The organism is Arthrobacter sp. TJ-254 (genome assembly GCF_058269175.1).
This window is the reverse complement of sequence record NZ_JBZCNF010000006.1, coordinates 1-56,596: the sequence shown is the minus strand read 5'-3', so window position 1 is coordinate 56,596 and position 56,596 is coordinate 1. Positions and strand designations below refer to the sequence as shown.

Below are 56,596 nucleotides of genomic sequence, written 5' to 3'. Positions count from 1 at the left end.
TTGGCGTCGACACCGATGCCCTCCTTGTGTCGCAGCCCGACACCGGTGAACAGGCCCTCGAGATCATGGACATGCTGATCGGTTCGGGCTCCATCGACATCGTTGTCATCGACTCCGTTGCAGCGCTGGTTCCCCGTGCCGAAATCGAAGGCGAAATGGGCGACAGCCACGTTGGCCTGCAGGCCCGGCTGATGAGCCAGGCGCTCCGTAAGATCACCGGCCGGCTCAGCCAGACCAAGACCACCGCCATCTTCATCAACCAGCTTCGCGAAAAGATCGGTGTTTTCTTCGGCAGTCCCGAGACAACGACCGGTGGCAAGGCGCTGAAGTTCTATGCCTCAGTCCGTATCGACGTCCGCCGGATCGAAACCCTCAAGGAGGGCGTCAACCCGGTCGGCAACCGCACCCGGGCCAAGATCGTCAAGAACAAGATGGCTCCGCCCTTCAAGCAGGCCGAGTTCGACATCCTCTACGGCCACGGCATTTCCCGCGAGGGCGGGCTGATCGACGTCGGCGTGGAAAACGGGCTCGTCAAGAAGTCGGGAGCCTGGTTCACCTACGACGGCGACCAGCTGGGTCAGGGCAAGGAAAACGCGAGGAAGTTCCTAATCGACAACCCCGACCTGGCCGACGAGCTCGAGCAGAAGATCCGCACCAAGCTCGGCATCGGAGTCCAGCCCGAGGAAGTCCAGGACGGGCCCAAGCTGAAGGCCGTCGGAGGGGAATAGCCTCATGGCCCGACGGCAGCCGGGCGGGGACGGCGGGGCGCCCGACGACCCGTACGCCCTCGCCCGGTCGATCGTGCTGCGGCAGCTCGCCATGGCGCCGAAGAGCCGGCACCAGCTCGCGGAGAAACTCGCGCAGCGCGATGTGCCGGCGGACGTCGCCGCGGCGGTCCTCGACCGCTTCGAAGAGGTCCAGCTCATCGACGACGCGGAATTCGCCCAGATGTGGGTCCGCAGCCGCGCGGGCACCCGCTCGCTGGCCCGGTCGGTGCTCAAGCGGGAGCTCGCCGACAAGGGGGTTGGCGGCGAGCTTGCCGAAGCGGCCCTGGCCCAGGTGAGCGACGACGACGAGCGCGCCGCCGCCCGCCAGCTCATCCGGCGGAAGCTGCGCACCGGCGCCGACCTCTCGGACCGGCAGGTGCGCGACAAGGAGATCCGGCGCCTCGTCGGGATGCTCGCCCGGAAGGGCTACAACCCCGGCATGGCGTTCTCTCTCGTCAAGGACGCCCTCGACGACCCCGACTGCGGCGACGCCGGGAGCGGCGATTCCGGCCTGTCCGGCGTGTAGGCCATTCCCGCCGCCCACGCCCGCGCCCGTTACCGGCGGGTCGAAGCCGCCGCCGGGATTGTTGCCCGGCGCGGCGGCAGCCTTACGCTTAACCGGTGAGTATCACTGCCCCCGCGCCGCTGCCTGAGCTGTCCTCGTCCGCCGTGCCACGCCAGGGCGCGCCCAGCCCCCGGCGCACCTACGAGGTGCGCACCTTCGGATGCCAGATGAACGTCCACGACTCCGAACGGATCTCCGGGCTGCTCGAAGACGCGGGCTATGTTGCCGCCCAGGGCGAGCAGGCCGACGTCGTGGTTTTCAACACCTGCGCCGTGCGCGAGAATGCCGACAACAAGCTGTACGGGAACCTCGGAATGCTCGCCCCGGTCAAGGAATCCCGGCCGGGCATGCAGATCGCCGTCGGCGGCTGCCTGGCGCAGAAGGACCGGGAGACGATCCTGCGCAAGGCGCCCTGGGTCGACGCCGTGTTCGGCACCCACAACATCGGGGCGCTGCCGGCGCTGCTTGAACGGGCCCGGCACAACCACGAAGCGCAGCTCGAGATTCTCGAATCCCTCGACGTCTTCCCCTCCACGCTGCCCACCAAACGCGACTCCGTCTACGCCGGATGGGTTTCGATTTCCGTCGGCTGCAACAACACCTGCACGTTCTGCATCGTGCCGTCCCTGCGCGGCAAGGAACGCGACCGCCGTCCCGGGGAGATCCTCGCCGAGGTCGAGGCGCTCGTCGCCGACGGGGCGATCGAGGTCACCCTGCTGGGACAGAACGTCAACTCGTACGGGGTCGAGTTCGGCGACCGCGGCGCTTTCGCCAAGCTGCTGCGCGCCTGCGGAAGCATCGAAGGCCTCGAACGGGTGCGCTTCACCAGTCCGCATCCGGCCGCGTTCACCGACGACGTCATCGACGCAATGGCCGAAACCCCGAACGTGATGCCCCAGCTTCACATGCCCCTGCAGTCAGGGTCCGACCGCGTGCTCAAGGCGATGCGCCGCTCCTACCGCTCCGCGAAGTTCCTCGGCATCCTCGACCGGGTACGCGAGAAGATGCCCACGGCGGCCATCTCCACCGACATCATCGTCGGCTTCCCCGGTGAAACCGAGGAGGACTTCCAGGCCACGCTCGACGTCGTCGAAAAGGCCCGATTCGCCACAGCGTTCACCTTCCAGTACTCCCGGCGCCCGGGCACACCCGCGGCGGACCTGCCCGACCAGCTGCCCAAGCACGTGGTCCAGGAGCGCTACGAGCGCCTCACCGCCCTGCAGGACCGCATCGCCGAGGAGGAGAACGCCCGCCAGGTCGGACGCCGCGTCGAGGTGATGGTCACCGCCCACGCTGGTCGCAAGGGCGGCGAAACGAACCGCCTCACCGGGCGCGCCCAGGACCAGCGGCTCGTGCACTTCACCGTCCCCGAGGGCGGCGAGGTGCCGCGGCCCGGCGACCTGGTGACCGTGACGGTGACGCGCGCCGCGCCCTTCCACCTCCTGGCCGACCCCTCCGCCGCCGAATACTCGGTGCGCCGCTCACGGGCCGGCGCCGCCTGGGACCGCGCCCAGGCATCCTCCTGCGGCGTGCCGGTCCAGGGCGCGGCCGGGAAGTCCTCAGGGGTGTCGCTGGGCATGCCCTCGATCCCGGTCCGCTGAGCCAGGTGACACCCGGCGGCAGGGCGCCGGAGCCCGCCGTGGCAGCTGACCGGGACGTGGCGGCTGACCGGGACGCGGCGGCCGGCACCGCGCCGACGGCACCGCCCCGCACGGCTCCCGTGGTCTCCGTCGTCGGCCCCACCGGCTCGGGCAAATCCGACCTTGCCATCGCCCTCGCCCTGGAACTGAACGGCGAGGTGGTCAATGCCGACGCCCTCCAGTTCTACCGGGGAATGGACATCGGCACCGCGAAGGTGCCCGTCGGGGAACGCCGCGGGGTGCAGCACCACCTCCTCGACGTCCTCGATGTCCGCGACGAGGCAAGTGTCGCCGACTACCAGCACGACGCCCGGCAGGCGATCAACGGGATCCGCGGCCGCGGCCGGATCCCCATCCTCGTCGGCGGGTCCGGCCTCTACGTGAGGGCCGCCCTCGACCGCCTCGAATTCCCGGGCACGAGCCCCCCGGTGCGCGAGCGCCTTGAGCGGGAGCTCGCCCGTGACGGCGCCCCGGCGCTTCGGTCCAGGCTCGCCGCCGCGGACCCGGAGTCGGCCGCGCGCATCGCCGACGACCGCCGGCTGATCCGCGCGCTGGAAGTCCTTGAGGTGACCGGGCGCCCCTTCAGCTCCTTCATGCCCAAGCGGGAGTACCACCAGCCGGCCGTGCAGGTGGGCCTGGCCGTCGACCGCGCCGAGCTGCGGGAGCGGCTGGGTGAACGGGTCCACGCCATGGTCCGCGCCGGGCTGCTGGAGGAGGTGCGCAACCTTTCGGAGCGGGGGCTCCGGGAGGGCCGCACCGCCTCGCGCGCACTCGGATACGGGCAGTTCCTGCAGGTTCTCGACGGCACCCTCAGCGAAACCGAGGCGGTCGAAGACACGATCAGCGCCACCCGGAAATTCGCGCGCCGCCAGCTCACCTGGTTCCGCGGCGACCCCCGCGTGCAGTGGCTCGACTGGCGGGCCCCGGACCTGCTTGAACGGGCCCTGGACGCCGTCCGGGGCGCCGGCGCCCTATCCTAGAAGGATGAGTACCCCAGTGGAAGAACGTAAGGCGGGCCCGCGCCGGACGCTGGCGGGGGCGTCGTTCATGAAGGGCCACGGCACGGGGAACGACTTCGTGCTGCTGTTCGACCCCGAGGGCGCGCTCGAGCTGGCCCAGGAGTCCGTGGCCGCCGTATGCGACCGCCACCGCGGGGTGGGCGCCGACGGGCTGATCCGGGCGATCCGCTCCGACAGGCTTCCGGAGGGCCGGGCGCTCCTGACAGCCGCGCCCGAGGCCGAGTGGTTCATGGACTACCGCAACGCCGACGGCTCCGTCTCCGAGATGTGCGGCAACGGCGTCCGGGTGTTCGTCCACTTCCTGATCCACCAGGGCGCCGTCAGCCTCGAGGACGGGGCGACGCTCTCCGTCGGCACCCGGGCCGGGGTCAAGGTCGTCTCGCGGTCAGGCAACGGGTACTCGGTGGACATGGGCCCGTGGGCGTTCGCCAACCCCGACCAGGCGGCCGCCCGGGCCACTGACGCCCTCGTTGAGACGGACGGCCTCGACGTGCCGCGGCCCGCCCTGTCGATCAGCATGGGGAACCCGCACACGGTCGTCGCGCTGGCCGGCCTCGACGAACTTGCCGCCGCCAACCTGGCTCAGGCCCCCGCCGTCCAGCCGGTGCCTCCGGCCGGAACCAATGTCGAATTCGTCGTGCCTCTCGAACCGCTTGTCGAGGACGGCGTGGGGCGCGTGGCGATGCGCGTCCACGAGCGCGGAGTGGGGGAGACGCAGTCCTGCGGAACCGGAGCCTGCGCCGCAGCTGCCGCGACGCGCTTTTGGGCCGGGGAGGCCTCGCCAACGCACTGGAGCGTGAGGGTGCCCGGCGGCGAGGTCGGCGTCGTCTTCTCGGTCGGTGCCGACGGCCGCGAGCACGTCCAGCTCAGCGGACCCGCCGTGCTCGTGGCGCAGGGGACCCTCCTCGACGCCTGAGACGCCTGAATCAGCGCCCCGGCCGGTGGACGTTGAGGATCCGGAAGGACTTCGAGGTGTCGGCCCGCCGGACGGTGAACCCCTCGGGCAGGGATTCGGCGAGCCACCGCTGCAGGGAATCGGCGCCGAGGTTCTTCTGGACCACCAGCCACGCATCGCCGTCCGGGGCGAGCCGTGGCAGCCAGCGCAGCAACAGGGCATGGAGCTCGGGTTTGCCAATGCGGATCGGCGGGTTTGACCAGATGGTGTCGAACTTCAGGCCGGCGTCAACGTCGTCGGGGGCCGAGGCATTCACGTTGCCGAGCCCGAGGCGGGCGGCGTTCTCCCGGGTGAGCGCGATGGCCCGCTCATTGACGTCTACGGCGTAGACCTGCGCCTCGGGAGCCCGGAGCGCGAGGGTCAACGCCAGCGGACCCCACCCGCAGCCGACATCAAGCAGCCTCGACCCGCCGGGAGCCGGCACTGAACCCAGCAGGATCGCCGTGCCCTTGTCGATGCCGTCGGGGCTGAACAGCCCCTTCGAGGTCACGAGGTCGCGGCGCTCCCCGTTGAGGACCACAGACAACGGGCGCCGGATGTCCGGCCCGGCTGGCGTGGCGCTGAAATAGTGCTGGGATTCCATAACCTCCAAGCCTAGTGCCCGCCGGTTGCGCCCCGGACGGGCGCGTTCCGCGCTGAGTGAATTTACTGCACGGCCCGCGCACCTGCTACTACCATTGAGTAACACCATTACAAGGGAGACTATGACCACGAATCACGGAGGATCCGCCGGAGCCGACATGGGCCCCGAAGAGATCCAAGCCGTCATTGACCGCATTCTCGCTCACGACGAGGCGGTCGTCTCTAAATCGGCAGCTGCGCTGAAGCAGCCCGACCCAGAATCCGGTGCAACAACCTGGCGCTCCCGGGCCCAGGCGCTCTCGGGGGAAGCGGCGGAATACTCAAGCTTCGACGGCGACCAGCAGGACCTCGCCGAACGGCACGCCCTGCGGCGCGTCGCCGGTCTTTCCACCGAACTCGAAGACGTCACCGAGGTCGAGTACCGGCAGCTGCGCCTTGAGCGCGTGGTTCTTGCCGGGCTGTGGAGCGACGGCACCGCCCAGGACGCCGAGAACTCGCTCCAGGAGCTCGCAGCCCTTGCGGAGACCGCAGGATCCGAAGTGCTCGACGGCATCGTCCAGCGGCGCCTCAAGCCCGACCCCGGAACCTTCCTCGGGTCCGGAAAGGCCCAGGAGCTCAAGGGGATCGTCGCGGCCACCGGCGCCGACACCGTCATCGTCGACAGCGAACTGTCGCCCTCGCAGCGCCGCGGCCTCGAAGACATCGTCAAGGTCAAGGTCATCGACCGCACCGCCCTGATCCTCGACATCTTCGCCCAGCACGCCAAGTCGCGCGAAGGCAAGGCCCAGGTCGAACTGGCCCAGCTCGAATACCTGCTGCCGCGCCTGCGCGGCTGGGGCGAGTCAATGTCCCGTCAGGCCGGCGGCCAGGTCGGAAGCGCCGGCGCGGGTATGGGATCCCGCGGCCCCGGTGAGACGAAGATCGAACTCGACCGGCGGAAGATCCGCACCCGGATGGCGAAGCTGCGTCGTGAAATCGCCGGAATGAAGCCTGCGCGGGAGACCAAGCGGTCGAACCGGCGGCGCAACCAGGTGCCCTCGGTCGCCATCGCCGGGTACACCAACGCGGGCAAGTCCTCGCTGCTGAACCGGCTTACCGACGCCGGCGTGCTCGTCGAGAACGCGCTGTTCGCAACCCTTGACCCGACGGTGCGCAAGGCGGAGACCCCCGACGGCATCGGCTACACGCTCGCCGACACGGTCGGTTTCGTCCGGTCGCTTCCCACCCAGCTCATTGAGGCCTTCCGCTCGACGCTCGAGGAGGTCGCCGACTCCGATGTGATCCTCCACGTCGTGGACGCGTCCCACCCCGATCCGGAGGGGCAGATCGCGGCGGTGCGGGCCGTGCTGGCCGATGTCGAGGCACGCAACATCCCCGAGATCGTGGTCCTCAACAAGGCCGACGCGGCGGATCCCTTCGTCGTCGAGCGCCTGCGCCAGCGGGAGCCGCGCAACGTCGTCGTCTCGGCCCGCACGGGCGAGGGCATCGATGAGCTCAAGGCCCTGATCTCTTCGGCCATCCCGCGGCCGGGCGTGAAGCTCGAGCTGATGGTTCCGTATGAGCACGGTGAAATCATCAGCAGGCTCCACGATGAGGATGCCGAGATCCTCACCCTCGACCATGGGGAAGAGGGTACCCGCCTCGAGGTGATGGTGAAGGAAGGCCTGGCTGCGGAACTGGAGCCGTACCTGCGGCATGAGTGACGCGCAGGAGCCCTTGGCACTGCAGCTGCTCGATGCCGCCGTTGCGGCAATGGGTGGAGAGAACCGGGCAGGGCAGCACGAGATGGCACGCCGGGTCACCGACGCCATCGACACCGGCGACCATCTGCTCGTCCAGGCCGGAACCGGCACCGGAAAGTCCCTCGCGTATCTGCTTCCCCTGATCGCCCATGCCCTTGACAGCGAAAAACCTTCGGTGGTTTCCACCGCTACCCTCGCCCTTCAGGGGCAGATCGTCGGGCGCGACCTGCCCCGCCTGCTGAAGGCGGTCGGGCCCTCCCTGCCGCGCCCCGTGGATGTGGCGCTGCTGAAGGGCCGGGCGAACTATGTGTGCAAGCACAAGCTCGGGGGAGGGTTCCCGGAGGAGGACGCCCGCGACACCCTCTTCTCGCTCGGCGAGGACACCGCGGCTCCGCATCCGGCACCCGGTGCCGCACCAGGAGGCCCCGCCAGCGCTCTCGGGCGCGAAGTGGTGCGGCTGCGCGAGTGGGCCGAGGACACAGCGACCGGAGACCGCGACGAGCTGGTGCCCGGGGTGAGCGACCGCGCCTGGCGGCAGGTCTCCGTCAGCAGCATGGAGTGCCTCGGCGCGCAGAAGTGTCCGATGGCCGCCGAGTGCTTCAGCGAGAAGGCACGGGAGAAGGCGGCATCGGCCGACATCGTCATCACCAACCATGCGCTGCTTGCCATCAGCGCCTTCGAGGGCATCGCGGTGCTGCCCGACTACGACGTCGTGGTGATCGACGAGGCACACGAACTGTATGACAGGGTGACCGGCGCGGTCTCCGGTGCGCTGTCCGCGTCGATGGTCAGTGCCGCCGCCACGGCGGCCCGGCGCCACGCCTCGATCCGCACCGACCCGCTCGATTCCGCCGGGCGCGCCCTCGAAGCCGCGACGGCGGGCCTGCAGTCGGGGCTGATGCCGGGCCCCCTGTCCGAGGAACTCGAGCAGGTGCTTGACCAGGTGCGTGAAGCCTCGCGTGCGGCGATGTCGGACATCAAGCCGGACGGGAAGTCCGAGGCCGCCGACGCCGACGGCGGCAGGCAGCTCGCCCGCTCGCGGCTGCTCGTCGTCTTCGAACTGTCGGAACGGCTCCTCGGGGCGGCGGCAGCGAACGAGGTCGTCTGGGCCTCGCGGCCCAGCACCTTCACCCCCGGCGCGGGGTACGCGCAGGTTGACGAAAGCGCCCCCGCAACGCTCAACGTGGCTCCGCTGTCGGTTGCGGCACGGCTGCGTGAGGGGCTCTTTGCCGACCATACGGTCGTCCTCACCTCGGCCACCCTTGCGATCGGCTCCGAATTCGGCCCGGTGGCGGGATCGCTGGGCCTCACCGGGACAGGCGCCCCTTCCTGGACGGGCGTGGACGTCGGCAGCCCGTTCGACTACCCCCGGCAGGGCGTGCTCTACGTGGCCAAGGACCTCCCAAAACCCGAACGCGGCACCTCGGAGGCCCAGCTGGAAGAGCTCGCGGCCCTGCTGAAGGCCTCAAACGGGGGAGCGCTCGGGCTGTTCTCCTCGAGGCGTGCCGCCGAGGAGGCCGCCGAGGCCCTGCGCCCCCGCTTTGGGTTCGAAATCCTGTGCCAGGGGGAGTCCTCCCTGTCGTCGCTGGTGAAGCAGTTCTCCGAGGAACCGGACACCTGCCTGTTCGGGACGATGTCGCTGTGGCAGGGCGTGGACGTGCCCGGCTCGTCCTGCCGGCTCGTGGTGATCGACCGCATCCCGTTCCCACGGCCTGATGATCCGCTGATGACGGCACGCACGCGGGCCGTCGCGCGGGCGGGGGGCAACGGGTTCATGAGCGTGTCGGCGACCCACGCCGCTGTGCGCCTGGCGCAGGGCGCGGGACGGCTGATCCGTGCCAGCGGAGACCGGGGCGTTGTCGCTGTCCTCGATTCGCGGCTGGCCAATGCGCGGTACGGGTCGTTCCTCAGGGCGGCAATGCCGCCCTTCTGGTCGACCACCGACCGGCCCACGGCGCTGGGAATCCTCGAAAGGCTTTCGGCCGGAGTGCGCTGAGCCCGGCGGGCGGGAACCTCAATGTCCAGCCCGCCAGGCCGGCCGGGCCGCCTCGCCCGGCCGGTCAGGCAGCGAGCCAGAACGCCCCCGCGTCCGGCCTAGAGGGCGCGCATCACCGAAACGACCTTGCCCATGATGCTTGCGTGGTCGCCAAGGATCGGTTCGTACCGGGTGTTCTGGGGGAGCAGCCAGGTGTGCCCGTCGCGCTGGCGGAAGGTCTTCACCGTCGCCTCATCGTCGAGCAGCGCCGCAACAATGTCGCCGTTCTGGGCGCTCTGCTGCCGGCGGACCACAACCCAGTCACCGTCGCAGATTGCGGCGTCGATCATCGAGTCCCCGGAAACCCTGAGCATGAACAGCTCTCCGTGCCCCACGAGCTGGCGCGGCAGCGGCATGACGTCCTCGACCACCTGGTCAGCCAGGATCGGACCGCCCGCGGCGATCCGCCCCACCAGCGGCACGAGGGCCGTGTCGACGGCCGCCGGGAACTCCAGCGTGCGCAGGCCCTGCTCCGCGGCTCCCGGCTGCCCTGCCGCAGCCGCGGGCCGGTCGCCCAGGGTCAGCGGAAGGAGCACCTCCATGGCGCGCGGGCGCTTCGGGTCGCGCCGCAGATAACCGAGCCGCTCCAACTGGGAAAGCTGGTGGGTGACGCTCGAAAGGCTGGCGAGCCCCACGGTGTCACCAATTTCGCGCATTGACGGCGGATACCCGTTCGCAGCGATCGACCGCTGGATCGTCTCGAGGATCTTCATCTGCCGCGGGCTCAGCCCCTTGGGCACCGTGCGTCCACGCGGCCTGCCGCGCAGCGGTGTGGCCACCGGATCGGCGACCGGGCCGGCTGCCTCCGCCGACGCTCCGGCCTGCGGCGCGCCCGGCGCCCCGCTCCCTGCCGTGCTCTGCTGTGCCACTGGCCTGTCCTTCCGTGTCCTGCCCTGCCCCCGCCGGCCCGCATGGACCTGTTTTGTCGGTGGCGTCTGGTCTTGTGGGTCGTGGCGGAAACAGGGCCCGGTCCACCCACTTCGGATTCCTGCTCCGCCTGACCTCAACGCTAGGCCAGTACCACCGTGTTTTCAAACATATATTCGAGCGAGTCTCGACAAAGTTCGATGACAAGTGCTAAGAATAACCAGTACGGAAATAGAAGACTTGTTCTAATAAAAGCTCGGCACAGGTTGGATGTATTCGAAACTCCAGAAGAGGTGCACGTCATGACCGCAACAACAGTCCCACTCGCCGGAACGGCCGCTCGACGGCCCGCAGCCAGAAGCGGGGCGGCCCAACTGAACAGCCCCCTGCGGCTCACGCGCCGGGGCCGGCTGCTGCTCATCGGCGCGCCCGTGGTGCTTGTCGTTGCGGCCCTCGTGTTCCTCGCCGCGGCCCTCACCGCCCCGGCTAAAGCCGAAACGACCGCCGGAGCATTGACCGAGACAGTCAGCGTCAACGTCGCCCCCGGTGAAACCCTCTGGTCGCTGGCCGCCGAATTCGCCCCCGAGCGCGACCCCCGCGACGTGGTTTCGGACATCGTCGAGCTGAACAACCTCGGATCCTCGGTTGTCCAGGCTGGCCAGGCCGTCGCGGTGCCCGTCGCCCGGTGACCCTGCCGGCCCGATCCACGCCGCTTCAATTCAGCCTGTCCGATTCAGCCGTCCGCGATCCTACGGTTTCAGATTGCCGCAGCGGCCGGGCCGTCCCTTAAACTCGGAGGGTGACCGACCGCCTTGAGTCCCTGTCCCGCCTCCCGCTCCGAGAAAACCTCGTGGGGCTGCACCCGTACGGGGCCCCGCAGCTCGACGTCCCCATCCTGCTCAACGTCAACGAGAACACCCACGGCGTTCCCATGGATGTGCATGCGGCAATAGTCGAAGCGGTAAGCAGCGCGGCGGTGGGACTCAACCGCTACCCGGACCGCGAGTTCTCCGAGCTCCGGGCCAATCTCGCCACATATCTCGGCCACGGACTCACGCCCGATCAGGTCTGGGCCGCGAACGGGTCGAACGAAATCCTCCAGCAGATCCTCCAGGCCTTCGGCGGGCCCGGACGCACAGCGATCGGTTTTCCCCCCACGTACTCGATGTATCCCCTGCTCGCCGGCGCCACCGACACCCGCTATGTGACGGCGGACCGCGACGCCTCATTCAATATCGGCGCGGAGGAGGTGGCCGATGCCGTCCGCACCACCGGGGCCAATGTGGTCTTCCTGTGCTCGCCGAACAATCCGACCGGAACCGCGCTGGGCCCCGATGTCGTCGAGGCCGCCTACGCGGCGGGGGAGGAGGCGAAAGCCATCATCATCGTTGACGAGGCCTACGCCGAGTTCGCCCATGAGGGCACTCCCAGCGCGCTCACGCTGCTCCCGGGACGCGAGCGCCTCATCGTCTCGCGCACCATGAGCAAGGCGTTCGCCCTCGCCGGAGCCCGCCTCGGCTACCTTGCCGCGGCCCCGGAGATCGCCGACGCCCTGCGCCTGGTGCGGCTTCCCTACCACCTTTCAGCCATCACCCAGGCTGCCGCCAACGCGGCCCTGACCCACGCGTCGACCCTCCTGGCGAACGTCGAGGCGATCAAGGGCCAGCGCGACCGCATCGTTTCGGAGCTCGGCGCCATGGGCCTGGCCCCTGTTCCCTCGGATGCCAACTTCGTCCTCTTCGGAGGGCTGCCGGAGCCGCGGCGGGTCTGGCAGGGGCTCCTGGAGGCGGGGGTGCTCATCCGCGACGTGGGCATTCCAAACCACCTGAGGGTCACCGCGGGGACGGAAGCCGAGACTTCGGTGTTCCTTGACGCCCTGAAACGGCTGCTTTGACCGTCGTCTCCTAGACTTGTAGGTATGTGTGCTGCCGCCGGCCACCGGCGGGCGGCGCAGTTTCGAATTTTCCCCAACACGAAGGACCGTCATGACCGTGCAGATCTCCGCCGGCCGCACTGCCCGGATTGAGCGGATCACCAGCGAATCGAGCGTCTTCGTCGAAGTGAACCTCGACGGCACCGGTGAATCCGACATCAGCACGACGGTGCCGTTCTTCGACCACATGCTCACCGCCCTCGCGAAGCATTCACTGATCGACCTCACCGTGAAGTCAACGGGCGACACTCATATCGATGTTCACCACACGGTCGAGGACACGGCGATCGCGTTCGGCGAGGTGCTCTACGAGGCGCTGGGCACCAAGGCGGGGATCCGCCGCTTCGGGGAGGCGACCGTTCCCTTGGATGAGGCCCTGGCCCATGCCGTCGTCGACATCTCCGGACGGCCGTTCCTCGTGCACGGCGGAGAACCGGCCGGCCAGGAGTACCACCTGATCGGCGGGCACTTCACCGGGTCGCTCACCCGCCACGTCTTCGAAGCCATAGCGCTCCATGCCCGGATCTGCCTCCACCTCAATGTGCTTGCCGGACGGGATCCGCACCACATCGTCGAAGCGCAGTTCAAGGCGTTCGCCCGCGCACTGCGGGCCGCAATCGAAACCGATCCCCGGGTCACCGGGATTCCCTCAACGAAAGGCGCGTTGTAACAGTGTCCAAGGTGACAGTGCTTGACTACGGCTCGGGCAACGTCCGGTCGGTGGTGCGCGCCCTCGAAAGGGTCGGCGCGGAGGTCACCCTCAGCGCCAAGGCTGACGACGTACTGAACGCCGACGGCCTCCTCGTGCCTGGCGTAGGGGCGTTCGCGGCCGTCATGAAGGGGCTCAAGGACGTCGACGCCCTGAGGATGATCGGCCGGCGCGTCGCCGGAGGCCGTCCCGTCCTTGGCATCTGCGTGGGACTGCAGATCCTCTTCGACGAGGGCGTCGAGCATGGTGTGCGTACCCCCGGAATGGGGGAATGGCCGGGCAACGTCGAGCGGCTCAAGGCCGACGTCGTCCCGCACATGGGCTGGAACACGGTCCGGCCGCCCGCCGGGTCGGCCCTGTTCGACGGCATTGAAGACGAACGCTTCTACTTCGTCCACTCCTACGGCGTGCAGCGGTGGGACTTCGAGGTGACGCAGCCGGACATGCGGCCGCCGCAGGTGACGTGGGCCGACCACGGCGGAGAATTCATCGCCGCCGTCGAAAACGGGCCCCTGAGCGCCACCCAGTTCCACCCCGAGAAATCCGGCGACGCCGGGGCACAGCTGTTGAGCAACTGGACCAAGGGACTCCGGTAGCCGTGCTCAGCGTCCTCATGATGGGTCTGGCCGGTCTGCTGATCGGCGGCGCCATCTCCTTCCGGAGCCAGGGCCTGCCCAAAGCCCTCAGCATCAGTTTCTGGGTCCTCGCGGGCATGGCCCTGGTCGGTGCCTACCTCTTCACCCTGCCCGGATGACCCGACCGCAACCCTCCCGATAAGCCCGTCGAAAGAAGAAAATGAGCCCCTTCACCGAGACTCCCAGCCTCGAACTCCTTCCCGCAGTGGACGTCGCCGACGGCCAGGCCGTGCGCCTGGTCCAGGGGGAGGCGGGCAGTGAAACCAGCTACGGTGATCCGCTTGACGCGGCCATGGCCTGGCAGGACGCCGGCGCCGAATGGGTTCACCTGGTGGACCTCGACGCCGCCTTCGGGCGCGGCTCGAACGCCGCGCTGCTGGAGCGCGTGGTGCGCAAGCTTGACGTGAGGGTTGAACTGTCGGGCGGAATCCGCGACGACCGTTCCCTGGAATCGGCCCTGGAGCTAGGCGCCGAACGCGTCAACCTCGGAACCGCCGCGCTGGAGAACCCGGAATGGACCGCAAGCGCGATCGCGCGGTACGGCGACGCGATCGCCGTCGGTCTCGACGTGCGCGGCACCACCCTTGCCGCCCGCGGCTGGACCCAAGAGGGCGGCGACCTCTGGGAGGTCCTGGAGCGGCTCGAGGACGCCGGATGCGCGCGGTACGTGGTGACGGACGTGACGAAGGACGGAACCCTCCGCGGGCCGAACGTCGAACTGCTGCAGCAGGTGCTCGAGCGGACCTCGCGCCCTGTCGTGGCTTCCGGCGGAATTTCAAGCCTCGACGACATCGCCGTCCTGCGCCAGATGGTTCCCAGGGGGCTTGAGGGAGCCATTGTCGGCAAGGCGCTCTACGCCGGCGCCTTCACCCTTCCCGAGGCGCTCGACGTCGCGGGACGCCCGGAACCCCGCGGGTGACAGGGAGGGAGCTCCCGGCGCATATCGCCGCCGCCCTCGCCGGCAACCTCACGGATTCAGCCGGCAGGCCGTGGGCCGGCCGCGACCTCTCCGGCGGGGGCAACCCGCTGCACAACTTCGACGCCGACGACGGCACCGCCGCTCCGGCCTACACGGCCGCGGTCGAGGCCCTGCTGGAGGGCACCGGTACTGAAGAGGACGTGGTTGCGGCGCTCGGATCGGTGCGGGTCTTCATTCCCATCGTCGCCCAGCTCGCCGAGGCCGCCGTGGGGGTCGGGGGAGCTTCGGACAAGGAAGCGGATATGGCCCTTGTCACGCTGAAGGCCCCCGGCGGGCGGACGGCGCTTCCGGTGTTCAGCTCCAACGCGGCGCTCCAGGCATGGCATCCCGAGGCCCGCCCCGTGGCGGCCTACGCCGCACGCGCGGCGCTTGCGGCGGTGGCGGAAAACGCCGAACTGCTCGTCATCGATCCCGGGGCCGATTTCACGTTTGTTGTGCGCCGACCGGGGTTGTGGGCGCTGGCCCAGCAGACGCGGTGGATCCCGTCCTACCGCGACCCTGCGCTCACGGGCGTGGTCTCCCCGGTCAGCGCCGGGGAGGCTGACATCCTTGAGGTCCGCCTGGGTGCAGGTTCCGGCGTGGCGGCGCGGGCGGCGGACGGTAGGCTTGCCTCCGGCGGCGGAACCGGTCCGGAGCTGCGCATGGAGGTTCGCCTGAAGGCGGGACTGTCGCCGACCGCAGTGAGGGATCTCGTCGGCCGGCTGCGCGCTTCGCTTTCGACACGGAGAGAATTCGTCGAGCGGGTCGACTCGCTCGAAATCAAGATAATCAGCTGAACGCGCGGGAGACCCGCGGAGAGAGAATACGCCTGTGAACTTCGCTGTCTACCGCGAGCTGCTTCGAATAGTCCCGGTCCGCAGGCTCCTGCTCGTCGGCATGATCGCGCGGTTCCCTCACTCGGCGGCCGGGGTGCTGCTCACCCTTCACGTCGTCCAGACCCTCGACCGCGGCTATGCCGCCGCCGGTGCGGTTGCCGCCCTCGTCACGATCGGCATCGCCGTCGGCGCCCCCTGGCGGGGGCGGCGCGTGGACCGGGTGGGCCTGCGCCGCGCACTGATTCCCTCAATCATCGCCGAAGCGGTGATCTGGTCGATCGCCCCGCGTCTGCCCTACGAATGGCTACTGCTCGCAGCCCTGGTGGGAGGGCTGTTCACCCTTCCGGTGTTCTCGGTGGTCCGGCAGTCCCTCGGCGTGCTCGTCGAGGGAAAGGCGCGGCGCACCGCATTCACCCTCGATGCGATAGCCACGGAAACCATCTTCATGGTCGGCCCGGCGACCGGCATCGTTCTCGCAACCCAGGTCTCAACGGTTCTCGGGCTGACCCTTATCGGGTTCGCCACCGCCGCCGCAGGGCTGATGCTCATGGCATTCAATCCGCCGACGCGCACCGGCCAGCCCGGCGCACTGCCCGCCCCCACCGAGGCGGAGGACACGGCGCTGGCGGTTGAAGCAATGGTTTCTTCGGCGCCTGCCCACGTCAATGAGGCCTCGGCGGAGCTGCTGTCCCGGGAAGGCCGGTCCGTGGGCACGAGGATGCGCGGAAAGCTCAGCGCAGGCTTCCCCTGGCTTACGGTCCCGCTGGCCGTCGTCATGGCGGTCGCCGCGGCGGCCGGACTCGCCCTCTCCGGCACTGAGGTCGGAATCATCGCGACCCTCGAGCAAACGGGCAAGGACAACCAGATCGGCCTCGTCTTCGCCGCCTGGTGTGCGGCATCGATTCTCGGCGGGCTCCTCTACGGTGCCCTCCATAAACCCATCTCCCCGATGCTCCTCCTGCTGGGCATGGGAGTGCTGACCATCCCGATGGGCTTCGCCGAGGACACACTGTCCCTCTGCCTGCTCTCGTTGGCTCCCGGCCTGCTGTGCGCCCCCGTGCTGTCCGCCGCTTCGGAGAAGGTGGCGGAACTGGTGCCCGAGAAGCGCAGGGGAGAGGCGATGGGCTGGTACGGCTCTGCCCTGACCTCCGGCGTGGCCGTCGGTGCGCCGCTGGCGGGACTGCTCATCGACACTGTCGGACCCTGGGGAGGATTCGCCGCAGTCGGCGGGGTCGCAGGGCTCATCGGCGTTGCCGGAATCGCCGCGCAGCGGGTACGCCGCCGCCGGGTTGATTCCCGCCGTTAGCGCCGGTCTGGGCGTCAAAATGCCCGGGCAGGCAGGCAGGCAGGCAGGCAGTGCCGGCCGGGCCCAGGGCCGGAGTTCCACACCGCTAGCAGCCGGCCCGGGCCCAAGAAGCCGGGACAGGCGGTGCCGGCCGGGCTTCTCGGGGCTGGGCGATTTCGTGGACTAGTTGACCGGGCCGGTGAACTTCTCGCCGGGGCCCTTGCCCGGGGCATCCTGGATCTGCGAGGCTTCGCGGAAGGCGAGCTGCAGCGACCGCAGGCCGTCGCGCAACGGGCCGGCGTGCTGGCTGCCGATTTCGGGGGCGGCGGCCGTCACGAACCCTGCAAGGGCGGTGATCAGTTTGCGGGCCTCGTCGAGGTCCTTCAGTTCCTCGGCGTCGTCGCCTGCTGCAAGACCGCACTTGACGGCCGCGGCGCTCATGAGGTGCACGGCCGAGGTGGTGATTACCTCAACCGCCGCAACTTCCGCGATGTCGCGCATCTGCTGGTTCACTTCGGCTGCGGCATCCGCCGCTTCGCGGGGTGCTGATTCTTCGACGAAACTGCGTCGCAGTGACGACGGAAGATCGCCGGCGTGCTGCTCTCCGGTGGAGGCGGCTGACGGATTGCTGTCTGGGCTGTTCATACTGGTAAGCTTGTCACAGACCGACTGAACGCCGTTACTCTTCCTGCCCTTGGCGGGTATGGGAAAAGACACGTTCGGTATGCAAGCGGAGTCCTCTCCCACCCGCGATTGCCTGGTGCTTCCGATGAAGCGCTTCAGGCAGCCGGGTTCTGGTCGGTGCAGGCGCTGACAGCGCCGGAGTCACCCGGTTCAGCAACCGGGCGGCGCCCCAGCACTGATTTCCCGAGGCCTTCGATTGCTCATGCAATTGGAGGCCTTCTTCTGTTGCAGGGGTCCTCGACATTAGAGAAATCAGGAGCTACACATTAGCGAGCCAAGAATCAATGATCGTATCCGCGTCTCCGAGGTGCGGCTGGTCGGACCTGCCGGCGAACAGGTGGGGATCGTCCGTATTGAGGACGCACTTCGACTTGCAGCCGAGTCCGACCTTGATCTTGTTGAGGTAGCGCCGCAGGCCAAGCCGCCCGTCGCCAAGCTCATGGATTTTGGTAAGTACAAGTACGAAGCCGCGATGAAGGCGCGCGAGGCGCGCAAGAACCAGACCAACACGGTCCTCAAGGAAATCCGCTTCCGGCTCAAGATCGACACCCACGACTACGAGACCAAGCGTGGCCACGCGATCCGCTTCCTTGGCGCAGGTGACAAGGTCAAGGCGATGATCCAGTTCCGTGGACGCGAACAGCAGCGGCCCGAGATGGGTATCCGGCTGCTCCAGCGCTTCGCCGAAGACGTGGCCGAGGTTGGCGTCGTCGAGTCGTCCCCGCGCATCGACGGTCGCAACATGGTGATGGTCATCGGCCCGGTCAAGAACAAGGCTGAAGCCAAGGCCGAAGCCCGCCGGGCAACGCAGCGTGCCGACGCGAAAGCCGCCAACGAGGCAGCGAAGTCCGGCGGAGGTGAAGCACGCGTTGACGTTTCAGGTGCCAGCGGCGCTCCGCTGACCCAAAGCCTTGCCGACCTGCTTCCCGAGGGATACTCGATCACCGGCAGCGAGACTGCACCGGCCGAGGAATCGGCGCCGAGTGTCGAAGCTCCCGCGGAGCCGAAGGCCGAGCAGGCACAGGCGGCGCCGGCCGAGCAGGCCCCTGCCGTGCAGGCACCTGCCGCCGCGCCCGACGCGAAGGAAGCTGCACCGAAGGCCGCCGCCCCGAAGGCAGCAGCTTCGAGGCCGGCAAGCGCACCGGCAGCCAAGCCGGTCACCGCCCCCGCCGCCGCCCCGAAGGCAGCAGCGCCGGCCCCTGCCGCCAAGCCGGCCGCCGCGCCAAGTCCGGCCGCAGTGAAGCCTGCCGCCGCACCCAAGCCTGCAGCTGCTCCCAAGCCTGCTGCTACGCCCAAGCCGATGGCGGCGCCCAAGCCTGCCGCGGTGCCTAAGCCAGCCGGAAGGACGGCTCCCGCGAAGAGCCCGTCGAGCCGGCCAAAGCCTGGAAGTTCCGAGTAGGAGCCTCCCAGCTCTTGGGATCCCCATCGGGTGACCAAGTAAAACCACAGGTGCTTCCGGGCGCCGTCACACCGCTGACAACCGTCTGCGGCTACCAAAAGGAGATCGGTTCGCATGCCGAAGATGAAGACCCACAGTGGCGCCAAGAAGCGCTTCAAGCTGACCGGAAGCGGCAAGCTGAAGCGCCAGCAGGCAAACCGCCGCCACTACCTTGAGCACAAGTCCTCGACGCTGACCCGCCGCCTTGCCGGCGACAAGATCGTTTCGAAGGCCGACACCAAGGTCATCAAGAAGATGCTCGGCGTCTAAGACCACACCAACCTTTCCGGGAAAGCGCCCCTATCGGGGGAGAGCTGCGGCTCAGGCCGTGCCGGATGAACTACTGAAGGAGTACGCACGTGGCACGTGTGAAGCGGGCGGTAAACGCCCACAAAAAGCGTCGGGTTATTCTTGAGCGCGCAAAGGGCTACCGCGGACAGCGTTCGCGCCTGTACCGCAAGGCCAAAGAGCAGCTGCTGCACTCGTTTGTGTACAGCTACGGCGACCGCCGCAAGCGCAAGGGCGACTTCCGCCGCCTGTGGATCCAGCGCATCAACGCTGCATCCCGCGCCAACGGGCTCACCTACAACCGCCTGATCCAGGGCCTGAAGGCCGCAGAGATCCAGGTTGACCGGCGCATGCTTGCCGACCTCGCCGTCACCGACGGCGCCGCGTTCGCAACGCTGGTCCGCCTCGCCAAGGAAGCACTGCCCGCCGACACCTCGGCGCCGGCAGCAGCCCAGGCACCGGTGGCCAAGGCTCCCCGGGCCCCCAAGGCCAAGGCCGCAGCGAAGGCCTAGGTTTCCGTTGCCGGCCCGCCGGCAGGAGCCTGAAATTTCATGACTGTATCCGGACGCCCCGAGACAGCGCCGATGTCCAATCCCCGAGCAGATCGGGTGAAGGAGGTTGCGCGGCTCGCGGGGCGTCCGGCGCGTTTAAAGCGCCGGCAGTTCCTCGCCGAAGGGCCGCAGGCCGTACGCGAGGCACTGCGAGCCCACACCTCGCACCGGGTGGACGGTGGGCCGCCCGTCGTCCTTGAGCTTTACGCAACCCCGGCCGCCGTCGAACGCCACCCGGACATCGCGGAGCTGACCGGCTCCTCCGGCCAGCCCGATGCGCGCCTGGTCACCGATGAAGTGCTCGCCGCAATGTCATCGACCGTCACTCCGCAGGGGTGGATCGCCGTCTGCTCCTTCCTCGACGTCCCCCTCGAGGCAGTGCTGGAGCGCAGTCCCGCGCTGGTCGCTGTCCTGGTCGAGGTGCGCGACCCCGGGAATGCGGGGACGATCCTGCGAGGCGCCGATTCGGCGGGAGCCGACGCGGTGATCCTCACCGCCTCAAGCGTCGACCTTTACAACCCGAAGACCGTCCGATCCACCGCGGGCTCCCTGTTCCACCTGCCGGTCGTTCTTGGAGCGGAGCCCGGACTCCTGCTTCAAGCGCTGAAGGCGCGGTCGGTCGCCGTCCTTGCCGCCGACGGGTACGGAACCGTTGATCTCGATGCCCTTCAGGACGAAAGCGCCGCCCGCCGGCTCGCGCCCGGGACTGCCGCGGCAGGGCCCGACGGTGCCGCCGCGGCAGGCGCCCGGCTCGAGGACCCGACGGCATGGCTCTTCGGCAATGAAGCGCAGGGCCTGCCCGAGGAACTCACCGGGGCCGCCGACCACAGGGTGGCCGTTCCGGTGTACGGCAAAGCCGAAAGCCTCAACGTGGGAACCGCGGCAACCGTCTGCCTCTACGCGTCGGCCCGCGCCCAGCGCCGCTCCTGACGCCGGCGCTGCCGCACCTTCACCTCGAGCCCCGCCCATCCGGCCCCGCCCATCCGGCACTGCCCATCCAGCCCCGCCGAAGCGCAGGCTCCAGCCTCTTCCGGCAGTCCGGCCCGGCACCCGGCCGCGGTCCGTCAGGCGACGGGCTGCAGCTCCCGCGCCGCGGTGCTCCGGCGGGCATCGATCCTGCCGCTCATGAGTGCGACAAAGAGCCCCACCGCGGCGAGGCCGGCGCCCACCAGCGCGGGAGCGGTGAACCCCCACCCCGCGGCGATGACGACGCCGCCCACGGCGGCGCCAAGGGCATTGGCGATGTTCAGTGCTGCATGGTTGAGCGACGATGCGAGCGACGGGGCCCCGGGGGAGACATCCAACAGCCGCGTCTGAAGCGACGGGATCAGCGATGCGCCGCTGGCGCCGACGAGGAACACGAACAGGAAGGCCGTCGGGGCCCAGCCCACCGCCAGCGGGAACAGCAGGAGGACAACGATGATGACGCCCATCACCCAGTAGATGCTCCCGAGGACGGAGCGGTCGGCGATGCGGCCGCCCACGACGTTCCCAACGAGCATGCCCACACCGTAGAGGGCCACGACAATCGGCAGGACGCCCACCGGCAGCCCGGTGACCTCGGTGATGGTGGGGGAGATGTACGAGTAGACGGCAAAGAAGCCGCCGAAGCCGACCGTGCCGATCAGGAGCGTCATCCAGACCTGGGAGCGGCGGAGCGCGCTGAGTTCACTGCGGATGCTCGCATCGGGGTGAACCTCCTGCAGGGGCACGAACCGCAGGATCAGCAGGAGCGTGGCGAACCCGATGACCCCGACAAGCAGGAACATGGTGCGCCACCCGAACTGCTGGCCGAGCCAGGTGGCGAACGGCACTCCCACGACATTGGCGACGCTCAGCCCCACCATGACCATTGAGATGGCCCAGGCCCTCCTCGTAGGCTTGGCCAGGGACGCGGCGATGACCGCCGCAACACCGAAATAGGCGCCGTGGGGGAGCCCGGAAAGGAAGCGGGACAAAAGCAGCCAGCCGTAGCCGGCGGCGAAAAACGATGAGAGGTTCCCCACCGTGAAGAGCACCATGAGCCAGAGTGCCATCGTGCGTTGGGGCCTGCGGGCGCCGAGCGTTGCGAGGATCGGCGCACCCACCACGACGCCGAGCGCGTAGGCGGAGACAACATGCCCGCCCTCGGTGTAGCTGATCCGCAGGTCGTTCACCATCTCCTGAAGCAGGCCCATGATGGCGAACTCGGTGGTGCCGATACCGAAACCACCCACCGCCAGGGCGGTGATGGCCAGGGACAGCTGGCGGGGCGTGAGGACAAGGGGACGCTGGGAGGCAGCCATTTGCTTCTTTCGGCGTAGGGAGGTGTGCCGCCGGCGGCAGCACACGACGCCGTTGTCCACTGCAAGTCTACGGGGCCGCCTCGACCGCAGCGGTGCCAACCCTGCAGAATGCCCACCCATCCGCCCTCCCACTTCCGTGCCTGCCGAATCCGCGCGTCCCGAATCCGCGCGTGGCCAAAGCGGCGCCGATCTGATTGGCTTAGGTAATGGGCTGGTTTTCTCGCAAGTTGCAGTTACCGCAGAGTGAGCACCTGCGGGAGGACATCAATGTTCCCGAGCCGGGTGCCGACGCCGCTGGAGAGTTCTCCGAGGAGGCCTACACCTCCACGCAGCTCAATGCCGGGCAGCGCGTCCCGGGTGTGAGCCCGCACGGGGAATACCGGCACGAGCTGAACCCCGAGCACTTCGACGAGCCCGGGGACGGGCGGCTGGTCCATCCGGAGGAGAGCTGACCGGTCCGGCTCCGGTCCACCGGCTGGGTACACTTCTGCGGTGACTCCTAGCGAAACTTCTCCCGCCCTGCGCCAGATCGTTGGAGCGGCGGTCGTCGATTCCCTCTCCCGGCCCTCCCTGCTCCTCGTCGCGCGCCGCACCGCCCCCGAGCAGTTCGCCGGGATGTGGGAGTTCCCCGGCGGCAAGGTCGAATCCGGGGAGCCCGTCACCGACGCCCTGCACCGGGAACTGCTCGAAGAGCTCGGGATCACCGTCCGGCTCGGCGCCGAAGTGGCCGGCCCGCTTCCCGCCGGCTGGCCGCTCAACGCCGGAGCGGCAATGCGTGTCTGGTTGGCCGAGGTGGCTGAAGGTACGGCACAGCCCCTCCAGGACCATGACGAGCTGCGCTGGGTGTCCCTGAACGACGCCGGCGCCCTCGATGAACTGCCGTGGATTCCGGCCGACCGCCCGATCGTCGATGCCCTGCGCGTCGTCGTCGGCCTCGGCCTTGGCGTCGGACCGCTCGCACCCTCGCTCCCGCGGGGCGGGCCCGAAAAAGCGTAGCCGGGGCGAGAACCGACGGGGTTAGAAGAGCGTAGGCTCCGGCGTTTCCCGGCGCTGGGGTCGGCCCGGAGCCGACGAGTCCTGGGCTGCCGTTCCGGTTCCCGTCTCCGCCGGTGCGAGGTTGCGGAAGAATCCGGCCCCGGAAGGAATCCGGTGAAGCTTCCGGAAATGCTGAATCCTCCCCGCAAGCCACTGCCTGTAGTCCTTCGACGCGTAGGAGCCGCCCGCGTAGAGGCTGCGGTACCGCGGAACCAGCGCGGGGTGGTTGGCGGAGAGCCACTTCAGGAACCATTCCCGCGCACCGGGACGCAGGTGCAGGGCCCCGGCCGAAACTCCCGTTGCCCCGGCGGCCGCGAGGGCCGAGAACAGTGCGTCGAGGGCCTCGTCGCTGTCGGTAAGCCAGGGCAGGATCGGCATGGCCATCACACCGCACGGCAGCCCCGCATCCCGCAGCCGGCTGATCAACGCAAGGCGTGCCTTCGGCGCCGGCGTCCCGGGTTCGACCGCCTCGGCCAGCGCAGGGTCCATGAGGGCCAGGGAAATGCCCGTCCCCACCTCCACCGACGACGCCGCGCTGATGAGCAGCGGAAGGTCCCGCGCCAGGAGGGTTCCCTTGGTCAGCACCGAGAACGGGGTCCCGGAGTCGGCCAGGGCCGTGATGATCCCCGGCATCAGGCGGTAGCGCCCCTCGGCCCGCTGGTAGGGGTCGGTGTTCGTCCCCATCGCCACATGCTCGCGCTTCCACGACGGCCGGGCGAGCTCCCGTCGCAGGACCTCGGGGGCGTTGATCTTGACCACCAGCTGGGAATCGAAGTCGAGGCCGGCGTCGAGGTTGAGGTAGCTGTGGGTATTGCGGGCAAAGCAATAGACGCATGCATGGGAACATCCCCGGTACGGGTTGATCGTCCAGCCGAAGGGCATTCCCGAGGTGCTTGGCACCCGGTTCAGGACCGACTTCGAAGCCACCTCGTGGAAGGTGATGCCCGCGAACTCGGGCGTACGGACCGTCCGGACCAACCCGGACAGCGGCAGCAGGGCGTCGGAGCCGGTGGCCGGCAGGGCCTGCTTCGTCTTCTGTGCATCCCAGCGCATACTTGAATTAGAACATACGTTCTAAGAAAATACACCGGGGCCGGTGTTCTCCCGTGGTGCACCAGCAGTGCTGATTCAGGTGCCGGTCTTCCGGCGCCTCCGGGCACGTGATGCGCTCCGCAGCCCCCGGACCGGCCGCTCACGGTAACCGCCCGCGCCCAGGCCCGCGTGGCGCTCGAACACGTTACGCGAGGCAGGGTCCCCGGTGCGCAGCAGCGACCAGAGGACGGCGGCAAAATAAAGGGGCAGGAACGGCAGCCCGCAGCAGGCGGCATACTGCCTGCTGTGCCGGGCCTCGTGGGCGAGCAGCGACCCGCTCGCACGGGGGAGCCGGCCGCGCACGAAGACGACATTGCCGACCGTGAACGCCCGCGCGAGCGGCAATCGCCCCGTGTATCCCTCGGCCAGGATGAGCCGCATCGGCCCTTCAGAGACGATGCAGCGCTTCAGCCTCGCCAGGAGGAGTCCGCAGGGAGTCGACAGGTTGACCCAGTTCAGGGCCCGCACCACTGCCTCGCCGGAGCTCATGCGGTCATCCTAGCCGCCGTTCAACTAGACTGGCCATGCCGGAAGCAGCAGCCCAGCGCCGCCGCTCCCGGCTCTTCCACGAACGGCTCCGCAGTGTTCCTGCGTCCGCCGGACCCGCAACGAGAGTGCTAGGTAAGCATCCGAATGTCTGATTCTCCACAGCAGTCCGGGGCCGAAGGCCCCGGCGCAGGGATTCCCGACCCGCTCGACGCAGCCGCCGTGACGGCCGCCGTCGAGCGTGCGCTCGCCGATATCCAGGGCGCCCCGGACCTCGAATCCCTCAAGGCCGTCCGCATCGCCCACACCGGTGAAAAATCGGCCCTCAGCCTGGCCAACCGGGGGATCGGTGCCCTCGCCAAAGACCAGAAGGCCGCCGCCGGCAAGAACATCGGCCCGGCGCGGGGCAGGATCAATTCCGCCCTCGCCGCGCGCACCGCCGAGCTTGAGGCCGAGCGAGACGCCCGCATCCTCGTCGAAGAGGCGGTCGACGTCACGGCCGCCCCCCGGCGGCGCGCCGCCGGTGCCCGCCACCCCCTCTCCACCCTCCAGGACCGCGTCATCGACGTTTTCGTTGGAATGGGCTGGGAGATCGCCGAAGGGCCCGAACTTGAATCCGAGTGGTTCAACTTCGATGCGCTGAACTTCAAGCCGGACCACCCGGCACGCGAAATGCAGGACACGTTCTTCGTTGAGCCGCCCAGTGCCCACCTCGTGCTGCGCACCCACACCTCGCCGGTGCAGGTCCGCTCGATGCTCGAGCGCGACGTGCCCATCTACGTGCTGTGTCCTGGCAAGGTGTTCCGCACCGATGAGCTCGACGCGACCCACACTCCCGTCTTCCACCAGTTCGAGGGCCTGGCCATTGACAAGGGGCTGACCATGGCGGACCTCGTCGGCACGCTGGAACACTTCACCCGGCAGATCTTCGGCGACGAGGCCAAGGTGCGCCTGCGGCCCAACTACTTCCCCTTCACCGAGCCGAGCGCGGAACTGGACATCTGGCACCCGGGCGCCAAGGGCGGCGCCCAATGGATCGAATGGGGCGGCTGCGGCATGGTCAACCCCAACGTCCTGCGCGCCGCGGGGATCGACCCCGAGGTCTACTCGGGATTCGCCTTCGGCATGGGCATCGAGCGCGCCCTCATGTTCCGCAATGAGGTAAGCGACATGCGCGACATCATCGAAGGCGATGTCCGGTTCAGCCAACACTTCGGGATGGAGATCTAAATGAGAGTCCCCCTTTCATGGCTGCGCGAATACGCCGCGGTGCCTGCTGAAGCAACTGCAGAGAACGTGATGGCCGACCTCGTCACGGTCGGCCTCGAGGAAGAGGCGGTCCACCGGCCCACCGACGAGCTCAAGGGCCCGATCGTCGTGGGACGGGTCCTCAGCATCGTCAAGGAGCCGCAGTCCAACGGCAAGACGATCAACTGGTGCCAGGTGCAGGTGGTGCCCGACGGCGCCGCCCAGACGCTCACCGGAGAAGGCATCGACCCAACCGGTGTGCAGGGCATCGTCTGCGGCGCCCACAACTTCGCCGAGGGCGACAAGGTCGTTGTGACCCTTCCCGGAGCCGTCCTCCCCGGGAACTTCACCATCAGCCCCCGGAAGACCTACGGGCACGTCTCCGCCGGAATGATCGCCTCGGTCCGCGAACTCGGAATCGGCGACGACCACGACGGCATCCTCGTCCTTTCCACCCTCGGGCTCGACCCTGAGATCGGATCCGACGCGATGGAGCTCCTCGGGCTGTACGACGAGGCCGCCGAGATCAACGTGACGCCCGACCGCGGCTACTGCTTCTCCATCCGCGGCGTCGCCCGCGAATACGCTCACGCCACCGGAACGAAGTTCATCGACCCGGCCGGCACAGTCACCGTTCCGGAGTCCCAGGGCGCCGGATACCCGGTGCGCCTCGAGGATTCCTCGCCCATCTACGGCAAGGACGGCTGCGACCGCTTCGTCGCCCGCACCGTCCGCGGAGTGGACCCCACGCGGCCGACCCCGCCCTGGATGAGCGCCCGCCTGCGCCTCGCCGGAATCCGCTCCATCTCCCTTGTCGTCGACATTTCGAACTACGTCATGCTCGAACTGGGCCAGCCGCTCCACTTCTACGACCTCGACCGCCTCTCCGGGGAAATCGTTGTCCGCAGGGCCGGAGCAGGGGAAAAACTCACAACCCTTGACGGCAAGGACCGCGCGCTCGACCCGGGCGATCTGCTGATCACCGACGCATCCGGCCCCATCGGCATCGCCGGGGTCATGGGAGGAGCCTCGACCGAGGTGTCCGCGGCAACCGCGAACGTCCTGATCGAATCGGCGCACTTCGAGGAGGTCAGCATCGGCCGCACGCGCCGCCGCCACCGGCTTCCCTCCGAGGCCTCCAAGCGCTTCGAGCGCGGAGTCGACTGGAACGTCGCCGACATCGCGGCGCAGCGCGCCGTGGAACTCATCACCGCCCTCGCCGGAGGAACTGCCGACACCGCAGCCACCGACGTCGGCACCCCCCCAGCACCCGTCACGATCGAGCTGCCCGCGGATTTCCCCGCGCGCCTGATCGGCGTCGACTTCACCGCGGACCAGATCACGGGCGCCCTCGAAGACATCGGGGCGGCCGTGGACTCCGCACCCGCCGGGTACACCGTGACCGTGCCCAGCTGGCGGCCCGACCTCGAAACCCGGGAGGACCTCACCGAGGAAATCATCCGCCTCGTGGGCTACGACAAGATCCCTTCGACGCTCCCGACGGCGCCTCCGGGACGCGGACTCACCCGCGTCCAGCAGCAGCGCCGGCGGCTCCTCAACGCCCTCTCGGCATCGGGGATGACCGAAGTGCTCTCCTACCCGTTCGTCAGCAAGGCAGGCAACGACCTGTTCGGCTCGCCCGACGCCGAGCGCCCCGCGCCGGCGGTCAAGCTGGCCAACCCACTGAGCGCGGAACTGGGATACCTGCGCACGTCGGTGCTGCCCGGGCTCATTGAACTGGCCAAACGGAATCTCTCGCGCGGGTTCCGCGACCTCGCCCTGTTCGAAGCCGGCCTGGTGTTCCTGCCGTCCGAGACCATGGGAAGCGAGAGCATCCCGCCGCTGGGCGTCCGGCCCTCCGACGAGGTGCTCGACGGTCTGTATGAGGGCATTCCCCACCAGCCCCTGATCCTCGCCGCCCTGTACACCGGCAACGAGGCTCCGCCCTCACCGGGCTATGCGCCGCGTGCCTGGGACTGGGCGGACGCCGTGGGGACGGCGCGCCTGATGGGGGAGGTCCTCGGGGTCGACCTCGTGGTGGAGCAGGGGCTGCACCAGGCCTTCCATCCCGGGCGCACCGCGCTGCTGCGACTGCGCACCGGCGAGGTTGTCGGGTACGCCGGGGAGCTTCACCCGCAGGTGACTGCCGCCCAGGACCTGCCGCCGCGAACCGTCGCCCTGGAGGTGAACGCCGACCTGCTGTTCGAGGCCGCCGCCGATGTCATCGTCGCCCGCCCGCTCTCGACGTTCCCGGCAACCACCCAGGACGTGGCGCTCGTCGTCGACGCCGACCTTGCGTCATCGGAGGTGCTTGAGGCCCTGCGCAGCGGCGCCGGAGAGCTGCTCGAGGACGTGAGCCTGTTCGATGAGTACTCTGGCCAGGGCATCGAGGCGGGCAGGAAATCACTCGCCTTCGCGCTGCGGTTCCGGGCCCCCGACCGCACCCTGACGGCGGAGGAGGCAAGCGCGGCGCGCGACGCCGCAACCCGGCTCGCCGCCGAACGGTTCGGCGCGGTTCAACGCTGACGGCGCGGCCCGACGGGCAATGGGAAGGGCAGGCGGTCTACCGCCTGCCCTTCCCTTTTCACCCCGGTCGCTTGGTCGCCGGCCAGGTCAGGGCAGGAGCAGCACCTTGCCGGTGGTGCGGCGGGCCTCGAGCTGCTCGTGAGCACTGCCGGCGTCGGCGAGCGCTACACGGGAGCCGATGCGCACGTCGAGGGCACCGGTGGCCACCGCCCCGAACAACTCCTCGGCCCGCCAGCGCCGTTCCGCGGCGTCCTGCAGGTAGTGGGCCAGTGTGGGCCGGGTGAGGAACAGCGACCCTCCGCTGTTGAGGCGCTGCGGGTCGACCGGGGCCACCGGGCCGGAGGCGGCGCCGAAGAGCACAAGGGTTCCGCGCACGCGCAGGCTCCTGAGCGACCCGTCGAAGGTCGCCGCGCCAACGCCGTCGTAGACAACGTCAACCCCTGCCCCGTCGGTCAGGCCGCGCACCGCTTCGGCGAACCCGCCGTACCGCAGCACTTCGTCGGCGCCGGCGGCACGGGCCAGGGATTCCTTCTCGTCGGAGGAGACGGTGGTGATGACCCGTGCGCCCTTGGCCTTGAGGAGCTGGATCAACAGTAGACCCACCCCACCCGCCCCGGCGTGGGTCAGCACTGTATGCCCGGCCTCGACGCGGAAGGTGGAATTGGTCAGGTAGTGGGCGGTCATTCCCTGAAGCGGAACGGCAGCGGCAGTTTCGAGGTCGACGCCGTCGGGCACCCGAAGGGCCTTTGCCTCGTCGACGAGCGCGAACTCGGCGTACGTGCCGATGCCCTCCGCGAAAGCCACACGGTCGCCGACAGTGAAGTCGCCGACCTCCGCGCCGACCTCCACCACCACTCCCGCCGCCTCCGCTCCCGGGGTGAAAGGGAGGTCCATCGCATAGATGCCGCTGCGCTGATAGGTCTCGATGAAATTGACCCCTGCGGCGGCGACCTCGACCAGGAGCTGGGAGCCGCCCGGCACGGGGCGCGCAACCTCGGCCATCCGGAGGACCTCCGGGCCGCCCGGCTGCTCGACGACGATGGCTTGTGGCATGATCGGTTCTCCATTCCTCGGGGTAGGTTCCCCATGCTAGGGCCGCCGGTGGGGGAACGGCATCCCCGAACCGTTCATGCATATTTATGTGGATATGTGAATAATATTCAGCTAGGGTTGGGGAATGAACATCTCAGTAGCCGTTTCCGGGGCCAGCGGATACGCCGGCGGGGAGCTGCTGCGCCTCCTGGCCTCCCACCCGAACGCCCAGGTCGGAGCAGTCACCGCGCACAGCAACGCCGGAGAACGCCTCGGCAGCCTCCAGCCGCACCTCCACGCGCTCGCCGACCGGGTGCTCGAGGAAACCTCGGTGGAAGCGCTCTCCGGCCACGACGTCGTGTTCCTCGCACTGCCGCACGGCGCGAGCGCCGATCTCGCCGCGCAGCTGCCCGGCGACACCCTCGTCATCGACGCCGGTGCCGACCACCGGCTCGAGAGCCCCGAAGCGTGGGAGAAGTTCTACGGGTCCGCCCACGCCGGCACCTGGCCGTACGGCCTGCCCGAACTCCCCGGTGCCCGGGAGAAACTCCGCGGAGCCCGCCGCATCGCGGTTCCGGGCTGCTACCCGACGAGTGTCCTGCTCGCCCTCGCCCCCGGGTTCTCGGCAGGTCTGCTCGAGCCCGACGACGTCGTTGTGGTTTCGGCCTCCGGCGCCTCAGGCGCAGGCAAGTCCGCCAAGGCGCATCTGCTCGGCTCGGAGGTCATGGGCGGAATGAGCCCCTATGGCGTGGGCGGGCTGCACCGCCACACCCCGGAGATCGAACAGGGCCTCGGCGCCGTGGCGGGGGAAGCGGTAAGCGTTTCCTTCACCCCCACCCTCGCCCCCATGGCCCGCGGCATCCTCACCACGGCCACCGCCCGGGTCCGCGCCGGAACGACGGCGGCGCAGCTCCGCGAAGCCTGGCACAACGCCTACGACGCCGAACCTTTCGTCAGGCTCCTTCCCGAGGGGCAGTGGCCCACCACCAAGGCCGTCCTCGGCTCCAACTACGTGAACCTGCAGCTCGCCTACGACGACCACGCGGGGCGGGTGATCGTCACCGCCGTCATCGACAACCTCACCAAGGGCACCGCCGGCGGCGCAGTCCAGTCAATGAACATCGCCCTCGGACTCGACGAGTCGGCAGGCCTCACCTTCCAAGGAACCGCGCCATGAGCATCACCACACCCGGCGGATTCCGGGCGGCCGGAACTGCCGCAGGCATCAAGGCCTCGGGCGGCCCGGACCTGGCCCTGGTCATCAACGACGGGCCCTTGCTCAACGCGGCGGCGGTGTTCACCTCCAACCGCGTGGCCGCTGCTCCCGTCCACTGGTCGCGCCAGGTGGTCTCTGACGGGCGGGTCGACGCAGTCGTGCTGAACTCCGGCGGCGCCAACGCCTGCACGGGGCCCGAAGGCTTCCAGAACACCCACAGGACCGCGGAGGTCACCGCCGACCTGCTGGGCATCTCGGCAACCGACGTGTTCGTCTGCTCCACCGGGCTGATCGGCGAGCAGTTGCCCATGGACAAACTCCTTGCCGGGGTCGCAGCCGCCGCCGGGACGCTCAGCTCGGCCGGCGGAGGGGCGGCGGCCGAGGCGATCATGACCACCGACTCGGTCTCCAAGCAGGCCCGCTACCCGTCCTCGCCCGACAGCGCCAGCGAGGGATACTCCATCGGCGGCATGGCCAAGGGCGCAGGCATGCTTGCCCCGGGCCTTGCCACGATGCTCGTCGTCCTCACCACCGACGCCGTGCTGCCCCCGCAGCGGCTCGATGCCGCGCTGCGCGACGCGGTGCGGGTCAGCTTCGACCGCACCGACGCCGACGGGTGCATGTCAACCAACGACACCGTGGTGCTGCTCGCCTCGGGCGCCAGCGGGATAGAATCCGACCCGGAGCAGTTCACGGCGGCCCTGACCGGCGTCTGCCTCGACCTCGCCGCGCAGCTGATCAACGACGCCGAAGGGGCAAGCCACACCATCGCCATCACCACGATCAACGCCGCCTCCGACAAGGACGCCGAGACGGTGGGCAGGGCTGTGGCCCGGTCGAACCTCTTCAAGACCGCGATCTTCGGCAACGACCCGAACTGGGGACGCGTTCTCGCCGCCGTGGGAACCACCGACGCCGCCTTCGAACCGGACCGGCTCAACGTGTCGATGAACGGTGTCCAGATCTGCCGCGGCGGGGCGATCGGGGACCCCAGGGAACTCGTCGACCTCACGGGGCGCGACGTGTCCGTCGAGATCGACCTCGCCGCGGGCACCGCCGAGGCAACGATCTGGACCAACGACCTCACCCACGCATACGTGACCGAAAACTCCGCCTACTCGAGCTGACCGGACCCCCATGACCTCTCCAGCACTTCCACCGGCCGCCACGGCCCAGGACAAGGCCGAAACCCTCATCGAAGCGCTGCCGTGGATCCAGCGCTTCGCCGGCACGACGATGGTCATCAAGTACGGCGGAAACGCGATGATCAGCGACGACCTGCGGCGTGCCTTCGCCGAAGACATCGTCTTCCTGCACCACGTCGGCATCCGCCCCGTCGTCGTGCACGGGGGAGGGCCGCAGATCAGCGCGATGCTCAAGCGCCTGGGCATCGACTCCGATTTCCAGGGCGGCCTGCGCGTCACCACCCCCGAGGCGATGGACGTGGTGCGCATGGTCCTCACCGGCTCGGTGGGCCGCGAACTCGTGGGCCTCATCAACGCCCACGGACCCTACGCCGTCGGACTCTCCGGGGAAGACGGGGGCCTCCTGCGCGCCGCCCGCACCGGCACGGTGGTGAACGGCGAGGAGGTCGACCTCGGGCTTGTCGGCGAGGTGACCGGGGTCAACCCGGGCGCCATCCTCGACATCCTCCAGGCCGGGCGCATCCCCGTCATCTCGACGGTGGCACCGGAGGTCGACTCCGCCGGGGAGGGCACCGGCCAGGTTCTCAACGTGAACGCCGACACCGCCGCCGCGGCCCTCGCAGAGGCCCTGGGAGCGTCAAAGCTCGTGATCCTGACCGACGTCGAGGGCCTTTACGCGCGCTGGCCCGACAAGGACTCCCTGATCTCCTCCCTTACCGCGGCCGAACTGCGCACCATGCTGCCCTCGCTCCAGGCCGGCATGATCCCGAAGATGGCGGCCTGCCTGAAGGCCGTCGACGGGGGAGTCGACCGCGCCCACATCGTCGACGGCCGCCTTGCCCACTCGATGCTCCTTGAAACCTTCACCACGGCGGGCATCGGCACGCAGGTGGTCCCCGACCACCGTCCGCTGCCGGCGGTCCCTGCGCCGAACGGCGGCACGGCATGAGCCCGGGAACGCCGGCGCCGGAGGCCGGAACCGCCGGGGCCGAGTTCCTGAGCAGCCTCGCACCGGCAGGCACGTCCTCCGAGGCCTGGCTCACCCGGTACGGTTCGTCGCTCCTCGGCGTGTTCGGCACCCCGCAGCGGGTCCTGGTGAGGGGAGAGGGCTGCACCGTCTGGGACGCCGACGGCAGGCAGTACCTCGACCTGCTCGGCGGCATCGCGGTCAACACCCTTGGCCACGCCCACCCGTTCCTCACGGCGGTCATCGCCGCCCAGCTCTCAACCCTCGGCCACATCTCCAATTTCTTCACCAGCCCCGCCCAGGTGGCCCTGGCGGAGAAACTGCTTGCGCTCGCCGCGGCACCGGCCGAATCGAAGGTGTTCTTCACGAACTCCGGTGCCGAGGCCATCGAGGCGGCCCTCAAACTCGCACGCCGGAACAGCTCGCCCAAGCGCAACCGCATCCTCGCCCTGGAAGGGGCCTTCCACGGCCGCACCATGGGGGCTCTGGCCCTCACCTGGAAAAAGACCTACCGGGAACCCTTCGAACCGCTGCCCGGCGGCGTCGAGCATGTGCCCTTCGGCGACATCGAAGCGCTCGTCCAAGCCATCGACGAGACCGTTGCGGCCGTGTTCCTCGAACCCCTCCAAGGGGAGTCAGGGGTGCATCCGCTGCCCGCCGGGTACCTGACGCGGGCCCGCGAGGCGACCCTGCGGCACGGAGCCCTGCTCATCGTCGACGAGGTGCAGACCGGCGTCGGCCGCACCGGCGCCTGGTTCGCCCACGCCGACGGGCCCGACGCCATCGTGCCCGACGCGGTGACGCTGGCCAAGGGCCTTGGCGGCGGGTTCCCCATCGGGGCGTTGCTGACCTTCGGGCCCGCAGCGTCCGGCCTGCTGACCGCCGGCCAGCACGGAAGCACCTTCGGCGGCAACCCCGTCGCGACCGCCGCAGGGCTGGCGACGCTGCACACCCTCGAGACGACCGATGCGCTGAGGAACGTGCGCGAGGTCGGAGACCAGCTCCGCGCCGGCATCGCCGCCCTCCCCGGGGTGGCGGAGGTCCGAGGCAGGGGCCTGCTCATCGGCATCGACCTCGACGGCGACTACGCCCCCGCGGCGGTGGGGGCGGCGCTCGACGCCGGATTCATCATCAACAGCCCCGGCCCCCGGACTCTCCGGCTCGCCCCGCCACTGATCCTCACCCTCGACCAGGCCCGGTCCTTCCTCGAGGCCCTGCCCGCCATCCTTCAGCAAGCGCAAGGAGCACCAGCATGACGCGCCACTTCCTGGTCGACACCGACCTCACCCCGGCGGAGCAGACCGAAATCCTCGACCTTGCGCTCACCCTGAAAAAGGATCCCTACGCCGAGTCGCCCCTCGCCGCGGGCGCGGCCGGCCGGAAAACCGTTGCCGTCATCTTCGACAAGACCTCCACCCGCACCCGGATCTCCTTCGCCGCAGGCATCGCCGACCTCGGCGGGGTGCCGCTGATCATCGGCGCGGGAGAATCCCAGCTTGGGCACAAGGAGTCGATCTCCGACACCGCGAGGGTGCTGGAGCGGATGGTCGCAGCAGTCGTCTGGCGCACCTACGCCCAGTCGGGGCTTGAGGAGATGGCAGCCAACTCCACCGTTCCGGTGATCAACGCCCTTTCCGACGACTACCACCCGTGCCAGCTGCTGGCCGACCTGATGACCGTCCGCGAACACAAGGGAGCCCTGGCAGGGCTCACCCTGAGCTACCTCGGCGACGCCGCGAACAACATGGCCAATTCCTACCTCCTCGCCGGCGTGACCGCCGGAATGCACGTGCGGATCGCCGGCCCGGCGGGGCACCTCCCCGAGGAGCGGATCGTGGCCGCCGCCGTACGCCGTGCCGAGGAAACCGGAGGTTCGGTCCTCGTCACAACCGACCCCGCACAGGCGCTGGCCGGGGCCGACGTGGTTGCCACCGACACCTGGGTCTCGATGGGCCAGGAAGACGAGAAGGAACAGCGGCTGGCGCTGTTCCGTCCCTACGCCGTCGACGGCGCCGCCCTGGCCCTCGCCGCCCCTGACGCGGTCGTCCTTCACTGCCTGCCTGCCTACCGCGGCTACGAGATCTCCGCCGACGTCATCGACGGCCCGCAGTCCGTTGTCTGGGACGAGGCGGAGAACAGGCTCCACGCCCAGAAGGCGCTGCTCGTCTGGCTGCTGCGCGCCTCGGCTCCGGCGGGCACGCCATGACCGTGCAGCGCGACGGGTCGCGGCCGGCGACGAAGACCGCCCGCCAGGCGCAGATCACGGCCCTGCTCACGGCGCGGTCGGTCCGCTCGCAGGCCGAGCTCGCGGCACTGCTCGCCGCCGACGGAGTGCAGGTGACCCAGGCGACGCTGTCCCGCGACCTCGTCGAGCTCGGAGCCGTGCGCGTCCGCGGAAAGGACGGCGCCCTTGTCTACGCCGTTCCGGGGGAGGGCGGGGGCAGGGCACCACAGACCGGGCTCACCCAGGAGATCCTCGATGCGAGGCTGGGCCGGCTGTGCGCCGAACTGCTCGTCACCGCCGAGGCGTCGGCGAATATCGTCATCCTCCGCACTCCGCCGGGCGCCGCGAACTTCCTCGCCCTGGCGATCGACCACTCCATCATGCCCTCGGTCCTTGGCAGCATCGCCGGCGATGACACGGTCATGCTCGTCACCCGGGACCCCAACGGGGGAGCCGAGGTCGCCGAGCGGTTCCTGAACTTCGCCCAGGACCCGCTGAGCGGCTCCGAACCGCTCCTCGTGCCGGGCCCGCCCGGCCCGGCCCGCGATGCTTCACCCGAGAACCCTTCACCCGAGAACCCGGCGCCGAACCGCGGCGCGGCAGAACCCACCAACCACCCATCCGAACTTTCAGAGGAGCACACCCAGTGACCGAACGCATCGTCCTTGCCTACTCCGGCGGACTCGACACCTCAGTGGCAATCGGCTGGATCGCCGAAGCCACCGGCGCCGAAGTGATCGCCGTGGCCGTCGACGTCGGACAGGGAGGGGAATCGCTCGAAGCAATCCGCCAGCGGGCACTCGGCTGCGGCGCCGTCGAGGCCTACATCGCCGACGCGCGCGACGAGTTCGCCACCGAATACTGCATGCCCGCGCTCAAGACCAACGCGCTTTACATGGACGCCTACCCCCTCGTCTCGGCGCTCTCCCGGCCCGTCATCGTCAAGCACCTCGTCGCCGCCGCCCGCGAGTTCGGTGCCACCACCGTCGCCCACGGCTGCACCGGCAAGGGCAACGACCAGGTGCGGTTCGAGGTTGGCATCCAGACCCTCGGCCCGGACCTCAAGTGCATCGCCCCGGTGCGCGACCTCGCACTGACCCGCGACAAGGCCATCGCGTTCGCCGAGGCCAACAACCTGCCGATCGAGACCACAAAGAAGAATCCCTTCTCCATCGACCAGAACGTCTGGGGCCGCGCCGTCGAAACCGGCTTCCTCGAAGACATCTGGAACGGGCCCACCAAGGACGTGTACGAGTACACCGACTCTCCCGACTTCTCCCCGGTGGCAGACGAGGTGGTCATCAGCTTCAAGGCCGGCATCCCCGTGGCCATCGACGGCACACCCGTCACGCCCCTCCAGGCGATCGAGCAGCTCAACCGCAGGGCCGGCGCTCAGGGCGTCGGCCGGATCGACATCGTCGAGGACCGGCTCGTGGGCATCAAGAGCCGCGAGATCTACGAGGCCCCCGGAGCGATGGCCCTCATCGCGGCGCACCGTGAACTGGAGAACGTGACCGTCGAACGCGAGCAGGCCCGCTTCAAGAAGACAGTGGACCAGCGTTGGACCGAACTGGTCTACGACGGCCAGTGGTTCTCGCCGCTGAAGCGCTCCCTCGACGCGTTCGTTGAGGACACCCAGAAGTACGTCACCGGCGACATCCGCATGGAACTCCACGGCGGGCGGGCCACGGTGACCGGGCGGCGCTCCGAGACGGCGCTCTACGACTTCAACCTCGCGACCTACGACACCGGCGACACGTTCGACCAGTCGATGGCGCGCGGCTTCATCGAAATCTTCGGGCTCTCCTCGAAGGTGGCCTCCGGCCGCGACCAGCGGGCCGGTGCCTGACATGGCGGGAGCGGCGGGGGGCGCCACCAACGCCGGGTCCCTATGGGGAGGGCGGTTCGCCAGCGGACCGGCCGGCGCCCTCGCAGCGCTGAGCAAGTCGACGCATTTCGACTGGCGCCTCGCCCCCTACGACCTGGCGGGGTCCCGGGCGCACGCCCGGGTGCTCGCCGGCGCGGGCCTGCTTGACGACGCCGAACTGCGAGAGATGCTCGCCGCGCTCGACGCCCTCGACGCCGACGTCCGCTCGGGGGCCTACACGCCCGCCGACGACGACGAGGACGTCCACGGATCCCTCGAACGCGGGCTGATCGAGCGGGCCGGCACCGCCCTCGGCGGAAAGCTGCGTGCCGGCCGCTCCCGGAACGACCAGGTGGCAACCCTTGGCCGCATGTACCTGCGCGACCATGCCCGGATCATCGCCGGCGGGGTCCTCGACACCGTCGACTCGCTCCTCGCCCAGGCCACGGCGCACCCCAACGCGCCGATGCCGGGGAGGACCCACCTCCAGCACGCGCAGCCGGTGCTCCTGAGCCATCACCTCCTGGCTCACGCCTGGGCCCTGCTGCGCGATGTGCAGCGGCTTCACGACTGGGACCGGCGCGCGGCGATCTCCCCGTACGGGTCCGGCGCGCTTGCCGGATCCTCGCTGGGGCTCGACCCTGAAGCGGTCGCGGCGGAGCTCGGTTTCGACTCCGCCACCCACAACTCGATCGACGGCACCGCCTCCCGCGACGTCTACGCCGAGTTCTCGTGGGTTGCCGCAATGATCGGTGTCGACCTCTCCCGGATCAGCGAAGAGGTCATCCTCTGGGCCACCCGCGAGTTCTCCTTCGTCACGCTCGACGATGCGTTCTCCACCGGGTCCTCGATCATGCCGCAGAAGAAGAACCCCGACGTCGCCGAACTCGCCCGCGGCAAGGCCGGCCGGCTGATCGGAGACCTCGCCGGACTGCTCGCCACGCTCAAGGGCCTTCCCCTCGCCTACAACCGGGACCTCCAGGAAGACAAGGAGCCGGTCTTCGATGCCGTCGACACCCTCGAGCTGCTGCTGCCGGCCGTCGCCGGAATGCTTGCAACCCTCACCTTCAACACCCAGCGAATGGCCGAGCTCGCCCCGCAGGGGTTCGCGCTCGCGACGGACATCGCCGAATGGCTCGTGCGCCAGGGCGTGCCCTTCCGGGAGGCCCACGAGCTCTCCGGCTCGGCGGTGCGCCTTGCCGAGGGCCGCGGAGTGGGGCTTGAGGACCTCACCGACGAGGAGTTCGCGGGAATCTCGACCCACCTGACCCCGGAGGTGCGGACGGTGCTCAGCGTGGAGGGCTCCCTCAACAGCCGTAACGGGCAGGGCGGAACAGCGCCCTCCGCCGTGGCCCGGCAGCTCTCCGCCCTGGAGGCCGGGCTGCGGGACGTGCGTTCTTTCGCTGCCTCCAGCGGCGGGGGCGCCGTGAGTCTTCCGTAGGCTCCGGTCGCGGAGTAGGTTGTGCTCAACCGACCCGGAGGAAGCAATGGAACCATCCACCGACACATCCCATCTCGTCGTGCGGGCGGCGGTGCCGGAGCTCACCGGCCGGATCGAAAAGGTGCGCGAAGGGCACGTCCTGGCCTTCGACGAGCAGCTCGACTACCCGCGGCCCCACATCTGGGAGCTGCTCACCTCCCCGCCCAAGGTGGAACAGTGGCTTGGGCGGCTCGAAAAAGGGCTGCAGCTCGGCAAGGAGTACACGCTCCACCTGGACGGTGCCGTGGTCTCCGGCACGGTCCTCCAATTCGATCCGCCCACGAAGCTCCAGTACACGTGGGAGGACGAGTTCGGCCTCGTCTCGATCGTCGAGTTCCGGGTGCTGCCCTGCGGGGACGGCACCCTGATCCAGGTGCGCATGCATCCGGAAACCGACGAATTCCTGACCGAGGGCGCCGCCGGGTGGCAGCTGATCCTCGACGGCCTTCGTGCTGCCGCCGCCGGCACGGCGCCCCGCCCCGGTCCGTCCTGGGCGCAGCTGCGCGATGAGTACGGACGCCGGTTCTCCCTCTCCCAGACCATGGGCGTGATCGAGCAGGAGGACGGCGTGGAGATGTTCCGATTCGACCGCCGGTACGAGGCACCGCTGCTCCTGGTCAACGACGCCATCACGGCCGACCCCGAGGAACAACCGCTCGTTGAACTCACCGAGGTGGACCTTACAGTGGACGGCGAGGCGACGTCGGTGACTGTGCGGATGGTCATCGAGGACCGGGCGGCCCTGCCGAAGCTCATGGCTCACTGGCACGCCCACCTCGACGACGTGGCGGTCAACCTCGCCGGGGCGGTGCCGCACCGCAGCGAGAAGAAGCTCCACGCGCTTGAGGACTTTTACCGCCGGAACCTGGCGGGCTGAACCGCTCCGGCGCCGGTAGTCAGGTCTGCAGCAGCAGCTGCTTCGTGTGGGGTGAGAGGGCGTCATCGAAAACCGTGCACGCGGCGCCGACCGCGCCCACATCGGTACCGAAGGCGGTCCCCTCAACCTGGATGGCCTCCGTGTGCGGTGCGACGGTGAGGCGGTGCAGGCTCGCCGGAACGATCCTGAGATAGGACTCGGCAAGCAGGGGCCAGTACGGGCCTCCGAACACCACCCGGTCGAAGTCAAGGGCGTTCGTCAGCACGGATACCGCCTTCGCCACACGTTCCGCGGAGACGTCGATGATCGTGCGCGCGGCCCGCTCGTTCAGGGCGCGGGAGCACAGTTCGAGGAACGCAGTTTCGACCGCTCCCGGATCGGCGTTGTTCACGGGGTAGCCGAGCACGCCGATCCGCACTGCCTCCTGCACGAGGTTCTGCGGCATGCAGGTCACCGCGAGGCAGCCCCGCAGCCCGCACGAGCACTCCGGCCCGTCTGGAGCTACGACGATGTGCCCGACCTCTCCGGCGTTCTGCGTCCTTCCGCGAAGCACCGAGCCCCCCGATACCAGGCCCATGCCGATGCCCGTTCCGAGGTAGACGAAAATGAAGTTTTCCGGAGAGTCGCTGTGGCTGCCCCAGATCTCGGCGACCGCCGCGGCGGCGACGTCCTTCTCGAGCACCACCGGGAAGCCGGTTGCCCGGCTGAGGGAGTCGCGCAGCGGGACCTGGTGCCATCCGAGCAGGAACGGAGGATCGACGACCACGCCGCGCACCGGGTCGATCGGTCCGGGCGAGGCGACGCCGACGCCCAGCACGAGCTCCCGGTCCACCCCCGCACCGGCCAGCAGGTCGGCGACGGCCGACGCCATGACGTCGACCACGGCCTCGGCGCCGGGCTTCAGCGGGGTACGCCGCGTGGAGTGGGCGATGACCTGTCCGCTGAGGTCGAGGATCACGAAGGTGATGATTGCAGGATCAAGGTGCACCCCGACCGCGTAGCACGCTGTCGGGTTGAGGGTGAGCACCGTCCTTGGCTTCCCGCGCCCCTTCCTGACCGTCCCGGACTCGACGACCAGTGACTGGTCAAGCAGCCGCCGGGCAATATTTGAAAGTGTCTGCGCCGACAGTCCGGTTGCCGCGGCGAGTTCAACGCGGCTGAGGCCGCCTTGCGACCGCCGGATTGCGTCAAGGACAACTGTCTGGTTGAAGTCGCCCATCCGGGGAAGGTTGGTGCCGCGGCGCGAAGGCGCACCGAATACAGTGCTCACGGCACCAACCTCCACCTCGAATAGGTCCTTCGGGCTAACCCTTGAGTGCAAATCTTAGCGTTGCGAGTTGGAATGGCCGCAGCTCCAGCTCCACCGTGGGGGAGTCCCCCCGGCGGACCGCCACGCCCTCGACGGGACGCTCAAGGAGGTCCGTCTCCTGCACCGCAGCGAAGCCGAAGCCGGCCGTCAGCGTGCCCCTGGCCCGCATGCCGTGCGCCTCATAGAGACGGACCACGACGTCGCCGCTGCCGTCCTCGGCCAGCTTGACCGCCTCGATGACCAGCGCGTCATGGCTCACGGTGAACAGGGGAGGGACGTCGGCGGATTCCACTCCCTGGACCGTCCGCAGCGGCAAGTTGAGCCGGTAGCCCTCCTTGACCGCCTCAGGTATGCCGGCGCCTACCCGGACGGACACCTTCATCAGGTGCTGGCCCTGGTCTGCGGCGGGGTCGGGGAAGGTTGGAGCCCGCAGCAGCGACAGCCGCACCGTGGTGGTCGACCCCCGGCCGCTTGAGGATGAGCGGGCGATGTCGTGGCCGTAGGTCGAGTCGTTCGCCACTGACACCCCGTAGCCGGTTTCACCGACGTGCACCCAGCGGTGCGCCACCGTTTCGAAGCGGGCGGCGTCCCAGGTGGTGTTGGCGTGGGTGGGGCGGTGGATATGGCCGAATTGGATCTCAGAGGTTGCGCGGTCGGCATGGACGTCGAGGGGGAACGCCAGTTTGAGCAGCTTCTTTTGCTCGTGCCAGTCGACCTCCGTGCTGATGTCGAGGCGGGGCTCGGTGGCGTCGAGGGAGAGGATCTGGACCACCCGCGACGCGTTGAATTCCCGCTCGATCCTCAGCGCCTGGCCGCCTGCTCCGTCAAGGACCTGCATCTCGGCGACCTCGTCAAGGTCGCGGGTGTTCCGGCGGTAGTGCTCGTCGATGTCCCAAGCATCCCACTGGGTGGGCGTGTCGCGGTGCAGCTGCAGGAGGTTCGCCGCTGCACCCTCGGGAACCAGCTCACGCCCGGCTTCGATGTCGTAGATGGACCGTACGAGGCCGGCGCCGTCAACGAGGACCCGGACGGCGGCGTTCTCAAGGCGGTAGCCCCCGTCGACAGTGCTGATGGTGCCCGTGCCGGTGTGCGGGTTCTCCGCGGCCGCGCCCAGTGCCGGAACGCCGTGCACCGGGTAGGGCGATGCGTTGAGCAGGGCGGTGTGCTCCCCGGTGCCGAGGAGGCTCCGGGCGGCCTCCTCGATGATCGCCTCGAGCCGCACGGCCACTTCGGCGTAGTTCCGCTCGGCCTCCTGGTGGACCCAGGCGATGGAGGAGCCGGGCAGGATGTCATGGAACTGCTGGAGCAGCACAAGCTGCCAGAGCTCCCGCAGCTCCTGGTCCGGATAGGCGGATCCGGTGCGCACGGCCGCCGTCGTTGCCCAGAGCTCGGCCTCCCGCAGGAGATGCTCCGAGCGCCGGTTGCCGCGCTTGGTGCGGGCCTGTGACGTGTAGGTGCCGCGGTGGAATTCCAGGTAGAGCTCTCCCGACCAGACCGGCGGCTGCGGATACTCGGCCTCCGCGTCCTCGAAGAAGGCCCGCGGGCTGGAGAGGGTGACGGTGGGCGATCCCTCAAGGGAATGGGTCCGGCGGGCGGCGGCGATCATTTCGCGGGTTGGTCCGCCTCCGCCGTCGCCGTGGCCGAAGGGAACCATCGATGTGGTGCCGATGCCCTTCTCGGCGTACTGGGCCTCGGCACGGGCGAGTTCCCCGCCCTCAAGGGTGGAGTTGTACGTGTCGACGGGAGGGAAGTGGGTGAACAGCTGCGTGCCGTCGATGCCCTCCCAGCGGAAGGTATGGTGCGGCATCGTGTTCGTCTCGTTCCAGGAGATCTTCTGCGTCAGGAACCAGCGCGCGCCGGCGGCGGCCATGATCTGGGGGAGCGCCGCTGAATAGCCGAAGGAATCGGGGAGCCACACCTCTTCACACTCAACGCCGAACTCGCGGAGGAAGAAGCTCTTGCCGGCCACGAACTGCCGTGCGAGGGCTTCCCCGCCGGGCAGGTTGGTGTCGGATTCGACCCACATCCCTCCGACGGGAACGAAGTTCCCGGCGGCCACCTTCGCCTTCACCCGCTCGAACAGCTCGGGGTACGACGCCTTGAGCCAGGCGTACTGCTGTGCCGACGACGCCGCGAAGACAAAGTCGGGGTTCTCATCGATGAGGTCGCACACGTTGGAGAAGGTGCGCGCCACCTTCCGTACCGTCTCGCGCGTCGGCCAGAGCCAGGCGGAGTCGATGTGGGCGTGCCCGACGGCGTGGAGCCGGTGCGCGCTCGCGGAGGCCGGCTTGGCGAGGGCCGGCGCCAGGATGTCCCTGCCGAGCTGCGCGGTTCCGGTGACGTCGTCGGGGTCCATTTCATCGACGGCCCGGTCGAGGGCGCGGAGGATTTCCGCGCGCCGCTGCGAGGAGGCGGGAAGCTGCTCCAGCAGTCCCATGAGGGCGGCGAAGTCCTGCTCGAGCTCCCACACCGTCAGATCGAGGAGGCCGATCTCGATCTGGGCGAGGCGGTACAGTTTCGCATCCCCGGCCGTCGCTTTGTCCCCGTAGGGGGTGGGGATGAACAGGAAGTCCTGTGCCACGTTCGGGTTTGCCGCAGCTTCGATGTAGAGGTCGACGGGTTCGCCGAAGCCGGCATTGAACCTGACGCCGCGGTTGAGCGGCTCCACGGCCTTCAGGATGCGGCCCGACGCCGAGTACACGGTGCCCTCGGCCTGGAATCCCGGCTGTGCACCGGTGAAGCCGAGGTCGACGACAAGTTCAACCCTCGTGTCCTGTTCATCGGCCCAGGCCGGGGGCACCTTTCCCTCAGCATGGAACCAGACCGTTCCCCACGGTTTGCCCCAGTACATCCCATGCTCGGCAGGAGTGAATTCGTTGCGCACCGCCTCCTCGAACGGGACCGGCTCATCGGGGACTTCCCAGGAGCTGAGGTTGAGGGGAGCGGTGCTTCGGTAGAGTGCCGGCTGGAGTCGTTCTCCGCGGAAACGCCTGATGCGGGCCTCTACGAGGGGGCTGTCGTAATGCATGCGTTGGGGACCTTTCGGTGTGCGTTGAGCCGACGGAAACCGGCGGTGGCCAGAAGGCCACGGGGGATGGATGCTGCGGGGCGCTAGCCCTTGATCGCCCCGGCTGTGGCGAATGAACCGCCGATGCCCTTGGTGACGATGACGTAGAGGACGATGACGGGGATCGAGTAGAGCAGGGAGAACGCCGCGAGCTGCCCGTAGGCGATGCTCCCGTACTGGCCAAAGAAGTTGAAGACCGTCACGGCGGCGGGCTGTTTGTGGTTCGAGAGCAGCAGGATGAACGGAATGAAGAAGTTCCCCCAGGCCTGGATGAACACGAAGATGAACACCACAGCGAGCCCGGGCCTCATCAGCGGAACAACAACGGTGCGGAGCGCCCGCATCGCGCTCGCCCCGTCGATCCATGCCGCCTCTTCGAGGCTGATCGGCACGGAGTCCATGAAGTTCTTGGTCATCCAGATTGCCATCGGCAGCGATGTTGCGGCCATGAACAGCGCCACAGCGGCAACGCTGTCGAGCTGCCCCAGCCTGACGAACATGCTGTACACGGGCACCATCATCGCCGTGATGGGAAGTCCCGTGCCGAACAGCACGCCGTACAGGAACGGTTTGTTGTACCGAGCCTGGTAGCGGGAAAGGGGATAGGCGGCGAGCACTGCGGCCAGCACGGTGATGACGGCGCAGCCTGCCGAGAGGAGGAAACTGTTCCAGAGCGGCCACAGGGTCTGCTCCGGTGTCAGGACCGCCGAGAAGTTGGCCAGCGAAAACTGTGCCGGCATGTTCAGCGAGGCAGTGGCCTGGGTGTCCAGCGATGCGAGGAGCAGCCAGGCCAGCGGGAGGAGGAAGCAGGCGGCGATCGCGAGCAGGACGGCCGAGGAGATGCCCCGGGAGATCGATTTGCGCGGTGAGGAGATGGAGGCGGTCATGAATTGTCCCCCGGCTTGAGAACACGGATGTACAGGATGGAGAACACGGCGCCGATGAGCAGCATGACCGTGGCGATGGCAGTGCCGTAACCGACCTTCCCGAGCCCGAACGCCTCCGCATAGGCGAAGATCGGAAGGGTGGTGCTGCGCTGGTTCGGCCCGCCGCTCGTCATTACGAAGATCAGGGTGAAGACGGAAAGGGTCTGCAGGGTAATGAGCATCAGGTTCGTCGAGATGCTGTTGCGGATCATGGGAATCGTGACGTAGATCAGGCGTTTCCACCCGCCGGCTCCGTCAATGACGGCCGCCTCGGTGATTTCGGGCGCCACATCGTTCAATGCAGCCTCGTAGATCATCATTGAGAACGCCGTGCCCCTCCAGATGTTGGCCAGGATGACGGCCGCCATCGGGTAGCTGAACAGCCAGTCGACCGGTTGCGCGTTGCCGACTGTCAGCAGCCGGTTCAGCGTCCCGTCGGAGCTGAAGAAGGCGTAGCAGGCAAATGCCGCAACGATCTCCGGCAGGACCCACGCCGTCACCACCGTCGTCGCGACAATCGAACGGACGGCCTTGGGCGCCGCCGCGGTCAGCAGGGCCAGTCCCAGGCCGAGGAAGTTCTGCCCGATGACCGCCGAGACGAGCAGGAACACGACGGTCAGCCACAGTGCGTTCGGGAAGTCGGGATCGGTCACAAGCGCGATGTAGTTGTCCAGGCCCACGAACCGTGGATTCGAGGCTGCAGTACCCGAGAGGGAGGCATTGGTGAAGGAACCGTAGACGGACCAAATCACCGGGCCTAGCATGAACAACGCCAGGAGCACGACGGCGGGGACGAGGGGCACTGCGCGCCGCACGGAGCGGCGCGCAGTGATGCGGTTGCGGCCTGCCGCGTCCTGGCGCCGCGTCGGGTGCGGCGGCCTTCCCGTCCCGCCGGTTCGGGTCGGGGCGACTGTCACTTCTGGATGACGTTGTCGTCGCCGACCAGGTTCTTGACCGCTTCGTCGTACGCGGCGGCGGCCTCGTCCACAGACTGTTCACCTGTCATGACCGCTTCCATCGCCTGCTGGATGCTGCCGGAGATTTCCGGATAGTCCGAGGTGGTGGGGCGGTAATGCGTCACTTCGACGAGGTCGCTGAAGAACTTGTTCACCGGGCTGGAATCCGTGAACGCGGGGTCCTCCGCCACGTCGCTCCGTACCGGAACCTGGGAGGCAGCTACGTTGAAGGACAGGGTGTTGTCCTTGTTGAGCGCGGTGCTGATGAAGTCGAACGCGAGGTCGGGGTTCTTGGAGTTCGCTCCCACCGCGAGGGTCCAGCCACCGGACATGCTCGTGGCGCCGGGCTCCTGCCCATTCTGGGTCGGCATTGGCGCGGTTGCCATGACTTCCGACCATTCAGGCCACGGCGCGGGCCCGCCCTCAAGCCAGGTGCCCGCAATCCACGAGCCGTCGATCGATGCGCCGACCTTGTTGGTGGGGTAGCCCTCGCCGTTGAGCTGCTGGTAGTAGTTCGAGTCGAGCGCCGTTGCGACATCCGGCCCAAGCCCGCCGACGTAGACGTCGGATACGAACTGCAGGGCGTCCTTGAACCCCTGCGACCCGACGATCCACTTGCTCTGCTCAGTGTCGTAGAGGGTGTCCTTCGTGCCGTAGAGGAGCATCTCGAATCCCTGCATTGAGGCGGCTTCGCCCATGCCGGTGCCGGAGTAGATGTTGAAGGGGACGGCGTCGGGGATTGCCGCCTTGATCTTTTCGGCAGCGCTGAGGATGTCGTCCCAGGTCTTGGGCTCCCACGGCACCGGCAGTCCTGCCTCCTTGAAGACCTCGGTGTTGTACCAGAGGGCCCGGGTGTCGGTGCCCATCGGTACGGCGTACGTCTTTCCGTCCGCACCGAGGCCCGCCTGCTTGGCGCTTTCGATGAACGCAGAGTCCCAGTCCTCCCACTCTGCGAGGTACTCGTCCAGGGCCAGGAGGTAACCGGCCTCCGCGTCGGGCCGTACCCGGAAACTGTCCTCGTAGAAGACGTCGGGCGCGGTGTCGGGGGAGCGCTGCATGAGCGCCAGCTTGGTGGCGTAGTCGTTCTCTTCCGCCTGGATGGGTTCAAGTTCGATTGTTGAACCCGGGTTGGCCGATTCGAAATCTTCCTTTGCCTTCTTCATAAGGGCGTCCACCTGCGTGTACGTGGCGGTTTTCTGATACGCCACGGTGATGGACTTGTCGCCGCCCTCAGCGTCATTGCCTGCAGGGGCGCAGCCAGAGGCTGCAAGAACCAGAAAGGGGATGGTGGGCGCAGCCCAGAGAACTGACTTTCGCATGGTGCTCCTTTGCTCCATTTGGAACCCACCAAACGATCCTGCAGGTCGCCTTCGGCCGGCAGGAGGACGGGCGGGCAGCGACGGAAGTGAAAGTGGAAGGCCCGCCGTTGGGATAAGTAAAGCGACTGGACTAATTCCTGTCAACGGTCCTTCAGTATCCTGACTAATCCCTTATCGCGGATGCTTGTGGCGGCCGGCTTCAGCGCCGGCTCCGCAGCACCCCGTGCACGGCGAGGAGGAGAACCGACGCGCTCATTCCTGCAACGAGCAGCAGGGGGGCCGCCTGGAAGTAATTCGCGAGAATGTTCCTGCCCGGGTAGGGGCCCGGGGCGGGGACCCCGCTGATGAAGGTGCCCTGCGGCTCGTAGCCGGCGTAGGAGCCAAACGCCATCCCGGGGTCGAACGTGATGAGCCAGGCGGCGCCCGAGCCCAGCATCAGCAGGGTAATCGCCCAGGCGGCCACGAAATACGGCTCCCCGCCGGTAATGCGTTTCTCCCTTTCATTGCCGGTTGTCACCGCCGTCGACGGTTCCGCGCCAAGGTCCTGGATGATGACCGGTTCGAATTCCGGCTCCTGATAAATCCCCATGGGCCCCACCCTAGCTGCGGCACTGCGTCGGGCCCCGCTGTTGCTCATGCGGAATTTCGAATACCTTGTCAGCACGACAATGTGTCAAGAGGGAGAGAACCGTGGAAACTTTGCAGCGCGTGGAGCGCTTCGCCGTCGCGCAGCGGATCACCATGATGGTGAACCGTTACGAGATCCGCGCTGTCGGAGCAGACGGCCAGTTCGGTGCCCTGCTGGCGATGGCGCAGCAGAAGCGGGCGGCCTTCAAGGAGGAGGTCACGTTCTACTCCGACGAGTCACGAACCACACGGCTGTTTTCCTTCAAGGCCCGCCAGCGGCTCGATCTTGGAGCAACCTACGATGTGCTCGATGCCGCGGGGCGTCCCCTCGGCAGCTTCCGCAAGGATTTCGGCAAGTCGCTCCTGCGCTCCACCTGGCACCTCGACGCACCAGGAGTCCAGGCCGTGGGAAGCGAGCGGAGTATGGGCGTGGCCGTCGCCCGCCGGGTATGGGAACTCGTGCCGTTCGCCGAAAGCATCCCCGCACCCTTCCTCTTCCACTTCGACTTCGTTGACGCCTCGGGCCAGGTGGTCATGACGTCGGAGCGGGGACGCTCCCTGCGAGACAGATACGACGTCACAGTTCCCGGCGCTCGCCTCGACGGGAGGGTGGCCGCCGCAATGGCTGTCGCCCTCGACGCACTGCAGTCGCGCTAGCGGGCAGGATCCGGGTCCGACGAAGCCGTTCCGGCAGGATACCCCCGGCCGGGGTCCCGGGGGTATCCTCGTTCGCATGGGCCAGCAGGACCTCACCACCCTGGCGTTGCTCCGGCGGGTGCGGGACAGCATCGACCGCGATTACGCACGCCCGCTGGATGTTCCGGCAATGGCCCGCCAGGCGTTCATGTCCCCGGCCCACTTCTCCCGGCAGTTCTCCGCGGCCTACGGCGAAACGCCCTACGGCTACCTCATGACCCGCCGGATCGAACGGGCGATGGCACTGCTGAGGGAGGGGATGACCGTCACTGATGCCTGCATGGCGGTGGGCTGTACATCCCTGGGCTCCTTCAGCGCCCGGTTCACCGAGATCGTCGGAGAGAGCCCCAGCGCCTACCGCAGAAGGGAACACGCCGCCGCCGAGGCAATGCCATCCTGCACCGTAAAGTCACACACGCGCCCGTCGCGGCACGGTTCGAGCAGGATTGGAGAAGCGCCGGCCACCGCCCGGGATTAGCGTTGCGGCATGAATACTTCACTCCAGTACTGCAACATCATCGTCAACGATCCTGACGAATCAATCGCCTTCTACCGGGACGGGCTTGGCCTCCAAGTGCGTAACGATGTCACCTCCGACGGGCACCGGTGGATCACGCTCGGCAGTCCGCTCCAACCCGGCCTTGAGATAGTGCTCTCAGACCCCCACGCCGGACGGCCGCAGGCTGACGGCGACGCCCTCCAGGCCATGCTCACCAAGGGGGTGCTGCCCAGTATCGTGTTCAGCACCGATGACCTCGATGCGACATTCGAAAAGGTACGCACAGCACCCGGGGCCGAAGTCATGCAGGAGCCCCTCGATCAGCCCTGGGGCCCGCGCGACTGCGCCTTCCGCGACCCCTCCGGCAACCTCGTCCGCATTTCCCAGCGGATCGAGCCCTGAACCTCCGCGGAGGATCGTTGCGCGACCGCGGGATTCAGGGCCTGGGAAGTCCGTTCAGCGGATTTACCGATGCGCCGGATTCACGGCCCGCCTCGGCATAGTACGACCTCAGGCCGTGCTTCACTCCGAGGCGGATGACCCAATAGAGGGCAACGGCCCCGAGTGCCATCACCAAGCAATAAGACAGCAAACCAATGATGCCGACCATGTTCCCCCCAGATGGATTCCAAACAACGATTATCCGAGCCTAGCCTGACCATTGGACCAACCGGTGCCTCCGGCCGGGCGTCAGGCGGCCCGAAGGGACATGCCCTCCGGCACGGAGATCAGGAAAAGAGGAGGGCCTGCTCGCCCGGCGCGGACTGGGCTACGGCCGAGGCGCCGTGAGTCTCGTGCCGGCCTGCGGCTTCGCGGTCCAGGAGCCGGCGCTTCACCTCGATGCCCCACCGGAAGCCTCCAAGGGTTCCATCGGTGCGCACCACCCGGTGGCACGGGATGAAGAGTGCCGCGGCATTGCGGGCGCAGGCGCCGGCCGCGGCGCGGACGGCGCCCGCGTTTCCGGCAAGCGCCGCATACCGGGCGTAGGTGACCGGTTCGCCGGGCCGCACAAGCCGCAGGGCCTCCCACGCCCGGTTACGGAAGGGCCCCGACAGTTGATGCACCGGCACACCGTCGATCGCGGCGAAGTCGCCGGAGTAGTAGGCCTCGACGGCTTCTAGGATCGCCCTGAGCTCGGCCGGTGCGTCGGTGAACGACGTCGGTGCGAGGGTGGGGTGGATCTGCCCCGTGAGCTCGGAGGTGTCCGCTGTCCACCCTGAGGCAAGCACGACTCCGTCACGCTCGATGACGGTGAAGGGTCCGTCGGGGGTCGAAATGGTGGCGGTCAGAGATTTCATCACGGGGTGTCCTCGGTGTTCCTTGTGTGCAGGTGTAACGGCGGAGTGTGCGGGTGTAGCTGCGGAGTCGGACTGGAATCGCCGGAGGGCCGGCGGGCCGGACGGCTGGTGGGGGCTGCCGCGCGCCATAGGTGCATTGTGCCGTACGAGCGCCAGGGGCTTGCCGCGGCCATCGCTTCTGCGGCGGCGCGGCGATGCTCCGCAGGGCCGGCACCCGCGGCGGAGCCGGTCAGGGCCGCCCAGCCGTTCCGGACGGCGGCGTCGTTCTCCAGATGGATATCCGGGGCGCCGAGGACGCGCATCGCAAGGTACCTGACTGTCCACGGCCCGATTCCCGGCAGGGGAAGGAGCTTTTCCTCAAGAGAGGACAGGTCGTCTTCAACGCCGAAATTCACCGTCCCGTCGGCGAGGGCCTGGGCGGCGTGCCGGACGGCTTCGATGCGGCGCGCCGGTCCGCGCAGCAGTTCGACCGCCGACGCGGCAATCTGGGCCGCAGCGGGAAAGAGGCGGTCGAAGCCGGGGCGGGAGAAAACCGAGGGCTCACCGTCCCGTGCCAGAACCGACAGGGCGGTCGTTGCGGCCCGCACTGTGATCTGCTGGCCGATCATCGCGCGGATGAGCATCTCCTGCGGATCGACCGCCCCAGGAAGGCGGATGCCCGGATGCAGTGCCGCCAGCGGGGCGAGGAGCGGGCTCTCGGCGAGTGCGGCGTCGACGGCGGCGGGGTCGGCGTCGAGGTCGAACAGGCGGCGGATGCGTGAAAGCAGGACGGGCAGGTCGGCGAGCACCTCGAGCTCGATCTCGACCCGCAGCTCCGGCGGCCGACCGCTGCCGGCCGCGACAGGGGAGGCCCTGAACCAGCCCTGCCCCTGTGGAAGACGGACGAGCCGCGCGTACCCGCCGTCGGATCCTTCCTCCACGCCCGCAACGGCCCGGGCCGCCAGGAAGTCAAAGATTCCGTTGTCATAGGGGGCCCGCAGCGGGAGCGCCAACGCCAGCTGGGGGTGCGTGCCGGGCTGCGGATTCCGCGCACTTCCACCGGCAGCGGCCGGAACTGCCCGCGCAGCACCACGCAGTTGGGTGGGGGTGAGGTCGAACACCTCGTGCACTGTGTCGTTGAACTGGCGGATGCTGCGGAAGCCTGCAGCAAAGGCGACGTCGGCGAACTTCATTCCGGTGGCGGTGAGCAGCGACCGCGCCGTCTGGACCCGGGAAGCACGTGCCAGCGCCAGCGGCCCGGCCCCAAGTTCTTCCCGCAGGATCCGGTTCAGCTGCCGTTCCGAGTAGCCGAGCTTGGCGGCGAGACCGGGAACGCCGGAACGGTCGACCTCTCCGTCGGCGATAAGGCGCATGCAGCGCGCTGCCACGTCCGAACGCAGGTTCCACTCGGGTGTGCCGGGTACGGCCTCGGGCAGGCAGCGCTTGCACGCGCGGTAGCCCGCCTCGTGGGCCGCGGCGGAGGTCCGGTAGAACGTGACGTTGGCCGGTTTCGGCGTCCGGGCGGGGCAGGATGGCCTGCAGTAGATGCGGGTGCTTGAGACGGCCGTCACGAACTGCCCGTCGAATCGAACGTCCCGTGCGTCGATCGCCCGGTACTGCTGCCAGAAATCCATTACTCCATCCTCTCAACATGCAGGCCGGGGAGCTAGCGGGATTCGGACATCGCCGTGGCGGGTGCGGCACCGCCGCCGTCGGGCTTTGCTACCGTAGCCTCCGTGGTGACCGTCGATGAACAATCCCTCGAAACCGCGCGCAGCAGGCTCGCCGTCAATCCCCTCGAGGCAGCGCCCCTGCTCCTCGGTGCCCTGATCACGCACAGCGGTGACAGCGGCGAGGAACCGGTGACCGTCCGCGTCACCGAGGTGGAGGCGTACCTCGGCGCGGAGGACCCCGGGTCGCACGCCTTCCGCGGGAAGACCTCCCGCAACTCGACCCTCTTCGGCCCCGCGGGGCACCTGTACGTATATTTCACCTACGGGATGCACTACTGCGCCAACGTGGTCTGCGGTGAGGACGGAAGGTCCGGTGGGCTGCTTCTGCGGGCGGGGGAGGTGGTCGGCGGCGTCGGGACAGCGCGCAGCCGGCGGGGGAACCCCCGCCTGGATCTGGACCTGGCCCGTGGACCCGCGCGCCTTGCCCAGGCGCTGGGACTCGATCTCCGGTTCGACGGGGCCGACGTGTTCAGCGGGCCGCTGCTGCTCGAGCTGCCCGAGAGCCCGGTTCCGCCCGATGCCTATTCAACGGGTCCGCGGGTCGGATTGAGCGGTCCCGGCGGGTCCGCGGAGTACCCGTGGCGGTTCTGGCTCACCGATGATCCGTCGGTGTCGCGTTACCGGGCGGCCAAACCCCGAGGTGCCCGTAAGGTGGTTGGGTGAATATCAGCGCGGACGCCCCCGCCGGGCCCCCTTCGGCCCAGGACCTGATCGGCCGGTTGTGCACCAGAGTGCCGGACTTCCCAAAACCCGGAATCGTGTTCCGGGACCTCACCCCGGTGTTCGCCGACCCACAGGCGTTCCGCACCGTCGTCGACTCGCTCATGGAGCCCTTCGCCGGACGATTCGACCTGGTGGCAGGGATTGAGGCCCGCGGATTCCTGCTGGCCGCCGCTGGAGCCTATGCGGCCGGGACAGGGGTTTCCACGGTCCGGAAGGCAGGCAAGTTGCCGCGGCGTGTTTACGCCGAGCAATACGATCTGGAATATGGTCAGGCGACGCTCGAGATCCACCAGGACGACATCGCGCCGGGAACGCGGGTCCTTCTCGTCGATGACGTGCTGGCCACCGGAGGAACCCTCGCGGCAGCAGTGCGGTTGTTTGAACGAAGCGGCGCGCAGGTTGTTGGCTGCGGCGTCGTGCTCGAACTCGACGGCCTCGGCGGCCGTGATCTGCTCTCCGGGTATCCGCTCCACGCCTTATCAACCGTCTAACCCTTTCGCACTGTAGAATTGACGGTCCGCCTTTCCGAGAGGGAAACCACCAATGCAAGAAGCGTCAAGGCCCGCCAGCGAGCTTGAATACGAGCGGGGCTATGTCAACGGCCTGTACCGGCGGCTCGATGAGCTGCGGGCCGAAAAAACGGCGCAGCTGGCCGAGGTACGCCGCACTGTCTCAGCGGGTTCCCACCAGAACCGGTCCGAACGCGACGCGTTCGCCACAATGTATGAGGATCGGTTGGCGCAGCTCAATGCCGTCGACGACCGCCTCGTCTTCGGCCGGCTGGACCTCGATGACGGCGACAAGCGGTACATCGGCCGGATCGGTCTTTCAACCGAGGACCTCCAGCAGTTGATGGTCGACTGGAGGGCGCCCGAGGCTGGCACCTTCTACCAGGCGACCGCCTTCGAACGTATGGGCGTGCGGCGGCGCCGCCACCTGATCCTTTCCCGGCGCGACGTCGTTGCCATCGAGGACGACGTGCTCGACGCGGAACTGCTGAGCGACGACCAGTCGCTGCAGGGCGAAGGTGCCCTGCTTGCCGCACTCAACTCCCGCAGGACCGGGCAGATGTCCGACATCGTCGGAACCATCCAGGCCGAACAGGACCGCATCATCCGGGCTCCGCTCTCGGGGATCACGGTGGTCCAGGGCGGCCCGGGCACGGGAAAGACGGCGGTCGCCCTCCACCGGGCCGCGTACCTGCTCTACACCCACCGGGAACGGCTGAAGTCGGCCGGCGTGCTGCTCGTCGGACCCACCGACGCCTTCATGAAATACATCGAACGGGTGCTCCCCTCGCTGGGCGAGACCGGCGTCGTCATGGCCGGAATCGGCACGCTCATGCCGGGGATCACCACCATTCCCGAGCCTGACGAGCGCGCTGCCGCGCTCAAGGGCCGGCTGGAGATGGCGCAGATCGTTAAGAACGCGGTGGCGAACCGGCAGCGGGTGCCGGAGGAAACCAAACGGCTCAACGTCGAGGGGACGCTGCTCACCCTGACTCCCCGCCAGGTGGCACGGGCGCGGGACAGGGCCCGGGCGACCGGCAAGCCGCACAATGAGGCGCGCGTGACCTTCGTGAAGATCCTGCTTCGAGAACTGACCGACCAGCTTAACGACTACCTCGAGGCGTCCTCAGGTGGGGGCAACAACGCCGACCGGTCCTACCTCGCCGAGGATGTGCGCAGTTCGCGAGACGTGCGGATCGCCCTCAACCTGGCGTGGATGCCGCTCACTCCCGAACGGCTCATAGGAGAGCTCCTCACCAAGCCTGCTCACCTCCGGGCCGCGGCACCACACTGGAGCGACGCCGACCGCTCGCTGCTGCTGAGGCCCGCCGGCTCGCCCTGGACCGAAGCCGACATCGCACTGCTGGACGAGGCCGCAGAGCTCCTGGGTGAACTCGATGCTTCCGCCGGCCGCGACACCGCGGCCCGCGACCAGGAACACCGCCGCGACCTGGCCAATGCCGAACGTGCCCTCGAAAACGTCAGCGCTTCCCTTGAGGACTCCGGGGTCGACGGCGTGGTAACCGCCGAAGCACTTGCGCAGCACAACACCGTCTCCGCAACCCGATTGACCGCCGCCGAGCGTGCCTCGGGGGACCGCACCTGGGCGTACGGGCACATCGTTGTCGACGAGGCCCAGGAACTCTCGCCCATGCAGTGGCGTCTTCTGATGCGGCGTTGTCCGCTCAAGTCCTTCACCATCGTCGGCGACATCGCCCAGACGAGCTCCGCCGCCGGATCCAGTTCGTGGCAGCAGGCGCTTGAGCCGTTCGTCGGAGAACGCTGGCAGCTCGAAGAGCTCACGGTCAACTACCGCACGCCGGCCCAGATCGCCGAGGCCGCGGTCCGCATGGCCACGGCGGCGGGCCTTGTGATCTCCGCGCCCAAGGCGGTGCGTGAAGGGCGCTTCGCCCCGGTCATCGACCGCGTGCCCGAGCTCGTGCCGGCACTGCTCCGCGCACTGCCCGAAGAGCTCGCCGCGATCGACGGCGGGCTGCTCGCCGTCATCACCCCCGAGGGCCGCCTCGGCGAGGTGCGCCGGGCGCTGCAGGCGGAGTACGGTCCGCGCGTCGGCTCGGGAGCCGGAGGGCCCAGCCAGGACATTGTCGTGATTACGCCCCGGGGGTCGAAGGGGCTTGAATTCGACGGCGTCACCATCCTCGAGCCGGAATTGATGCTCGATGCGGCGTCGGCCCGCGTCGGGGACCTCTACGTTGCAATGACCCGGCCCACCCAGCGCCTGCGCCTCATCGCGACCGGGCAAATTCCCGAGGGCATCGAGGACTGATAATTTGGAGCTGTGGAGCCAACCGAAGTAACAGCCGCCGGCCTCAGCGCCCAGCGGAATGACCCCTCGTTCGACAACGTGTGGCAGGAGTTGCGCTGGCGCGGGCTCGTGCAGGTCTCGACAGACGAGGCCGAGCTCGAAGAGCTGCTCGGCGGTGAGCCGGCCACGTTCTACTGCGGGTTCGATCCGACAGCGCCAAGCCTGCACCTGGGCAACCTGGTGCAGCTGCTGACCATGCGGCGCCTGCAGCTGGCCGGGCACCGCCCGCTTGCCCTTGTCGGTGGCTCGACCGGGCTGGTGGGGGATCCGCGCCCGACCGCCGAGCGGACGATGAACACCAAGGAAACTGTGGCCGAGTGGGTGGGTTACCTTCAGGGCCAGGTGCAGCGCTTCCTCGATTTCGAGGGCCCCAGCGCGGCCCGGATGGTCAACAACCTCGACTGGACAGCGCCTCTGAGCGCCATCGACTTCCTGCGCGAGGTCGGCAAGCACTTCCGGGTCGGCACGATGATCAAGAAGGACACCGTCGCCACCCGGCTGAACTCCGACGAGGGCATCAGCTACGCCGAGTTCAGCTACCAGGTTCTCCAGGGGATGGACTTCCTCGAGCTGTTCCGCAGCTACGGCTGCGTGCTGCAGACCGGCGGTTCGGACCAGTGGGGGAACCTGACTAGCGGCACCGAACTGATCCGCAAGGCCGAGGGCAAGAGCGTCCACGCGATCGGCACGCCGCTGATCACCAACTCCGACGGCACGAAGTTCGGCAAGAGTGAGGGCAACGCCGTCTGGCTCGACGCGGCCATGACCAGCCCCTACGCCATGTTCCAGTTCTGGCTGAACACCTCGGACGCCGACGTCATCGACCGGTTGAAGGTTTTCACCTTCCGGACCCGGGAGGAGATCGAGGAACTGGAGCAGGCCACTGCCGAACGGGCCCACCTGCGTCAGGCCCAGCGCACCCTCGCCTACGACGTCACGTCCCTGATCCACGGGGTCGACGCCACAGAGAAGGTGATCGCCGCCTCCGCCGCGCTGTTCGGCCAGGGCGAACTGGAGCTGCTCGACGAACTCACCCTCACCGCGGCCACCGCCGAGTTGCCGGCAGTAACACTGCCGGCGGGGAGCCCTACCGTCGTTGAGCTGCTCACCGCTAGCGGACTCTCGGCAAGCAACTCGGCCGCCCGTCGGACCGTGAGCGAGGGCGGGGCGTACGTGAACAACGTCAAGGTTACCGACCCTGATGCGGCAATCGGATCCAACGAACTCCTGCACGGGCGCTACGCCCTAGTACGCCGGGGCAAGAGGACCCTTGCCATGGTCGAGGTCGGCCCGGCCTGAGCCGGTGTTTGCCGGGGTGTTGGGGTGGATTTGTGTTGGGGTGGTGGGCGTCGTATAGTTGTTTAGTCGCCCCGGTGAGGGCGGCGAAACCCATACAATTCTGAGGCTGTTACCGGCGTGTGCTGTGCACTGGTGCCGGGGGTGGTCTTGGTTTGGTGTCTGTTGTTGCGGGTTGGTTTGTTCGTGCTGGTTGCCGGTTTGTGCGGTGGTGGTGCGGGGGAGCGGATTTGCGGGGACGGGCTGGTGCGGGTAGGCTTGTGAAGTTGCTCCGGAGCGAGGATGGCCTGGTTTTTGCGGGTTGTGTGGTGCCGGTAGTGCCTGTTGTTTGAGAACTCAATAGTGTGCCAAGTTTGTTGATACC

53 protein-coding genes and 1 pseudogene (1 of these 54 cut by a window edge) are annotated in these 56,596 nt (G+C 68.5%); 39 read left to right on the top strand and 15 right to left on the bottom strand.

Annotated elements, in window-relative coordinates; all coding sequences use genetic code 11:
• The 5 genes from recA to dapF all read left to right on the top strand — a co-directional run.
• A protein-coding gene (recA, locus tag AC4D14_RS16555) for a recombinase RecA (RefSeq protein WP_490903763.1) crosses the window boundary here: on the top strand, positions 1 to 728 show its 3' portion. It extends 322 nt beyond the left edge of the window; the window shows 728 of its 1,050 coding nt (coding positions 323–1,050); the start codon falls outside the window, past its left edge; it ends in the stop codon at positions 726 to 728.
• A 4-nt stretch (positions 729 to 732) separates the two neighbouring features.
• Entirely contained in the window at positions 733 to 1,293 is a 561-nt protein-coding gene (locus tag AC4D14_RS16550; protein ID WP_490903762.1) for a regulatory protein RecX, read from the top strand.
• Positions 1,294 to 1,388: 95 nt separating this feature from the next.
• Complete coding sequence (gene miaB / locus AC4D14_RS16545; RefSeq protein WP_490903761.1) at positions 1,389 to 2,933, top strand: tRNA (N6-isopentenyl adenosine(37)-C2)-methylthiotransferase MiaB; 1,545 nt, start codon at positions 1,389 to 1,391, stop codon at positions 2,931 to 2,933.
• A gap of 56 nt (positions 2,934 to 2,989) precedes the next feature.
• Positions 2,990 to 3,952, top strand: a complete 963-nt coding sequence (gene miaA / locus AC4D14_RS16540; protein WP_490903904.1) for a tRNA (adenosine(37)-N6)-dimethylallyltransferase MiaA — start codon at positions 2,990 to 2,992, stop codon at positions 3,950 to 3,952.
• A gap of 4 nt (positions 3,953 to 3,956) precedes the next feature.
• Positions 3,957 to 4,907 carry a diaminopimelate epimerase gene (dapF, locus tag AC4D14_RS16535; protein WP_490903760.1) on the top strand — a complete coding sequence of 317 codons (951 nt, stop codon included), beginning with the start codon at positions 3,957 to 3,959 and terminating at the stop codon, positions 4,905 to 4,907.
• 10 nt (positions 4,908 to 4,917) lie between these two features.
• Here the strand turns inward: dapF and AC4D14_RS16530 are convergent, their stop codons facing one another.
• Positions 4,918 to 5,529 (bottom strand): class I SAM-dependent methyltransferase, encoded by a 612-nt coding sequence (locus tag AC4D14_RS16530; protein ID WP_490903759.1) that lies wholly within the window; start codon positions 5,527 to 5,529, stop codon positions 4,918 to 4,920.
• Positions 5,530 to 5,650: 121 nt separating this feature from the next.
• Here AC4D14_RS16530 and hflX point away from each other — a divergent pair, with 121 nt between their 5' ends.
• Both hflX and AC4D14_RS16520 read left to right on the top strand, forming a co-directional pair.
• Positions 5,651 to 7,231: a GTPase HflX gene (gene hflX, locus AC4D14_RS16525; protein WP_490903758.1), complete on the top strand. Its 1,581-nt coding sequence runs from the start codon at positions 5,651 to 5,653 to the stop codon at positions 7,229 to 7,231.
• Complete coding sequence (locus AC4D14_RS16520; RefSeq protein WP_490903757.1) at positions 7,224 to 9,266, top strand: ATP-dependent DNA helicase; 2,043 nt, start codon at positions 7,224 to 7,226, stop codon at positions 9,264 to 9,266. Before hflX ends, AC4D14_RS16520 begins: the two co-directional genes overlap by 8 nt.
• A 98-nt stretch (positions 9,267 to 9,364) precedes the next feature.
• Here the strand turns inward: AC4D14_RS16520 and lexA are convergent, their stop codons facing one another.
• Positions 9,365 to 10,084: a transcriptional repressor LexA gene (lexA, locus tag AC4D14_RS16515; RefSeq protein ID WP_490903903.1), complete on the bottom strand. Its 720-nt coding sequence runs from the start codon at positions 10,082 to 10,084 to the stop codon at positions 9,365 to 9,367.
• Between the two features lie 390 nt (positions 10,085 to 10,474).
• Here lexA and AC4D14_RS16510 point away from each other — a divergent pair, with 390 nt between their 5' ends.
• The 8 genes from AC4D14_RS16510 (at position 10,475) to AC4D14_RS16475 (ending at position 16,549) form a co-directional block, all read left to right on the top strand.
• Complete coding sequence (locus tag AC4D14_RS16510; protein ID WP_490903756.1) at positions 10,475 to 10,861, top strand: LysM peptidoglycan-binding domain-containing protein; 387 nt, start codon at positions 10,475 to 10,477, stop codon at positions 10,859 to 10,861.
• 110 nt (positions 10,862 to 10,971) lie between these two features.
• The gene (locus AC4D14_RS16505; RefSeq protein WP_490903755.1) at positions 10,972 to 12,066 is read left to right on the top strand and encodes a histidinol-phosphate transaminase; all 1,095 of its coding nucleotides are present in this window, start codon (positions 10,972 to 10,974) and stop codon (positions 12,064 to 12,066) included.
• Positions 12,067 to 12,157: 91 nt separating this feature from the next.
• Positions 12,158 to 12,775, top strand: coding sequence for an imidazoleglycerol-phosphate dehydratase HisB (gene hisB / locus AC4D14_RS16500; protein ID WP_490903754.1), 618 nt, complete (start codon positions 12,158 to 12,160; stop codon positions 12,773 to 12,775).
• A gap of 2 nt (positions 12,776 to 12,777) precedes the next feature.
• Positions 12,778 to 13,410: an imidazole glycerol phosphate synthase subunit HisH gene (hisH, locus tag AC4D14_RS16495; protein WP_490903753.1), complete on the top strand. Its 633-nt coding sequence runs from the start codon at positions 12,778 to 12,780 to the stop codon at positions 13,408 to 13,410.
• A gap of 2 nt (positions 13,411 to 13,412) precedes the next feature.
• Positions 13,413 to 13,568 (top strand): hypothetical protein, encoded by a 156-nt coding sequence (locus AC4D14_RS16490; RefSeq protein ID WP_490903752.1) that lies wholly within the window; start codon positions 13,413 to 13,415, stop codon positions 13,566 to 13,568.
• 41 nt (positions 13,569 to 13,609) lie between these two features.
• On the top strand, positions 13,610 to 14,368 hold the full coding sequence (priA, locus tag AC4D14_RS16485) for a bifunctional 1-(5-phosphoribosyl)-5-((5-phosphoribosylamino)methylideneamino)imidazole-4-carboxamide isomerase/phosphoribosylanthranilate isomerase PriA (RefSeq protein WP_490903751.1): 759 nt from the start codon (positions 13,610 to 13,612) through the stop codon (positions 14,366 to 14,368).
• Positions 14,365 to 15,204: an SseB family protein gene (locus AC4D14_RS16480; RefSeq protein ID WP_490903750.1), complete on the top strand. Its 840-nt coding sequence runs from the start codon at positions 14,365 to 14,367 to the stop codon at positions 15,202 to 15,204. The genes priA and AC4D14_RS16480 overlap by 4 nt, the downstream gene beginning before the upstream one ends.
• A gap of 34 nt (positions 15,205 to 15,238) precedes the next feature.
• On the top strand, positions 15,239 to 16,549 hold the full coding sequence (locus tag AC4D14_RS16475) for an MFS transporter (protein ID WP_490903749.1): 1,311 nt from the start codon (positions 15,239 to 15,241) through the stop codon (positions 16,547 to 16,549).
• Between the two features lie 162 nt (positions 16,550 to 16,711).
• On the opposite strand, the gene AC4D14_RS16470 is transcribed toward AC4D14_RS16475, so the two are convergent.
• The gene (locus AC4D14_RS16470) at positions 16,712 to 17,173 is read right to left on the bottom strand and encodes a DUF1844 domain-containing protein (protein WP_490903748.1); all 462 of its coding nucleotides are present in this window, start codon (positions 17,171 to 17,173) and stop codon (positions 16,712 to 16,714) included.
• 346 nt (positions 17,174 to 17,519) lie between these two features.
• Between AC4D14_RS16470 and infC the strand changes: the two genes are divergently transcribed.
• From infC to AC4D14_RS16450, 4 genes are all read left to right on the top strand, one after another.
• Entirely contained in the window at positions 17,520 to 18,611 is a 1,092-nt protein-coding gene (infC, locus tag AC4D14_RS16465) for a translation initiation factor IF-3 (RefSeq protein WP_490903747.1), read from the top strand.
• 114 nt (positions 18,612 to 18,725) lie between these two features.
• The gene (gene rpmI, locus AC4D14_RS16460) at positions 18,726 to 18,920 is read left to right on the top strand and encodes a 50S ribosomal protein L35 (protein ID WP_490903746.1); all 195 of its coding nucleotides are present in this window, start codon (positions 18,726 to 18,728) and stop codon (positions 18,918 to 18,920) included.
• Between the two features lie 89 nt (positions 18,921 to 19,009).
• Complete coding sequence (gene rplT, locus AC4D14_RS16455; protein ID WP_490903745.1) at positions 19,010 to 19,450, top strand: 50S ribosomal protein L20; 441 nt, start codon at positions 19,010 to 19,012, stop codon at positions 19,448 to 19,450.
• Positions 19,451 to 19,489: 39 nt separating this feature from the next.
• Complete coding sequence (locus tag AC4D14_RS16450; RefSeq protein WP_490903744.1) at positions 19,490 to 20,419, top strand: TrmH family RNA methyltransferase; 930 nt, start codon at positions 19,490 to 19,492, stop codon at positions 20,417 to 20,419.
• Positions 20,420 to 20,553: 134 nt separating this feature from the next.
• On the opposite strand, the gene AC4D14_RS16445 is transcribed toward AC4D14_RS16450, so the two are convergent.
• Positions 20,554 to 21,774, bottom strand: a complete 1,221-nt coding sequence (locus AC4D14_RS16445; RefSeq protein ID WP_490903743.1) for an MFS transporter — start codon at positions 21,772 to 21,774, stop codon at positions 20,554 to 20,556.
• Between the two features lie 227 nt (positions 21,775 to 22,001).
• Here AC4D14_RS16445 and AC4D14_RS16440 point away from each other — a divergent pair, with 227 nt between their 5' ends.
• Together AC4D14_RS16440 and AC4D14_RS16435 are read left to right on the top strand one after the other, a co-directional pair.
• Positions 22,002 to 22,226, top strand: a complete 225-nt coding sequence (locus AC4D14_RS16440; protein ID WP_490903742.1) for a hypothetical protein — start codon at positions 22,002 to 22,004, stop codon at positions 22,224 to 22,226.
• Positions 22,227 to 22,266: 40 nt separating this feature from the next.
• The gene (locus AC4D14_RS16435; RefSeq protein WP_490903741.1) at positions 22,267 to 22,770 is read left to right on the top strand and encodes a (deoxy)nucleoside triphosphate pyrophosphohydrolase; all 504 of its coding nucleotides are present in this window, start codon (positions 22,267 to 22,269) and stop codon (positions 22,768 to 22,770) included.
• Positions 22,771 to 22,791: 21 nt separating this feature from the next.
• Here the strand turns inward: AC4D14_RS16435 and AC4D14_RS16430 are convergent, their stop codons facing one another.
• On the bottom strand, positions 22,792 to 23,862 hold the full coding sequence (locus AC4D14_RS16430) for an Rv2578c family radical SAM protein (RefSeq protein WP_490903740.1): 1,071 nt from the start codon (positions 23,860 to 23,862) through the stop codon (positions 22,792 to 22,794).
• A 75-nt stretch (positions 23,863 to 23,937) separates the two neighbouring features.
• Positions 23,938 to 24,390 (bottom strand): hypothetical protein, encoded by a 453-nt coding sequence (locus AC4D14_RS16425; RefSeq protein ID WP_490903739.1) that lies wholly within the window; start codon positions 24,388 to 24,390, stop codon positions 23,938 to 23,940.
• 144 nt (positions 24,391 to 24,534) lie between these two features.
• Between AC4D14_RS16425 and pheS the strand changes: the two genes are divergently transcribed.
• Together pheS and pheT are read left to right on the top strand one after the other, a co-directional pair.
• The gene (gene pheS, locus AC4D14_RS16420; RefSeq protein ID WP_490903738.1) at positions 24,535 to 25,617 is read left to right on the top strand and encodes a phenylalanine--tRNA ligase subunit alpha; all 1,083 of its coding nucleotides are present in this window, start codon (positions 24,535 to 24,537) and stop codon (positions 25,615 to 25,617) included.
• Positions 25,618 to 28,161: a phenylalanine--tRNA ligase subunit beta gene (gene pheT, locus AC4D14_RS16415; protein ID WP_490903737.1), complete on the top strand. Its 2,544-nt coding sequence runs from the start codon at positions 25,618 to 25,620 to the stop codon at positions 28,159 to 28,161.
• Between the two features lie 87 nt (positions 28,162 to 28,248).
• Here the strand turns inward: pheT and AC4D14_RS16410 are convergent, their stop codons facing one another.
• Positions 28,249 to 29,214, bottom strand: a complete 966-nt coding sequence (locus AC4D14_RS16410; RefSeq protein WP_490903736.1) for a quinone oxidoreductase family protein — start codon at positions 29,212 to 29,214, stop codon at positions 28,249 to 28,251.
• A 124-nt stretch (positions 29,215 to 29,338) separates the two neighbouring features.
• Between AC4D14_RS16410 and argC the strand changes: the two genes are divergently transcribed.
• The 9 genes and pseudogenes from argC (at position 29,339) to AC4D14_RS16365 (ending at position 38,969) form a co-directional block, all read left to right on the top strand.
• The gene (gene argC, locus AC4D14_RS16405; RefSeq protein ID WP_490903735.1) at positions 29,339 to 30,370 is read left to right on the top strand and encodes an N-acetyl-gamma-glutamyl-phosphate reductase; all 1,032 of its coding nucleotides are present in this window, start codon (positions 29,339 to 29,341) and stop codon (positions 30,368 to 30,370) included.
• Positions 30,367 to 31,536: a bifunctional glutamate N-acetyltransferase/amino-acid acetyltransferase ArgJ gene (gene argJ, locus AC4D14_RS16400; protein ID WP_490903734.1), complete on the top strand. Its 1,170-nt coding sequence runs from the start codon at positions 30,367 to 30,369 to the stop codon at positions 31,534 to 31,536. The genes argC and argJ overlap by 4 nt, the downstream gene beginning before the upstream one ends.
• Positions 31,537 to 31,546: 10 nt before the next feature.
• A complete protein-coding gene (argB, locus tag AC4D14_RS16395; RefSeq protein ID WP_490903733.1) occupies positions 31,547 to 32,503 on the top strand; it encodes an acetylglutamate kinase in 957 nt (318 codons plus the stop codon).
• Positions 32,500 to 33,777 (top strand): acetylornithine transaminase, encoded by a 1,278-nt coding sequence (locus tag AC4D14_RS16390; protein ID WP_490903732.1) that lies wholly within the window; start codon positions 32,500 to 32,502, stop codon positions 33,775 to 33,777. Before argB ends, AC4D14_RS16390 begins: the two co-directional genes overlap by 4 nt.
• Positions 33,774 to 34,727, top strand: coding sequence for an ornithine carbamoyltransferase (gene argF, locus AC4D14_RS16385; RefSeq protein ID WP_490903731.1), 954 nt, complete (start codon positions 33,774 to 33,776; stop codon positions 34,725 to 34,727). The genes AC4D14_RS16390 and argF overlap by 4 nt, the downstream gene beginning before the upstream one ends.
• Positions 34,724 to 35,236, top strand: a pseudogene (locus tag AC4D14_RS16380) (arginine repressor); the annotation flags it as partial. The gene argF and the pseudogene AC4D14_RS16380, both read left to right, overlap by 4 nt.
• Before the next feature lie 155 nt (positions 35,237 to 35,391).
• Positions 35,392 to 36,594 (top strand): argininosuccinate synthase, encoded by a 1,203-nt coding sequence (locus AC4D14_RS16375; RefSeq protein WP_490903730.1) that lies wholly within the window; start codon positions 35,392 to 35,394, stop codon positions 36,592 to 36,594.
• A 1-nt stretch (position 36,595) separates the two neighbouring features.
• The gene (gene argH, locus AC4D14_RS16370) at positions 36,596 to 38,053 is read left to right on the top strand and encodes an argininosuccinate lyase (protein ID WP_490903729.1); all 1,458 of its coding nucleotides are present in this window, start codon (positions 36,596 to 36,598) and stop codon (positions 38,051 to 38,053) included.
• Between the two features lie 46 nt (positions 38,054 to 38,099).
• On the top strand, positions 38,100 to 38,969 hold the full coding sequence (locus AC4D14_RS16365) for an SRPBCC domain-containing protein (protein WP_490903728.1): 870 nt from the start codon (positions 38,100 to 38,102) through the stop codon (positions 38,967 to 38,969).
• Between the two features lie 19 nt (positions 38,970 to 38,988).
• Here the strand turns inward: AC4D14_RS16365 and AC4D14_RS16360 are convergent, their stop codons facing one another.
• The 6 genes from AC4D14_RS16360 to AC4D14_RS16335 all read right to left on the bottom strand — a co-directional run bounded on the left by AC4D14_RS16360 (position 38,989) and on the right by AC4D14_RS16335 (position 47,135).
• Positions 38,989 to 40,239, bottom strand: coding sequence for an ROK family transcriptional regulator (locus AC4D14_RS16360; RefSeq protein ID WP_490903727.1), 1,251 nt, complete (start codon positions 40,237 to 40,239; stop codon positions 38,989 to 38,991).
• Positions 40,240 to 40,273: 34 nt separating this feature from the next.
• Entirely contained in the window at positions 40,274 to 43,306 is a 3,033-nt protein-coding gene (locus AC4D14_RS16355) for an alpha-mannosidase (RefSeq protein WP_490903726.1), read from the bottom strand.
• An 83-nt stretch (positions 43,307 to 43,389) separates the two neighbouring features.
• Entirely contained in the window at positions 43,390 to 44,232 is an 843-nt protein-coding gene (locus tag AC4D14_RS16350) for a carbohydrate ABC transporter permease (protein WP_490903725.1), read from the bottom strand.
• Complete coding sequence (locus tag AC4D14_RS16345; protein WP_490903724.1) at positions 44,229 to 45,188, bottom strand: carbohydrate ABC transporter permease; 960 nt, start codon at positions 45,186 to 45,188, stop codon at positions 44,229 to 44,231. The genes AC4D14_RS16350 and AC4D14_RS16345 overlap by 4 nt, the downstream gene beginning before the upstream one ends.
• Positions 45,185 to 46,546, bottom strand: a complete 1,362-nt coding sequence (locus AC4D14_RS16340; RefSeq protein ID WP_490903723.1) for an extracellular solute-binding protein — start codon at positions 46,544 to 46,546, stop codon at positions 45,185 to 45,187. The genes AC4D14_RS16345 and AC4D14_RS16340 overlap by 4 nt, the downstream gene beginning before the upstream one ends.
• Before the next feature lie 199 nt (positions 46,547 to 46,745).
• Positions 46,746 to 47,135, bottom strand: a complete 390-nt coding sequence (locus AC4D14_RS16335) for a hypothetical protein (RefSeq protein WP_490903722.1) — start codon at positions 47,133 to 47,135, stop codon at positions 46,746 to 46,748.
• Positions 47,136 to 47,236: 101 nt separating this feature from the next.
• Between AC4D14_RS16335 and AC4D14_RS16330 the strand changes: the two genes are divergently transcribed.
• From AC4D14_RS16330 to AC4D14_RS16320, 3 genes are all read left to right on the top strand, one after another.
• Entirely contained in the window at positions 47,237 to 47,830 is a 594-nt protein-coding gene (locus AC4D14_RS16330; RefSeq protein WP_490903721.1) for an LURP-one-related family protein, read from the top strand.
• A gap of 76 nt (positions 47,831 to 47,906) precedes the next feature.
• A complete protein-coding gene (locus AC4D14_RS16325; RefSeq protein WP_490903720.1) occupies positions 47,907 to 48,347 on the top strand; it encodes a helix-turn-helix transcriptional regulator in 441 nt (146 codons plus the stop codon).
• 9 nt (positions 48,348 to 48,356) lie between these two features.
• Positions 48,357 to 48,770 carry a VOC family protein gene (locus AC4D14_RS16320; RefSeq protein ID WP_490903719.1) on the top strand — a complete coding sequence of 138 codons (414 nt, stop codon included), beginning with the start codon at positions 48,357 to 48,359 and terminating at the stop codon, positions 48,768 to 48,770.
• A gap of 326 nt (positions 48,771 to 49,096) precedes the next feature.
• Here AC4D14_RS16320 and AC4D14_RS16315 read toward each other — a convergent pair whose 3' ends face one another.
• Both AC4D14_RS16315 and AC4D14_RS16310 read right to left on the bottom strand, forming a co-directional pair.
• Positions 49,097 to 49,666 carry a methylated-DNA--[protein]-cysteine S-methyltransferase gene (locus AC4D14_RS16315; protein ID WP_490903718.1) on the bottom strand — a complete coding sequence of 190 codons (570 nt, stop codon included), beginning with the start codon at positions 49,664 to 49,666 and terminating at the stop codon, positions 49,097 to 49,099.
• Positions 49,666 to 51,279, bottom strand: coding sequence for a DNA-3-methyladenine glycosylase 2 family protein (locus AC4D14_RS16310; RefSeq protein WP_490903717.1), 1,614 nt, complete (start codon positions 51,277 to 51,279; stop codon positions 49,666 to 49,668). The genes AC4D14_RS16315 and AC4D14_RS16310 overlap by 1 nt, the downstream gene beginning before the upstream one ends.
• A gap of 105 nt (positions 51,280 to 51,384) precedes the next feature.
• Here AC4D14_RS16310 and AC4D14_RS16305 point away from each other — a divergent pair, with 105 nt between their 5' ends.
• From AC4D14_RS16305 to tyrS, 4 genes are read left to right on the top strand one after another with little or no spacing between them, the layout of a single operon-like run.
• Positions 51,385 to 52,041 carry a DNA-3-methyladenine glycosylase gene (locus AC4D14_RS16305; protein ID WP_490903716.1) on the top strand — a complete coding sequence of 219 codons (657 nt, stop codon included), beginning with the start codon at positions 51,385 to 51,387 and terminating at the stop codon, positions 52,039 to 52,041.
• Positions 52,038 to 52,592 (top strand): adenine phosphoribosyltransferase, encoded by a 555-nt coding sequence (locus AC4D14_RS16300; protein WP_490903715.1) that lies wholly within the window; start codon positions 52,038 to 52,040, stop codon positions 52,590 to 52,592. Before AC4D14_RS16305 ends, AC4D14_RS16300 begins: the two co-directional genes overlap by 4 nt.
• Before the next feature lie 52 nt (positions 52,593 to 52,644).
• Positions 52,645 to 54,897: a HelD family protein gene (locus AC4D14_RS16295; RefSeq protein WP_490903714.1), complete on the top strand. Its 2,253-nt coding sequence runs from the start codon at positions 52,645 to 52,647 to the stop codon at positions 54,895 to 54,897.
• A 12-nt stretch (positions 54,898 to 54,909) separates the two neighbouring features.
• On the top strand, positions 54,910 to 56,235 hold the full coding sequence (gene tyrS / locus AC4D14_RS16290) for a tyrosine--tRNA ligase (protein WP_490903713.1): 1,326 nt from the start codon (positions 54,910 to 54,912) through the stop codon (positions 56,233 to 56,235).
• The last annotated feature ends 361 nt before the right edge of the window (positions 56,236 to 56,596 follow it).

Coding starts and splice junctions, on each gene's coding strand:
- AC4D14_RS16550 (WP_490903762.1), top strand. CDS start 733: ATGGCCCGACGGCAGCCGGGCGGGGACGGCGGGGCGCCCGACGACCCG.
- dapF (WP_490903760.1), top strand. CDS start 3,957: ATGAGTACCCCAGTGGAAGAACGTAAGGCGGGCCCGCGCCGGACGCTG.
- AC4D14_RS16530 (WP_490903759.1), bottom strand. CDS start 5,529: ATGGAATCCCAGCACTATTTCAGCGCCACGCCAGCCGGGCCGGACATC.
- hflX (WP_490903758.1), top strand. CDS start 5,651: ATGACCACGAATCACGGAGGATCCGCCGGAGCCGACATGGGCCCCGAA.
- AC4D14_RS16520 (WP_490903757.1), top strand. CDS start 7,224: ATGAGTGACGCGCAGGAGCCCTTGGCACTGCAGCTGCTCGATGCCGCC.
- AC4D14_RS16510 (WP_490903756.1), top strand. CDS start 10,475: ATGACCGCAACAACAGTCCCACTCGCCGGAACGGCCGCTCGACGGCCC.
- hisB (WP_490903754.1), top strand. CDS start 12,158: ATGACCGTGCAGATCTCCGCCGGCCGCACTGCCCGGATTGAGCGGATC.
- priA (WP_490903751.1), top strand. CDS start 13,610: ATGAGCCCCTTCACCGAGACTCCCAGCCTCGAACTCCTTCCCGCAGTG.
- AC4D14_RS16470 (WP_490903748.1), bottom strand. CDS start 17,173: ATGAACAGCCCAGACAGCAATCCGTCAGCCGCCTCCACCGGAGAGCAG.
- rpmI (WP_490903746.1), top strand. CDS start 18,726: ATGCCGAAGATGAAGACCCACAGTGGCGCCAAGAAGCGCTTCAAGCTG.
- AC4D14_RS16450 (WP_490903744.1), top strand. CDS start 19,490: ATGACTGTATCCGGACGCCCCGAGACAGCGCCGATGTCCAATCCCCGA.
- AC4D14_RS16445 (WP_490903743.1), bottom strand. CDS start 21,774: ATGGCTGCCTCCCAGCGTCCCCTTGTCCTCACGCCCCGCCAGCTGTCC.
- AC4D14_RS16430 (WP_490903740.1), bottom strand. CDS start 23,862: ATGCGCTGGGATGCACAGAAGACGAAGCAGGCCCTGCCGGCCACCGGC.
- AC4D14_RS16425 (WP_490903739.1), bottom strand. CDS start 24,390: ATGAGCTCCGGCGAGGCAGTGGTGCGGGCCCTGAACTGGGTCAACCTG.
- pheS (WP_490903738.1), top strand. CDS start 24,535: ATGTCTGATTCTCCACAGCAGTCCGGGGCCGAAGGCCCCGGCGCAGGG.
- pheT (WP_490903737.1), top strand. CDS start 25,618: ATGAGAGTCCCCCTTTCATGGCTGCGCGAATACGCCGCGGTGCCTGCT.
- AC4D14_RS16410 (WP_490903736.1), bottom strand. CDS start 29,214: ATGCCACAAGCCATCGTCGTCGAGCAGCCGGGCGGCCCGGAGGTCCTC.
- argC (WP_490903735.1), top strand. CDS start 29,339: ATGAACATCTCAGTAGCCGTTTCCGGGGCCAGCGGATACGCCGGCGGG.
- argJ (WP_490903734.1), top strand. CDS start 30,367: ATGAGCATCACCACACCCGGCGGATTCCGGGCGGCCGGAACTGCCGCA.
- argB (WP_490903733.1), top strand. CDS start 31,547: ATGACCTCTCCAGCACTTCCACCGGCCGCCACGGCCCAGGACAAGGCC.
- AC4D14_RS16390 (WP_490903732.1), top strand. CDS start 32,500: ATGAGCCCGGGAACGCCGGCGCCGGAGGCCGGAACCGCCGGGGCCGAG.
- argF (WP_490903731.1), top strand. CDS start 33,774: ATGACGCGCCACTTCCTGGTCGACACCGACCTCACCCCGGCGGAGCAG.
- argH (WP_490903729.1), top strand. CDS start 36,596: ATGGCGGGAGCGGCGGGGGGCGCCACCAACGCCGGGTCCCTATGGGGA.
- AC4D14_RS16365 (WP_490903728.1), top strand. CDS start 38,100: ATGGAACCATCCACCGACACATCCCATCTCGTCGTGCGGGCGGCGGTG.
- AC4D14_RS16355 (WP_490903726.1), bottom strand. CDS start 43,306: ATGCATTACGACAGCCCCCTCGTAGAGGCCCGCATCAGGCGTTTCCGC.
- AC4D14_RS16350 (WP_490903725.1), bottom strand. CDS start 44,232: ATGACCGCCTCCATCTCCTCACCGCGCAAATCGATCTCCCGGGGCATC.
- AC4D14_RS16340 (WP_490903723.1), bottom strand. CDS start 46,546: ATGCGAAAGTCAGTTCTCTGGGCTGCGCCCACCATCCCCTTTCTGGTT.
- AC4D14_RS16335 (WP_490903722.1), bottom strand. CDS start 47,135: ATGGGGATTTATCAGGAGCCGGAATTCGAACCGGTCATCATCCAGGAC.
- AC4D14_RS16325 (WP_490903720.1), top strand. CDS start 47,907: ATGGGCCAGCAGGACCTCACCACCCTGGCGTTGCTCCGGCGGGTGCGG.
- AC4D14_RS16320 (WP_490903719.1), top strand. CDS start 48,357: ATGAATACTTCACTCCAGTACTGCAACATCATCGTCAACGATCCTGAC.
- AC4D14_RS16315 (WP_490903718.1), bottom strand. CDS start 49,666: ATGAAATCTCTGACCGCCACCATTTCGACCCCCGACGGACCCTTCACC.
- AC4D14_RS16310 (WP_490903717.1), bottom strand. CDS start 51,279: ATGGATTTCTGGCAGCAGTACCGGGCGATCGACGCACGGGACGTTCGA.
- AC4D14_RS16295 (WP_490903714.1), top strand. CDS start 52,645: ATGCAAGAAGCGTCAAGGCCCGCCAGCGAGCTTGAATACGAGCGGGGC.